We start from the raw sequence: 57,671 nt of genomic DNA on the forward strand, positions 1-57,671 counted from the left end.
TAGTCGTTGCGCTTGCGAAACCCGGTGTCAGCGTGCCTTGCGAAAGGGCGAGGCTGGCGAGATCGGCATTGGTCGAGACAGCCGCTGCACGGGTGACAGTGACCGTATAGGTTTTTGTTGTCGTGCCGTCCTGGGCGGTAACAACAACGGTGATGGTATTGCTGCCGACATTGAGGTTGACGTTTGCGGGACTGCCGGATGTTGCTGCCGCGCCATTGACGGTCATGGTTGCAGTGGCATCAGCGAGTGTCGGGGTGACATTGATGGATGTGACGGCGTTTGCCACGGAGGCCGTATAGCTGGTCGTTCCGCTTGCGAAACCCGGTGTCAGCGTCCCTTGCGATAGTGTGAGGTTTGCCAGATCGGCATTGGTTGAGGCAGGAGCATTGATCTGTAGGGAGTAGGCCGCGCTGCCAAAGACGTTATCAGTATCCGTTGCCGTGATTGTGAAGTTCGCTGTGCCTGCGGCTGTGGGAGTGCCGGTCAGCTGGCCGGTGCTGGCATTGAGGCTGACGCCTGAAGGAAGACTGCCGTTGGTGACAGCGTAAGAATATCCGCCTGCACCGCCGGATGCGGAGACGGTTTGACTATAGTTTACGCCTTCTTGTGCTGCCGGAAGTGCGCCTGCAGCGGGAGAGAGGGTAATTGGAGGGTTTGCCGTGCAAGAGACACGCAAGGTGACGGAAGCACCGGTAGCAATACCCGTGTTATTCCGGGATGCTGTAAGCTGGATGTAAATTCCGTCATTATTGGAAACCGTAAATGACCCCATTCTTGAAAATGAACCATCAGCGGAAGTTACTGCGGAATAAGCTGGCGTACCGCTGAGCCCGCCAATGTCAAATTGGGCAGATGTATTTCCTGAGCCATCGGCTGTTGCCGTTGTGTGAAACGAAATCGTCTCGCCAGATTCAATTGAAGGATAGTCTTCGATAATACCTAAGAGCTGCCCTGCGGTTATGTCGGAGACTGAGTAGGTCCGCCCTCCGGACCAATTCGTATTCACATCCAGACAGGCTTGAGATGGAGCGGCCTCTGCCCGGGGGGCAGTCAACGATATGGCCGTGAGCACAAGGCTTACGAGCAGGGCAAGATACTTGATACAATGCAAGGGAGAGAGACGAGGCCAGGTGCGCATGACCTTCTGGTATTTCACTCCCGGCGTTTTATGCCGGCTGGCCGTCATGCAGCGCGGCTTTGTATTAACCGCAGCCTGGTTGCCTGTGATGCCCCGCATGCTTCATTCCCTTATAGCCAGGATAGCGTGATCCTGCAAACTCATCCCCTCAGAAACAGCCCTCTAAAACCCGCAAGGTTTACCCGTCCCGGCAGCTCAACGCTGGTGTGACGTACGAATAATCCGGGTTTTGCGCGAATCACCGCAGCAGGTCACACAATCATAGGGTGCTTTTCTATGGTTTGCTTGCCACATTTTGCGTGTGCGGGCAACGCTTTTGCAACTCTGCCCGCACAATTTATGGGGGAGTTTCCGTCACGGCCTGTCGGGGTAGAGGCCGTTGATCATGATGCAGTAGCTCATCGCCAGCGACGGTGACTGGTTGGCGAAGGCGACTCCATTGCCAGTATTGGCGTTTGTCACCGTGCCGCCGGTGATGCCTGAGTTGTAAGTGAAGCTGATGGGGCCATTACCGGCGGCACCCGTCAGTTGCACGTCGAGGCCGCTCAGTGCCACGTCTGCGGCAGTGCTTGTGGATGGCACATAGATATTCGCAGCCTGGATGCCTGCTGTGGGCGCTTTACCGAGATAGGCATTGGCCGAGAGCGTTGGGGTGCCAACTTCATCCTTCGCATTGAGTTTTGCGGTAACACCCAGAGTACCGGCGGATGCCGGGACATTGACTGTCTGAGGTCCACCGCCGGTGCCAGTGAATGTTGCCGAGTGAGTGTGCGGCGGCAGGTTGGCTATTGTAAGGGTTGTTGTCTGCGTGCCGGATTGGGCGGCGAAAGGCTGCGGGAGCATTCCCGGTCCTGTGCCGTAGTGGAGTATTGCCCGGCCGCGCAGATCCGGTAGTGCGAACTGTCCGCTCTGCGCGGAACCGCCATACTGGGTTCCGATCAGGCTGTAGAGCGCCTGATTGCCGTTGATCGCAATCTGCCGCCCGTCGGCCGGCAGCCAGTTCCGCGGGCACCAGTTGAAGGCAAAGGCACAGACGCTGCCGATATAGGATTCCATGTTGCAGGCATTTGCGGGCGTGGCAGTGCCTAGCACAAGAACGCTTCCTGTAACGCCGAGAGCCATGGAAACACCAGTTTTGATTGTGGTGCTAATTGATTTTAGTTTCATGAAAGTCCGAAGAGACATGCGAAAATCCTTCTGGTGCAATGTTGCGCGAACAACATATGGTTGCGCGAGTTAAACATTGCTTATTCGCGCTAAGGTTTTTCGACGATGAGGAGCAGGACGGGCGGAAAATGAGCCGGTACCAGTCGCCAACAGAAAATTGCACAGCTTTGCAAGCTTTCGCTTCTCTCTGCCTTTAACAGGCTCTAAAACAACAAGTTCAGGGGCAGGGAGGGCTCGTCCGCGCTGTGTGGTCGGTTTGATGCTGTCCCTAGAGATAATCCAAGGGAGGAAATGCATGTCCTATCGTTCAATTCTGGTCGCATCCACGATGCTTCTGGCTGGTGCCACGCATAGCTTTGCTGCAACCGAGCTGCAGTGGTGGCACGCTATGGCTGGTGCGAACAATGAGGTTGTTGAGCAACTGGCCAAGGAGTTCAACGAAAGTCAGAGCGAATACAAGATTGTTCCGGTGTTTAAGGGCACATATCCGGAAGCGCTGAATGCTGGCATTGCTGCCTTCCGCGCCAAGCAGGCGCCAGCCATTCTGCAGGTTTTCGATGCAGGTAGTGGCGTTATGATGGGAGCGCAGGGGGCGGTTGTGCCTGTGGCCGATGTTCTGAAAAAGGGCGGCTTCGCTTTCGATAAGTCGCAGTATCTGCCAGGTATCGTATCTTATTATTCGCGGCCGGACGGCACGATGCTGTCCTTCCCTTACAACTCCTCTTCGCCAATCCTTTACTACAACAAGGATACGTTCAAAAAGGCTGGTCTAAATCCCGATGAGGCACCGAAGACCTGGCCGGAAATTTTTGAAGCGGCGAAGAAGATCAAATCGAGTGGTGCAAGCCCCTGCGGCATCACCTCCACCTGGCTCACCTGGATCCAGACGGAGAACTTCGCTGCCTGGAACAACGTATCCTACGGCACGAATGAAAACGGCCTCGGCGGCACCAATGTCGAGCTTAAGGTCGATTCGCCGCTGTACATCCAGCACTTTCAGGCGCTTGCCGATCTCGCCAAGGATGGCACCTTCCGTTACGGCGGTCGCACCTCCGAAGCCAAGCAGCTGTTTACATCCGGCGAATGCGCGATCCTGACAGAATCCTCCGGAGGACTGGGGGATATCGTGAAGTCCGGCATGAATTACGGCATCGGTCAGCTGCCCTATTACCCCGGTGAGGGTCGTCCACAGAATACGATTCCTGGTGGTGCCAGCCTTTGGGTTTTCGCAGGCAAGAGCGATGCGGAATACAAGGGTATCGCCCAGTTCTTCCAGTTCCTGTCGCAGACACCGATACAGGCGCGCCTGCACCAGGTTTCCGGCTATCTGCCAGTCACAATGGCGGCCTATGAGGAAACCAAGAAGTCTGGCTTTTATGAAAAGAACCCGGCTCGGGAAACCCCAATTCTACAGATGATGGGCAAGGCGCCGACTGAAAACTCGAAAGGTGTGCGCCTCGTCAACCTGCCGCAGGTTCGTGACATCATGAACGAGGAATATGAAGCCCTGCTGGCTGGCAAGCAGGATGCCAAGGCCACGATGGAAAAAATCGTTCAGCGCGGAAACGCGGCCATCAAGCAGGCGCAGCGTTGACCTTTTTCTCTGCCCGCCAGCTTTGATGGTGGGCAGGTCTTCCGGGAGGCGGCCGCGCCCAATGAGGGTGCGGCGGTCTTTCTTACTCGTTCTCGCGCATTGTTTCCGAGGTGACGATCACCCCAGGGAGCCAGGCGCAAGTATAGGACAGCCGCCGTGCAACGCGTTGTTTTTCCAAACAAGGTGCTTCCTTATTTTCTGGTCGCTCCGCAAATCGTTCTGACAATAGTCTTCTTCTTCTGGCCCGCCAGCCAGGCCCTGTATCAATCGACGCAACGGGAAGATCCCTTCGGGTTGGCCAGTGGCTTTGTCGGTCTCGACAATTTTCGCTTTGTCCTGTCGGATGAAAACTACATCCATTCGCTGCAGGTCACAGTGGTCTTCAGTGCCGCGACGGCTATCCTTGCCATGGTTGTTGCGCTGGCGCTTGCCACTGCGGCGGATAAGGTCGTGAAAGGGCAGGGCATCTATCGCACGCTGCTGATCTGGCCCTATGCTGTTGCGCCCGCGGTTGCGGGCATGCTTTGGCTCTTTATGTTCAACCCTGCCATGGGCACTCTGGCATATCTGTTGCGCCGCAATGGCATTGCCTGGGATCCGCTTTTGAACGGGGATCAGGCTATGGGGCTTGTGGTGGTGGCGGCTGCCTGGAAGCAAATCAGCTACAACTTCCTCTTCTTTGTGGCGGGCTTGCAGGCTATTCCGAAATCGTTGATCGAAGCAGCCGCCATCGATGGTGCGCGGGGTGCGCGCCGTTTCTGGACGATCGTGTTTCCGCTCCTTGCGCCGACCACCTTCTTTCTGTTGGTCGTCAACACGGTCTACGCCTTTTTCGATACGTTCGGCATCATTCATGCCGTAACAGGAGGCGGTCCGGCAAAGGCAACGGAGACGCTGGTTTACAAGGTCTATAACGACGGTTTCGTAAACCTCGATCTTGGATCTTCCGCAGCCCAATCCGTTATCCTGATGCTGATCGTCATCGCGTTGACTGCATTCCAGTTCCGCTTTGTCGAAAAGCGCGTTCACTACTCGTGAGGCCGGACATGATCGAAAGACGTCCCATCGCCAATCTTTTCGGCCATCTGATGCTGATTATCGGCATCATCATCGTGGCCTTTCCGATTTACTACACCTTCGTCGCGTCCAGCCTGACGAGCGCGGACATTCTGCGCCCGCCGATCTCGCTGGTTCCGGGTTCGCATCTGGTGGAAAACTACACATCTGCCATGGCTGGCGGCGTGGAGAGGGCCGCTGGCGTCAGCCTGGAGCGAATGCTGCTCAACACCCTGGTGGTTGCGCTGGCCATTGCTATTGGCAAGATCATCATTTCATTTATTTCGGCCTATGCGATCGTGTTCTTCAAGTTCCCGTTCCGCATGGTCTTCTTCTGGATGATTTTTGTAACGCTGATGCTGCCCGTCGAGGTTCGCATTCTGCCGACCTACAAGGTCATCGTGGATCTCGGCCTCATCGATAGCTATATGGGACTTACGCTGCCGTTGATGGCTTCCGCCACGGCAACCTTCCTCTTCCGCCAGTTCTTTCTCACCATTCCGGGGGAGCTGGTCGAGGCGGCACGGATCGATAATGCAGGTCCCTTCCGCTTCATGAAGGATATTCTCTTGCCGCTTTCGCGGACCAATATCGCCGCTTTGTTCGTCATTCTGTTCATCTATGGATGGACGCAATATCTGTGGCCGCTGTTGGTGACCAATGATGCGCGCATGTCCACCATTGTCATTGGATTGCGCAAGATGGTCGACTTTACCGACGCGGCGACACCTTGGAATTATGTCATGGTTACTGCGATCCTGGCCATCATCCCGCCGATCCTGGTGGTGGTGCTGATGCAGCGGTGGTTCGTGAAAGGCCTTGTGGAGACTGAAAAGTAATGGCTCAGATTACCCTTAATAATGTTCGCAAGACCTATTCCGGTGCGCTGGAAACCATAAAGGGCGTTTCCCTCGATATTGCGGATGGGGAACTTCTGGTTCTCGTTGGCCCGTCCGGCTGCGGTAAATCAACGCTGCTGCGCATGATCGCCGGTCTGGAGAGCATTTCCTCCGGGGAGATCTCCATCGGCGGGCGTGTCGTCAACACCCTGGAACCGTCAGAGCGCGATATTGCCATGGTTTTCCAGAACTATGCGCTGTACCCGCATATGACTGTGCGGCAAAACCTCGCCTATGGCCTGAAGAACCGCAACACGCCAGCGGCCGTCATTGACGAACGTATCAAGAAGGCCGCGGCCACGCTGGAAATCGAGCAATATCTGGAACGCAAGCCACGCCAGCTCTCTGGCGGCCAGCGCCAGCGTGTCGCCATGGGCCGCGCCATCGTTCGCGAGCCATCGGCCTTCCTCTTCGATGAACCGCTTTCCAACCTGGATGCAAAACTTCGTGTTCAGATGCGTGTTGAAATCAAGCGGCTGCAGCGCGCGCTGGGCACGACAAGTGTTTATGTCACCCATGACCAAATGGAAGCCATGACACTGGCGGATCGGCTGGTGGTACTGAACGGCGGCAAAATAGAGCAGGTCGGCACACCCATCGAGCTTTATGAGCGCCCGGCCACGACATTTGTCGCAACCTTTATTGGCTCGCCTTCCATGAACCTCTTCGACGTTTCTCGCGGCGGCTTCCAGCTGAAGCCGGATGCGATTGCGGGCGCGCCTGCCACGGTTGGCGTTCGGCCGGAGGATCTGAAACTTCTGGAGCCGGGATCGAACGACAGGGCGTTCACTGCCAATGTGACGGTTGGTGCGGTGGAACTCGTAGGGGCAGAGAGCTATGTATATGGCAGCCTTGCCTCCGGCGCGGACATCGTTTTCCGCGTATCTGGACGTTCCCGAATTGCAACCGGTGACAACTTGACGGTAGGCGCGGATGCAGCGGATCTGCACGCATTCGAGGCAAGTGGTGCGCGTGTTGGATAGGCAAGGCCTGGAAGCAGAAGGAGCCGCAGGTTCTGTCAGCTGGGCAGACCGCACGGGAGTGCGCCTGTTTCTTACGTGCGTGCGCTAACGTAACTTTTATGGTTTGGAGCCGATCTTCCTCAATTCAGGATCGGCTCCAAAACCAGGTCAGACCGGAAAGAGATGGAGACATGGGTTCAACGGCCATCATGATCGATCTGTTTGGAGCAGTCGCATTGCTGCTCTTCGGTCTGGCGCAGGTCAAAGATGGCGTATCCCGGGCTTTCGGTTCCAAGCTCAGAACGGGCCTTGCCACAGGCACTCGCAATGGGTTGCGATCCTTCGTTTCGGGCTTTTTCGCAACGATCTGCCTGCAAAGTTCCACTGCTACCGCACTCATGACAGCGTCCTTCGTCGAAAAGGATCTGATCAAGCCGCGCATGGCGCAGATTGTGCTTCTGGGCGCCAATGTCGGCACGGCAATCACGGCATGGATCGTCGGGTTCGGCATCGGCTGGCTGTCGCCTCTGCTGATCTTCATGGGTATCGTGCTCTATCGCGGTCGCTCATCAAGCCGCCAAGGCTTGGGCGGCGCGCTGATCGGCATCGGCTTGATGCTGCTTTCGCTGCATTTGATGACGGCTGCAACGGAACCGCTTCGCCATTCCGAGGCCCTGATTGCGTTCATCGGCCTGCTGGATAACGCCTGGATCGTTGCATTCGCATTCTCGGCATTCATTGCTTTTGTGTCGTCCTCCAGCCTCGCCGCCGTCATCCTCATTTTGTCTGTGGCTGCTGCGGGCAATGTTCCTCTTGGGCTCATTGTGGTGCTGGTGCTTGGTGCCAATTTCGGCGGCGCCATTCCGCCTTTCATTGCGTCACTTGGCACAACTGCGCCTGCGCGGCGGGTCACGCTTGGCAATCTCGTCGTGCGGGGGGCTGGCTGTGCGGTGGCACTTCCGCTGGCAGGCTATATCGGCGCATGGGTGGAAATGCTGCCAACAACCAATGCGATGATGCCTGTAGATGTGCATCTGGCGTTTAACATCTGCCTTGCTCTTGTGGCCTGGCCGTTCTCCTCCCTAATTTCTTCCTCCATGGCGCGCTTCATTCCGCAGGAAGTGGAAACGGGCACGCAGCCGCGCTTTCTTGATCACGCCGAGCTTTCGACTCCGGTGGTGGCGCTCGCCAGTGCCACACGTGAAGTGCTTGGGGTGGGCGACCTGATCGAACGGATGCTGCTGAAGACCACTGAAGCATTCCAGCGCAGCGATTCCGCGCAATTGGCGGAGATTGCGCCGCTTGAAAAGCGTGTTGACAGCCTGCAGCAGGAGGTGAAGGTCTATCTTTCCAAACTCGGACGTGTTGGTCTTGATGAGGAAAACAGTCGTCGCTCGATCCATATTGTCGATTACGCGATCAATCTCGAACATATTGGCGATATCATCGAAAAGGGTCTTGTGCCGCAGGTCAGCAAGAAGATCTCGCTCGGTCTGAAGTTTTCCGAGGAGGGCTATGCGGAGCTAAACCGGCTCATGAACCTCACCGTGGATAATCTCCGTGTGGCACAGACGATCTTCGTGACGCGCGATTTTGCTCTGGCGAAACGTATGATGGAGATCAAGGTCGAGGTGCGCCACATGGAGAAGCAATCGGCGGAGCAGCATCTCAAGCGGTTGCAGGAGGGCAATACAGAAAGCCTCCAGACCAGTTCCCTTCACCTCGATTTGCTGCGCGATCTCAAGCGCATCAACGCGCACATCGTATCCGTCGCACATCCAATTCTGGATGAGAGCGGTCTGCTGGTCGAAAGCCGCCTGAAGGCAGCGGAATAAAAATATTTTTATTTTCTTCGCTCTAATCTGCCGTCAGATTGAGGTGGGATGATAAGCATTTTGCCTTGTAAACCTCTATTTTGGCGCTAGAACTAGCATCGGGAACGGTGCGGACGCGCTTTGGGAGGTCTTTTGATGAACATGAATGAAAATATTTTCTTAGCCAAGGCTGGTGATTGCACCGTAGAACTTCAGTCTGCTCTTAGCGAAGCGGCGGAGGCTGGGCGGGTGCTGCGGCTTGCGCCGGGAGTTCATCAGACGGGTGGCCTTGCCTTGCCTTCCGGCGTGCATCTTCATATCCCCGAAGGGGCCGTCCTGCGTTTTTCTGCTGCTTATCAGGATTATGAACGCAACCGGGTTGACGTGATCGCGGAAGATTCCGACCGTGCGATGCTGCTTGCAAAAAACGCGTCCGGTATTCGCATCTCTGGGGAGGGTGTGATCGAGGCGCCCGGTTGCGACTATATCGTTGGCCGGCTTGAGGACATGGGAACGCATGTTCCTGCACCAGAGCGCCCGCGCGTGCTTGTGCTGGACCATTGTCAGGATGTGCAGCTAACCGGCTTTTCGGTGCGCCAGTCGCCGATGTGGACCATCCACCTCATCGCTTGCCAGGATGTTGAAGTCAGCAATCTGGATATCGAGAATGACCGTGAAATGCCCAATACCGACGGCCTGGTTATCGATAGCTGCGAGAGGGTCGCGATCCGCAATTGCCAGATTGCAACGGCTGACGACGGCATTGTTCTGAAAACCAGCAAGGGCGCGGATGGAAAGCCGGTCGGCGCGTGTCGCGATGTGCTGGTCGAGCACTGCCAGATCGAAAGCCGCAGCTGCGCCCTTAAAATCGGCACTGAAACGCATGGCGATGTCGAGAATATCAGTTTCGTCGATTGCGATATCGTTCGCTCCAACCGGGCGCTCGGCATCTTTTCCCGCGATGGCGGCAGAATCAGAAACATCGTGCATCGCGATATCCGCGTTGAAGCCAGTGAAACGCCAGATGGCTTCTGGGGATCGGGCGAGGCAATCACGATCAATGTCGTGGACCGCAGACGGGAGAGGCCAGCCGGACCGGTTGAAGCGGTTCGTTTCGAGCGGATTACCGGGACCATGGAGGGGGCAATCAATCTGGTTGCTGATGGCGCTTCCGGCATCGCGGGCGTGGTTTTCAAGGATGTCTGCGTGCGCCAACGCGATGGAAGGTTCAAGGGGCATCGCTATGACATGCGCCCAACCCGTTTTGATCTAGCGCCTTCGCCAGACGCCGCCGGTCGGGCCAATGCCTGGGTGAAGGACGAGAGCGGGCAGGTTATCGGTCTTGTCGCCTATCCCGGCGGAATGCCATCTCTGTTCGCGTCAAATGTAGAAGGCCTTGAACTTTCAGAGGTTCTGTTCGATCGGCCTTCCCCGCTGCCTCAAGGGTGGAGCGAGGAGGCGATTGTCACGGTCAGCGGTGCGTCGCCTGTCTGGTCCTGACGGCTTTTCTTTATCTATTGCTCCCGGAACTCTTTCATGAAGCGTCTTCGTAAGCTCGACAATCTGCTCGCTCGTCTGCGTGAGCGAATTCTCATCCCCTTGGGCATTGAAATTCCCCTTGTCTACAGCCCCGCTCCGGCATCGCAGCGTGCGCAGATGGTCTGTTCGGACCGAAAGGGCTGGATAGCCGTCACGCGTGATCTGATCTGGGGTGAGCCGGACGGTTACTACTGGTTCGCTGGCAGCGTCACCCTGCCTGACGGCGTCGAGAGTAAACGCGTTGTGGTGCGTGTGGAAGCGGCCTTCGGCAGCGTTATGGGACGCAGTGATCCGCAGTGTCTGGTGCTTGTGGATGGTGCGATCCGCCAGGGCGTGGATGGCAATCACCGCGAGTTTCTGCTGGCGGAAAAGGCGGTTGACGGCCAGACTTTCGATGTCCTGATCGAGGCTGGAACGATTGAGGACAGGCGTCAGCTCGGTTTTGCCTGTGCACTTCATGTTCACGATCTCGAGGTCGACGATCTTTACTACGATCTGCGTGTTCCGCTTGATGTTGCGCGTCTGCTGACAGAAGACGATCCTCGGCGTCACTTCATTCTCAACACGGTCGAGAAGGCCATAGATGCGATCGATCTTCGTCCCGGCAATGAGGCGCGCTTTCGTGCTTCACTGCGGGCGGCAAGCGAGATTGTGGGGCAGATCTTTGCCGCGCAGGATTTTGAAGCTAAGCCAACGATCACGGTTACGGGGCATACACATATCGATGTGGCATGGCTTTGGCGGGTGCGTGAGACCCGGCAGAAAATGGCCCGCTCCATGGCCACCGCGCTGTCCTTGATGCAGGATTTTCCCGATTATCGGTTCATGTATAACCAATGCGTCCTGCTGGATTATCTGGCGCAGGATTATCCGGAGCTTTTCAGCCGCATCGAGCAACAGATTCGCGAGGGCCGGTTCGAGATCGAAGGCGCTTTGTGGCTGGAGCCTGATGTCAACATTGCGGGTGGCGAAGCATTGGTGCGCCACATTCTCTACGGCGTTCAATATCATCAGGCCACGTTCGGCATTCGCCCCCGCATGGTTTGGCTGCCAGACACCTTCGGTTATTCCGCGGCACTGCCGCAGTTGATGGAAAAATCGGGACTGGACAGCTTCGTGACGCACAAGCTTTCCTGGAACGACACCAACCGCATGCCGGACGAGACCATGTTCTGGCAGGGCATTGATGGCAGCCGCGTCCCGGCCTATTTCCTCACGACGCAGCCCTATGACTCCAAGAGTATCGGCACAACCTATTGCCCGGATCTGAAGCCGACCCATGTGATGGGAACATGGCGACGCCACGGGCAGCAGGACCTCAATTCCGAACTCTTCCTTGTATATGGGCATGGCGATGGCGGCGGCGGCCCAACGCGGGAGATGCTTCAAAACATCCGCCGCATGGAGCGCGGTATTCCCGGTTGCCCAAGGGTGGAACATGCGCCGATGCGCCCATTCTTCGAGCGTCTGATCGCCCGCATGCGCGAAAACCCGCAGGACTATCCTGTCTGGGTCGGTGAGCTTTACGCGGAATTCCATCGCGGCACATTAACCTCCGTCGCCAAGAACAAGCGCAACAACCGTCTTGCCGAGCTGGCGCTGCGGGAGATCGAGCTTCTGGCGGTGCTTGCAGAGCAACGCCACGGCCGGGCCTATCCGCAAGCGGAGATACGCGCCCTCTGGGATATCGTTATGCTGAACCAGTTTCACGATATCCTGCCCGGTTCGTCCATCGGTGCAGTCTATGAGGATAGCGACCAGGATTATGCGGAGTTTTTCCGCCGTGCCGAAGCGCTAACCGATGAGCTGACGAAGGCGCTCGCCCCTTCAGGCCTCAGCGTCTTCAATAATCTGGCCCGTACACGCGGCGGACTGGTGCTCACGCATGAGGAGAGTGTGGAAGGCGCGCAGAGAATTGTGCGCGCCGATGGTACGAGGCAGTTTGCGCTAGCGGTAGATGAACTGCCAGCCCTTGCCTTTGCCCCCTTACCGACGGCAGAGCCGCAGGACGTCCTCTCCGTTTCAGAGAACCTGCTGGAAAACGGGCTGTTGCGGATTGAATTCGACAGTGCAGGTCGTATCTCTCAAGCCTTCGACAAGCGCGCGGGTCGCGATCTTTTACCCAGCGGAGGACTTGCCAACAGGTTGCAGGCTTTCCGCGATATGCCTGCGCAGTTCGACGCCTGGGATATCGATGCGGATTTTGAGGATCAGTCGTTCGAGATTGAAGATCTGGTCTCTGTAGAGGTGGTGGAGAAGGGGCCGCTTCGAGCCGCGATCCGTTTCGAGTGGCGCTACGAAAACTCCCAGATTGTTCAGGTCGTTTCCTTGGCAGCAGGTGCAAGGCAGGTCGAATTCGACTGCTTTATCGATTGGCATGAACACAACACCATGCTGAAAGCAGATTTCCCGTTTGCCATGAACGCATTTGCCGTTGAGGCTGAGATTCAGTTCGGCCATGTCCGCCGAGCCAGCCATCGCAATACCACATGGGACCGTGCGCGTTTCGAGTGTTCCATGCAGCGCTGGGTGTCGATGGCCGAGCCGGGTTTCGGCGCCGCCCTGCTGAACGATTGCAAATATGGCTATGACGCAAAGGGGGCTTCGCTGCGGCTGACACTCCTGCGCTCGCCCACATATCCCTGGGAAGAAGCAGATCAGGGGGAGCACAGGTTCCGCTACGCCTTGATGGTGCACGATGCGGATCTGGTTTCGGTGCACGAGGCTGCAGAAGAGTTCAATAGCCCTTTGCGTTTGATCTCGGGTTCGAATGCTGACGCGATGTCCATCCAGCCATATGCGCAGATCGAAACGCGAGGGATTGCGCTGGAGGCGGTAAAGCGCGCCGAGGCAGGCGATGGGGTTGTCCTCAGACTATGGGAGGCCGAGGGCCGGCAGCGGCAGGCGGTGCTTCGTCTACATGACAATGTCGGCAGAGTGACCGTCGTTGACCTGTTGGAGGAGGGAGATGAAACCCTGCCTCTTGATGATGCCAACCGGATTTCGCTGACCTTGCGTCCCTTCGAAATCGTGACGCTGAAAATTGCCGGGAGAGAGTGACATGGCCAGTGCTCAGCAGCAGATCGATGTCAGCATCGATCATTTTCCGCAGGGTGAGAAGTCCTTCGTGGAGATTCCCTTCGAGGTTGGGCCGGATATCGACCGGATCGAGGTGAGCTATCACTACCCGTTTGGCGGCGGTGGAAGCGTGATCGACCTCGGAGTGGCACATAATGGGAGAATGCGCGGCTGGACGGGGTCCGAGCGGGGCCACATCACACTTGAGGAAGATTGCGCCACGCCTGGCTATGATCTCGGCCCACTTGCCGGTCACTGGCATGTCGTTCTGGGCATCGTCAAGATTGGTCCCAACTGCAAGGTTGATGTGCAAATCCGCCTGATCGCGAAGCGTCCGCGGTGGTTGTGCGGCGAGCTGCATAGCCATTCGGAACATTCCGATGGTGGTGTCACCGTGCTGGATGCAATCCATCGGGCGCGAGCCTCACGTCTCGATTTTCTGGCCATCACCGATCACAACACGGTATCGCAGAATACGATCCGTCCCGACGATCCGGATATTCTGGTCATGCCAGCCATGGAACTTACCTCCTTTTATGGCCATACCAATTTTCTCGGTGTGGAACGGCCGGTGGACGATTGGCGCTGCCGATCGCCGCAGGATGTCGCCGATAAAATGGCCGAAGCCCGTGCCAAGGGTGCAACCATTGTCATCAACCACCCGTTCCAGAACTCCGCAGGCGGGCGTTGGCAGGCGGGCTTTGAGACCGCTTTTGATGCTTATGAAATCTGGAATGGCAACTGGTCGGTCATGAACGAGCAGGGACTGGCCTTCTGGCAGGAGTTGTTGGTGCAAGGTCGACGGATTCCGGCGACTGGCGGCAGCGATTTCCATCTCAAGAACCGCCGCAGACATGGCCGACCTGCCAATCGCCTCCTGGCGGATGGGCACTCGATCAAGGCCATCCTTGCTGCTGTGCGGGCAGGCCGAAATGTGGTGGTGCATGCGCCGGACGAAGCGATGGCGATGCCTGTGGCGGGCTCCCCGGACTTTGGTGCTCAGGTCGCCGCAGGCACCCCCTTCGCCATAGAGTTCAGCGGTCTCAGTCAAGGCGACGAAATTCGAACCTTCAGCGAGAAGGGGCAAATCGCCGTCACGCCAGTTGAAACATCCGAGGTGACCGTCTCCCGACGCTTCGAGGGGCGTTTCCTTCGTTTCGAAGTGTGGCATGGTCCAGAGCCGAAGCTATTTACGAATCCCCTCTATGCAGAATAAGGACCAGCACCTTGGATCGACGCACTGACCGCAAGATTGGGATCAAAGATGTTTCCCGAGAGGCGGGCGTTGCGCTTAGCACCGTTTCGCATGTCTTGAACGGCACTGCCCCGATTTCGACGGAGGTGCGCAACCGGGTGCTGGAAGCCGCCAGGCGGCTTGGCTATCTGGCGAAACGGCAGCAGAAGGGAGCAATCGCCTCCCTTAGTACAGTCTACCTTGCTGTTCCGCCGGGAAACCTGCCGCATAATGATATAAACCTTGTTTCCTGGACCCTCCTGACAGCGCTTTCGCGTGAATGTGAGAGGCGCGGGACAAAGGTGGTGGCTCACGCAGGGGCGCCTGAGCTGAATGCCGCCGAAATTCTGGCAGGCGCGCAGGCGGCAAATGCCGAGGGGATCATCCTCGTCTATGACGATAATCCCAAGCTGTTGCGCGCACTTGCGGCATCCGGTCTGGCGGTGATCCTGTTGAACGGCGAAGATCCCACCATGTCCGTCGATACGGTTGCGCCTGCCAATCGGTTTGCCGCAAGGCTGGCCACCCAGTGGCTTCTGTCGCGGGGGCACCGCCGCATTCTGCATCTGACATGGCGGGGCCGCAGCACCATTATGCGGCGTCTTGACGGCTTTCGCGATGCCTATGCGGAACAGAATCTTCCTGCCGATCTGGGTCGCGTCCTGTTTGCAGAAGGCTATGAACCCGATCATGCCAGGACTGCATTGAAACGCTTCATTCACCAGCATGGCGGCCTCGATGGGCACACGGCTGTTTTCTGTGCGGCGGATAACCTCGCTATCGGTGCGCTGGCAGAGCTGCAGGAGCATGGCTTTCAAATCCCGGCCGATATTGCTGTTGTTGGCTTTGATGGCGTCGCGCCCGGCGATCTGACGGTCCCTTCTCTGACCACCGTTCGCGTGCCGCTGGATGCGCTTGCTGTCTCAACCTTGCAGGCATTGGAACAGCGGTTATCGCTGACGGGACTGGATCATCCCACCTGCCGGATCGAGCTTGGCTGCCGGCTTATCGAGCGTGACAGCGCAAACTTCACCTTGCGCACCTGATATCCAGAACGAAAATATTTTTATTCTTGATTTTCTCTTTATGATCGAAGATCGTCAAAAAAAGAGACAATTTCGCCTGTTTAGAGGGGTAATCGGCGATGATTGGTGGGTTCGGGAGGACGACTATGCTCAATAGTAGAAAAATTTTCATTGCTTCTGTTGTCGCGCTGATGGCCGGCTGTGCTGCCAGCGCCGCCCTGGCGTTTCAGGAATCGCCGATGCTGTCGGAGCAGGTGAAGGCGGGCAAGCTGCCGCCGGTCGATCAACGCCTGCCAGCCAAGCCTCGTGTTCTGGAGCTGGGTGAAACCGGCACCTATGGCGGCACATGGCATAGGGCCTACAAGGGGCCGGGTGACCGCTGGGGTCCGACCAAGCTGATTGAGGAGCGCGCGCTCAAATTCGTCATGGGGGAGGACGGCAAGCTGACCTCCATTCCGACTTTCATTGAAAGCTATACCATGAACCCGGACGCGAAGGTTTTCACCTTCACGTTGCTAGACGGTCTGAAATGGTCCGACGGTCATCCTGTGACGACCGAGGATGTGAAGTTCTGGTATGAAGACGTGTTTATGAACCGGGATCTGCTTCCGGTCATTGATAAGCTTTATGCTCCTGGCGGAAAGCCGATGAAGGTCGACATTGTCGATCAACGTACTTTCAAAGTGTCGTTTGAGACGCCTTATGTCTATTTCCTAACAATCCTTGCCAAGGATTCTACCGGCGAGCCAAGCCTGGACCGCCCCACTTTCATCATGCCGAAGCATTATCTGAAGAACTATCTGCCGAAATACGCAGATAAGGCCGCTCTCGATAAGGCGGTTGCGGATAAGGGTGTCAAGAAGTGGCAGGATCTGTGGGGCTCGAAGGGCCCTATTGCCGCGTGGAACCAGAATCCTGATCTTCCTGTCATCACGCCCTGGAAGGTGGTCACGCCGCCGCCGGCCGATGTGATGGTGATGGAGCGCAATCCCTATTACTACATGGTCGACAAGGCAGGGAACCAGCTGCCCTATATCGACCGTATCGAGCATAAGCTGTTCGATGCGCAGGAAAGCTTTAACCTGATGGCCGTGCAGGGCCAGCTGGATATGCAGCAGCGCTACACGAACAATAGCGATTTCACCTTCTACAAGGAAAACGAGGAGAAGGGTGACTACAAGGTTCTCAAGTGGGTCAATTCGGAAGTGTGGTCGCTGGTTCCGAACCTGACAACCAAGAATACCCAGTTGCAGGCCCTTTACACCAAGCCGGAATTTCGTGAGGCGCTGAGCATCTCGGTCGATCGCGACACCATCAATGAATTGGCGCAGTCAGGTCTCGGCAAGCCGCGTTCTGCCTCACCCGTCTCCGGTTCCCCTTACTATAGCGAGGATCTGGAAAAGCATTGGGCGGAGTATGATCCGGACAAGGCTAATGAGCTTCTGGACAAGATCGGCCTCGACAAGAAGGACAAGGACGGTTTCCGTCTTGGGCCGGATGGCAAGCGGATCACCATTGTGGTGGAGGCCGCTCAGGATGCCTTCGCCACCACACTCGAACTGATCCGGACGAACTGGAAGGATGTCGGCATCGAGTTGCAGGCTCGCATCATCGACCGTACCCAGTTCGATGCCAATCGCGACAATAACAGCTTCGAGATGCAATACACCTCCTTCGACAGGCTTTCCATTGTGCCTTCCGATCCTCGCCTTATCCTGGGCGACGATGGTTACGGTCAGGAATACTACAAGTGGTACGAGACCAAGGGTGTCTCCGGCATTGAGCCTCCAAAGGATCATCCTATCCGCAAGCTCTGGGCTGCGTGGGAAAAGGCTTCCATCGCAGGCACACAGGAAGAGGCGGACAAGGCTGTCAATGAGATGATCCGAACCTTCGTTGAGCAGGGCTATGTCATCGGTCTTGTTGGCGAGACGCCTGCTCTGGTGATCTCCAAGAACTCGATGAAGAATGTCCGTGATGGGCTGATCAACGATGACGTCACCCGCGGCGAAGGGCTGGCCTATCCGGCGCAGTTCTTCATGACCAAGTAAGCCTCCGGCTGCGGCGCAGACAACGCTGCCTGCGCCGCAGCCTTCTCAGCTTCATGAGAAACGTCTGAGATCCGAGGCACGAGCGCCCACAAGACTGTTCCCCATGGGGCCGGTCCGACTTGTTGCCGCCTCAGCCGTGAAAGGAATGTCATGCTCAGCCTTATCGTCAACCGGATCCTGTGGGCCATTCCCACGTTGATCTTCGTCTCCTTCATTTCCTTCGTCATCATCCAGCTGCCGCCCGGTGATTACGTGACAGCCTATGTGGCGCAGCTGCGTCATTCCGGCGAATACATCACGGCCACGCAGGAAGCCGTTATGCGCGAGCAATTCGGGCTGAACGATCCGTTGCTGGTGCAGTATTGGCGTTGGATCAGTGCCATCATCCTGCATGGCGATTTCGGTCGCTCGCTGGAATGGAACATGGACGTGAAGGATATGATCTGGGACCGGCTGGGCCTGACACTGGCCATTTCCACCCTGTCGATGATCTTCACCTGGATGATTGCCATACCGATTGGGGTCTATTCCGCCACGCGCCAGTATTCCTTCTTCGATTACGTCTTCACCCTTTTCGGCTTCATCGGCAAAGGCGTGCCGGAATTTATGCTCGCCCTCATTCTGATGTGGCTGGGCTATGTCTATTTCAATATGGATGTCGGTGGCCTGTTCTCACGCGAATATGCAACGGCAGAGTGGTCCTGGGGCAAGTTCATCGATCTTCTGGAGCATCTTTGGGTGCCGATCGTGGTGCTGGCCTTCGGCAGCACGGCCGGCCTGATCCGCGTGATGCGCGCGAACATGCTCGATGAACTGGGCAAGCCCTATGTGGAAACTGCCTATGCGCAAGGCTTTACCGAGCGCACCGTGGTGTGGCGCTACCCTGTGCGTATTGCGCTCAATCCCTTCATCTCCACGGTTGGTTGGGCACTGCCAGCGCTCTTCTCCGGCGATATCATTGCAGCCGTGGTGCTGAACCTGCCGACCACCGGCCCCCTGCTTTTGAAGGCGCTTCAGATGCAGGACATGTATCTCGCGGGCAGTTTCATTCTCATTCTCAGTGTCTTCACCGTTGTCGGCACTGTTTTGTCCGACATTCTGCTCGCGGTTTCCGATCCGCGTATCAGAATGGCTTGAGGCAAGGAGCGATCATGAACCAGATTACCTCCACAATGTCCGATCCGCTCTACGATGCCGTGATGGCGAACGAGGAGAACGAGACACCTCCGCTTGCGGACCAGCAGACGAGCCGTGAAGGGCGCAGCTACACTGCCAAGCCCTGGACACTCATCTGGTGGCGCTTTCGCAAGCATAAGCTCGCAATGGGCTCGCTTGTCTTCCTCATTCTCTGTTTCATCTCTGCCCTGTTCGCCGATTTCATTTCACCCTATCGGCCGGGCGACATTGAAAAGCTCAATACCTTCGTACCACCCGCCAGCATTCACTTCTTTCATGAAGGACAGTACCAGGGCCCGTTTATCTACGGCCTGAAGCGCTCGCGCGATCCCGAGACGGCGAGGGTCATCTACGAGCGGGATACGTCCAAGATCGTGCCGGTTAACTTCTTTGTGGAAGGCCCGGAATACGAGCTGCTGGGTCTGTTTCCCACAAATCGGCATTTGTTCGGCACAGCCGACAAGCGCAACAAGATCAATATTCTGGGGACCGATTCACTGGGACGCGATCTCTTCACGCGCCTCCTCTATGGCGCGCGCGTAACCCTTTCTGCTGGCCTGATCGGCGTCGCCTTTTCCTTCGTCATTGGCCTCGCAATTGGTTCCATGGCCGGTTATTACGGCGGCGTGGTGGATAGTTTGATCCAGCGTCTGATGGAGTTCATCCGCTCGGTACCCACGATCCCACTCTGGATGGGTCTGGCAGCCGCCCTTCCCATCGCCTGGGATCCGCTATTCGTCTATGTGCTGATTACCCTCATTCTGGCTCTCATCGGCTGGACACATCTGGCGCGCGTTGTGCGCGGGCGCTTCTTTGCCCTCAGAAACGAGGATTACATTCTTGCCGCACGCCTGGCGGGTGCATCCGAATACCGGATCATCACGCGGCACATGCTGCCAGCCATGACGAGCTACATCATCGCCGCCGTGACACTTGCCATCCCGGAAATGATCCTCGGCGAAACGGCGCTCAGCTTTCTGGGGCTGGGCCTTCGCCCTCCCGTCGTCAGCTGGGGCGTGCTGTTGCAGGATGCGCAGAACCTGCGTTCCATCAGTCTCGCGCCATGGCTGCTCTCGCCCGGCATTGCGATCATCCTGGTCGTGCTTGCCTTCAATTTCCTTGGTGACGGTCTGCGCGACGCGGCCGATCCCTATGGCCGCTGACGGCGTGGGAGGTGCATCATGACCAATAACAAGCTGGCGCCGGATCATTTGCTTGAGCTTGACAATGTTAACGTCCACTTTCCCCTGCGGGAGGGTGTGGTCAAGGCCGTCAACGGCGTCTCCTACCATGTTAAACCCGGCGAGGTGCTTGGCATCGTTGGGGAAAGCGGTTCGGGCAAATCGGTCACGGCCCGTTCCATCATGCGGCTCCAGCCGAAACAGGCGCTGAATGCAGGTGGCACCATCCGTTTTCGCCGCAGGAGTGGAGAGGAAGTGCTGATCTCCGCCGAGGATCGTCAGAGCCGCACGATGCGCGATCTGCGTGGCAATGAGATCGGGATGATCTTTCAGGAACCGATGACGGCGCTTTCGCCGGTCCACACCATCGGCACGCAGATCATGCGCACCGTCATGCTGCATCGAAAGGTGTCTAAGCAGGATGCGCGGGCCCGGGCCATCGAGCTATTGACCAGGGTGCAGATGCCGCGCCCGCATGACATTGTCGATCGCTATCCTCATCATCTCTCCGGTGGCATGCGCCAGCGTGCCATGATTGCGCTGGCACTTGCCTGTGACCCCACACTTCTCATCGCAGACGAGCCGACGACAGCGCTGGATGTGACGACGGAAGCACAAATCCTCCACCTGTTGAAATCGCTGCAGCAGGAACTGGGTATGGCGATCATCTTCATCACGCATAATTTCGGCGTTGTGGCGGATATCGCAGACCGCGTGGCCGTCATGTATCTGGGCCGCGTGGTGGAAACCGGCACGGTGGATGAGATTTTCTATGCGCCAAAGCACGCCTACACCCAGGCACTGCTGCGCTCCATACCGAGGCTAGGCGGGCAAAAGGCCCGACGGTTGAAAACCATTTCCGGTTCCGTGCCGGACCCCTTCAATGTTCCGCAGGGCTGTTCCTTCCACCCGCGCTGTATGCGCGCCGTGGCTGGCATTTGTAATGGAGAGGAACCGCCTGAAGTAATCTTTGAGACGGGGCAGATGGCGCGCTGTCATTTCCCGAGAGACATCCGCGTGGAGGCCGCAGAATGACCGTGACCGCGCAAAAGGCAGATGCGATGCAGGACGACACGCTTATCTCGATCCGCGGGGCGAAAAAATACTTTCCCGTTCATGGTGGTTGGTTGCGACGCAAGGTGGGCGAAGTCAAAGCCGTCGATGACATCACCTTTGATATCAAAAAGGGTGAGACCTTTGGCCTCGTTGGGGAAAGCGGCTCCGGCAAATCGTCGATAGCGCGATTGATCCTGCGTGCCTACGAACTGACAGACGGCGAAATTCTGTTTCGCCGCTCCGATGGCGCTGTTGTGGATATCACCCGGCTAAGCGACCGGGACATGCGCGAGATCCGCCGCGAAATGCAGATGATCTTCCAAGATCCGTATTCGTCGCTGAATCCGCGCATGACACTGCTGGATCTGGTGGGTGAACCTCTGGCCATTCATGGCTTGGGCAATGCGTCGGAAATTGAAGATCGCGTGGCTGAACTTCTGCGCCTCGTCGGTTTGCGGCCGGAATATGTGAATCGTTACCCGCACGCATTCTCCGGTGGGCAGAGACAGCGCGTTGGCATTGCGCGTGCGCTGGCGCTCAATCCAAGCTTCATAGCGGCAGATGAGGCAGTTTCAGCGCTGGATGTGTCGGTGGCTGCGCAAAACATCAACCTTCTGCAAGACCTGCAGGAGCAATTGGGCCTCACCTATCTTTTCATCACCCACGATCTTGGAATGGTGGAGCATATCTCCGACCGGATTGGCGTCATGTATCTCGGTCGCCTGATGGAGGTGGGGCCGACCGATGCAATATTCTGGCAGCCGAAACATCCTTACACCGAAGCACTGCTGGCCGCTGTTCCGCAGCCGGATCCTCGCGGCAATCGGGAGCGTAAGCGTGTGGCGCTGAAGGGAGAGATCGCCGATGCCATGAACATACCGACAGGCTGCCCCTTCCATCCCCGCTGCCCCTATGCCGACGCGAAATGCCGGGCCGAAGTGCCAATGCTGCGCGCGCTCGAGGGCGGACGGCAGGTGCGCTGTCATTATGCCGAAAGCCTCGAGCTGACGGGGGTATCCGGGCAATGAACGGTCATATCGCCCCGCCCGGTGAATTGGCCTCCCTGGGCAATGCACCGCAGGATGAAGCTGCCGCATTGGCAGAGCGTCATCGCCCGCTCCTGATGCTCGATAGCGCAGAACCGTTCCTGCCGCTTGCAGCCGGCTATACAATCTACCGGGAAGAGGCGCCATCGCTGTCCTCCAAGTTCATGATCCGCCCCATGGCAGGCTGCGTGATTGAATATGCCATCTGGTATGACTGGGATATTCAGCACCTCTATGATCTGGAACATGTATGGGTGCATCTGGATGGCGGCGGTCAGGTTGTGAAAGTGGAGGCATCCCGGCATGGCTCGCGGCGGCTCATGCGCCGCCCGGATGGGAGCCTGCCGGTAGAGCAGGGCAGGCCCGTGCTCTATGTGGAACCCGGCAAGCATGCCCACTGGGCAGATGGCGAGGAGATGCGAGCCAAGGCTGGGGCGCTTATTGATGCCATGTGTGGCGCCTTTGCAGGTGATCAGGGAATTCACCAGTCAAACCGCTTCTCCGATGCTGGCTTGATATCGGTCACCGCTCTCGAAAACCGGCTGGCGCGTTTGCAATTGAAGCGCTGGAGTTTCTCGCCGTGCTGGGACGTTACCCGCAACAGCGATGCCGCGGGTGGGTACGCTCTGGTGCCATGGGCGCTTCTGGAAGCATGGATTCCGGCTCGTGTGCAGGGCCTTGTGGCCACCCTGCCGGAAACCGTTCCGCATCTGAAGGCGGTTTTTCTGGATTGTGGAGATACGCTTGCCGACGAGGCAACCGAGATCAAGCTGCCGGACAGCGAGGTCGTCACGCAGGCCGACCTCATTCCTGGCGCGGCAGAGACGGTGCTGGCGCTGAAACAGGCTGGCTATCGATTGGCTCTGGTGGCGGACGGCCCGCGTCAGACTTTCGAGAATATTCTTGGCCAGCATGGTTTGTGGACCGCATTCGATGCGCACGTCATTTCCGGTGATGTTGGAGAACTGAAACCCTCTGCCAAAATGTTCCAGGCCGCCTGTGCTGCATTGGGGCTTTCACAGGAGGCTGTTTCCAGCATCGCCATGGTTGGCAACAATCTGGAGAGGGACATTCTTGGCGCCAACCGCTTCGGGTTGATCAGCATTTTTCTGTCCTGGTCGAAGCGGCGCACACACAAGGCACGGCTTCGTCGTGAGAAGCCTCTCCTGACGATCAGCAATATCTGGATGCTGCCAGCATTGCTGGAGCAGATCGAACTCAGCCTGCCCATGCAGGCGGGACGGACGCAAGTATGAGTACAACCATCAGTACGACCCAAAGTCAGCCCGTTGCGAACGGTTTCACCGTGATGCCGGGTGAGACGGTGACAGCCTGGGCGATGTCGCCTGTTGAGGCGAGGCTCTATCCGGGTGAAGCCGCCCTGGCTGAAGATCGGGTCAACTACCGCTTCATCAACGGATTTGTGGATGTCGGTGATCTTCCCTGTCGCCGCGCTCTCTGGAGGGAGGTCGCAACGCGCAGCGTAACGCTTCCCCGTGCAATGACGATGGATGACCTCTACCTGCCTGGGTTTAATCGAAGGGTGGAGTTTTCCAGTTTCTGGCATCGTCCGACCCGGCTCACAAGGTGGCTCAAGACCCGCATTTCCGTGCCGGAAGACGGTGTTTATCCGTTTCGTCTGGCAACCTGCGGCGGCGTTCGCCTATGGGTGGATGGTGTCGAGGCAGCCGTCTTTGAACCTTTCCGCCGGAACAAGGAAAGCCAGGTGCAGATCAGCCTGCCCCTGCGTTCAGCGGGCAGTGAAATTGTGGTGTTGACCGAAGAACTGGCGGAGCGCGATGCGCTTTGGTACTTCGAGCTGACATCGCTCGCGCAAACGCCGCTGCATGTGGAACTGCCGGTGGAGGCATCCGGCCAAGTCATCAACTTGCTCAAGGCGTTGGCGACAGATGTTCGCCCCACACCTTTCCATTCAAAGGTCGGCCAAGTCTTGCTGATCTTCTCGCAGGCCGCATCGGTTGATGTGGATGTGAAGGCGAAAATCCTGCCAAGCGTGCATATGCGTGACAAGCCGCCATTGCTGGATGTTGATGTGAGGCTGAAGGCAGGAGAAACGCAAGTTTCGCTGCCGGGTGTAGAACTGCTGCCCGACGGCTATCATCCTCTGGACCTTACGTTCAGCGTTGGCGCAGTGTCGGTGTCACGCCATATCGCCTTTGCAACCATGCGGCAGAACAGGCAGGACCTATCCGGGGCTTCTCTTGCGGAGCGCAAGCTGCAAGCGTTGGTTTTTGCTGCAGATCATGGGGAACAGCGTGCCGGAAAGGCGATAGCGCATCTCGCTCTGGGGCGCACTATCGATGACGGCTTCCGGGAAATCATCGACAACACCCTCGCTGCTGTCGATGAACGCCGCGATTGCTCTGATTTTGTGCTCGTTCCGTTGCTCTGGATGGCTGCCAGTTATCGTCAACAGCTTCCGCCGGACACGTGGCAGGAGATCGAGACCTCCATTCTCAATTACCGATATTGGGTCGATGAGCCGGGCAATGATGTCATGTGGTTCTGGAGCGAAAATCATGTGCTCTGCTTCCACGTTTCGCAATATCTGGCGGGCAGGCTGTTTGCCGAGAAGCACTTTGAATGCTCTGGGCGTTCCGGCCAGGAACAAGCAAGATTGGCGGAGGGGCGCCTGCTGAAATGGTTTGATTCCGTCGAGACCCATGGTCTCGCAGAATGGAACTCCGCAGCCTATTACCCGATCGATTTCATCGGCCTTCTGGCGCTCGAGCATTTCGGTGAGGGACAGATCAGACAACGTGCGCGATTGCTGCTGGATCGCCTGTTTGCCATGATCAGCCTTCACACGCTTGGCGGTGTGCCTGCCGGCAGCATGGGGCGCGCCTATGATAAGGAGCTGCGCGCCGGGCCGTTGACTGAACTGGCGCCCTTCGCAACGGTTGCTTTTGGTCAGGGCTGGTTCAACGATGGTGTTGCCGCGCTGACCATGTTTGCCGCCGGACACTACGAGCCACCACCGCACCTTGCGGCCTATGTGCAGCCTGAACCGGGGCAGGCCCTGACCGCGCATTATGTGCAGGGCCATGATGAGGCGGCCCGGCTTGCTCTCTACAAGACAGCCAATGTCCAGCTCTCAGTGATGGTGGATGGAAAACCGGGTGGACGCGGACACCAACAGCATGTGGTCGATTTGCGTTTTGCCGGAAACCCTTTCGCGCGCGCCTGGGTTAATCATCCGGGCGAAGATGACCCATGGGGAAGCCAACGGCCATCCTATTGGGCGGGCAATGGCTCCATGCCAAGGGCTGCGCATTATGAAAACGGCGCCTTGATGCTTTACGATCTGGGCGAGGATCCCCGCATCGGGTTCACGCATGCCTATGTGGAAGCGAGCGCCTTCGATACCGTTGAGCTGGTCGACAACTGGCTGATCCTGACAAGCGGTAACGGCATTGCGGCCATGACCGCGACGGGTTCGCTGCAGCCGGTTGAGAGCGGGCCGGGCGAGGGGATCGAGTATCGTGTGCATGGCAATCGCTGTGGATGGTTCCTGCTGGTGGCCGATGCGCAAGATGCTTCCGCGCGCGTGCGGTTCAAGCAGCACCTGGCGTCCATAGTCCTCACCCTCGATGAGGGGCAATCGACGCTTCATCTGTCTCAGCCGGATGCTCCGCCTCTTTCGCTGTCCTGGGAGTCAGGCCTTGGCATTGAGGGTGCTCCCTACAGTTTCCCCAATCGCTCAATCGATCCTCTGGTGCGGACACGGTCCGCGATCTCGTTTTGAACCTTTTTTGCTCGCAGGAATTCCGAACATGCTGATGCAGCCCCAGCTTCTCTCCGAAACGCTTTCTCGTGTCGCCGTTGGTCTTGCCCGCCTCAAGGGTATGAACGACACCGCCTCAGTGCCGGAAAATGGCTATGAACTTCAATTCGATGAATGGGACTGGGAAGTCGGCGTCGGCATCTATGGGCTTATTCGACACGCAGAGGCCGTCGGCGACAAATCGCTCATGGATGCGATTGCCCGTTGGTATGACTGGCAGATCGGGAGAGGATTGCCGCCCCGGCAGGTGAATTCCTCCTCGCCCATGCTGCCGCTTGCCGTGTTGATCGACCATGTGGACAGGCCGGATCTTGAAGAACTGGTGAAGGATTGGGCCGAATGGCTGATGACCGAGCTTGCCAGAACAGAAGACGCCGGTTTCCAGCATGTGGTAAAAGAACGCATGAACGATGGAGAGTTGTGGGACGATACGCTCTTCATGACCTGCCTGTTTCTGGCGCGCGCGGGCCAGCGTTTTGGGCGGCAGGACTGGATTGAGGAGGCCTTCTACCAATTTCTGGTACATGAACGCTTCCTGGCCGATCCTGTTACGGGGTTGTGGTATCACGGCTGGACCTTCAACGGGCGTCATAATTTCGCAAATGCTTTCTGGGCGCGCGGAAATTCCTGGATCACCGTTGCTATTCCTGAACTGTTCAGTCTCGTGAAGCATGTGCCTGACCATCTCAAGCGGCACCTCACCTATGTGCTTCAGGCGCAAGTGCGCAGCCTTGCCGCGCACCAACGGGACAACGGCATGTTCTGCACGCTGATATGCGATCCGAATTCACCGGAGGAGACCAGCGCAACTGCTGGAATTGCCTACGGAATTCTGCGCGGCATAGACCTTGGGCTGCTCGATGCATCGCTCAAGCCGGTCGCCAGAAAGGCATTGAAGGCAGTGCTGGAGAGGATCGACGAGACGGGGATCGTCCTCGAGGTGTCTGATGGGACGCCCATGGGTCACACACTCGATTTCTACCGAAAGATTCCGAATGTTCCAGCACCCTATGGTCAGGCGCTCGTGATGCTGCTTCTGGTGCGCGTGATGGCCGAAAACGACGCGTTACTTTAGGCAACACCTTCAATTTCAGCCCGCGTCACTCGCAAGCGCGGTCCATGACGGTATAGAGCAAGCCGATCTTTTCGAACGCATCCCCTTTGGCCGTGAAGCCAAGGCGCGCATAGAAGGGGGCGGCGCTCACGCGAGCGTCGCACCATATGCGGGTTGCGCCTATGCTCCGCGCCCATGCCAGGCTGTGAAGAAGAAGCGCGCTGCCGATGCCCTTGCCCTGCCATGATGCCAAGGTTGCGAACTTGCGGAATCGCACGCCGTCGGGCGTGCGAAACAGCGATATAACACCAATCAAGTCATCCCCCATAAAGGCACCGAAATAGGTGCCTTCGGCATCTTCCGCCAGGATGAGATCGGCACGCTGACGATCGGGCCACAGTACCGCCTGCCGAATATCCAGCGTGTCTTGAGCAGCTATTTCACGGATCGTCACGTTCGGGTGCAAGGCGGTTTCCGTCGCCATCGTCCAACTGAACTACGGACTATGAATGGTAGCGCGCAGCGGCAAGATCTCTGGTTTCGATATCTGCCGGCTTGCCACTCACAATGTCGGCCAGCACTTTGGCTGAGCCACAGCTCATGGTCCAGCCGAGCGTGCCGTGGCCGGTGTTGAGGAAGAGGTTACGCACCTTCGTGGCGCCAATCACCGGCGTGCCATCCGGCGTCATCGGGCGAAGGCCGGACCAGAAGGTGGCTTTGGAAACAGCGCCGCCTGGGAAGAGGTCAGTCACCGAATGTTCCAGCGTGCGGCGGCGCGCTTGTCCCAAATCATTGGTGTAGCCTGAGATTTCGGCCATGCCGCCCACACGAATACGGTCGCCCAACCGGGTGATGGCAATCTTGTAGGTCTCATCCATTACCGTTGATTCCGGCGCGCGGCTTTCATCGACAATCGGGATTGTCAGCGAGTAGCCCTTGACCGGATAAACCGGCAACCGAATGCCGTGCGGTTTGACCAGCAAAGGCGAGTAGCTGCCCATGGCAACCACCACGGCATCCGAGGAGATGAGGCCGCTATCGGTAAAGACGCCGCGGACTTCGCCCCCTTCCACATCGAGTGCCTTGATGTTGACGCCCCAGACGAAGCGCACGCCAAGCGAAACGGCTTTCTCTGCCAGCAGGTTGGTGAATTTGAAGCAGTCGCCAGTTTCATCCTTGGGGGTCAGCAGGCCACCAACGATCTTTTCACGCACATGCGCCAGCGCCGGCTCAACGCGGATGCAGCCTGCCGGATCCAGCACTTCAAACGGAATGCCGTCTGCAGCCAGCGCCTTCACATCTTTTGCGGATGCGTCCAACTGTGCCTGCGTGCGGAAAAGCTGCAACGTGCCCTGCATGCGCTGATCGTAATCGACATTGGTTTCAGCACGCACTTCCGCCAGTGCCAGTCGGCTGTAATCCGCCAGGCGCAGCATTCTGCTCTTGTTCAGCGCGTAGCGCTCGGAGGTGCAATTGCGCAGCATTTGCAACATCCAGGAGAGCATCGGCACATCGAGCTTCGGGCGCAGGATGAGAGGTGCATGCTCCATGAAAATCCACTTCAGGGCCTTTTGCGGAATGCCGGGTGCGGCCCAGGGCGAGCAATAGCCGAAGGAGACTTCACCCGCATTGGCAAAGCTTGTCTCGAGGGCCGGGCCGGGTTGTCGATCCAGAACGGTGACTTCATGGCCAGCCTTGGCGAGATAATAGGCCGAAGTAACGCCAATGACGCCCGCGCCGAGAATGGTGATTTTCATGGTATTCCCCGTATTCTTATCAATCAGATGTATTGGCGGTGATAGCGCTGACCGATGCTGGTGAGGATTTCATAGGAAATCGTCCCAGCTTCTTCTGCGACCTGCTCAAGCGGCTGGCTCGGTCCAACGAATTCCACCAGGGTGCCAAGTTCGATGTCTCCCTCTGGCAGGTCGGAGATGTCGATGATCGTGCTATCCATGGACACGCGGCCGATGATCGGCAGGCGATAGCCCCTGTGGAAGAACGCGCCGCGATTGCTGAGCGAACGGATAATGCCGTCTGCGTAACCCAGTGAAACAGCAGCCATGCGCTTCTCTTCGGGCGCCACATAGGTGGCGGAATAACCGACAGCCGCACCAGCGGGGACCAGCCTTGTCTGGATGATGGCCCCTTCAATCTTTACGACGGGTTCCATCGGCCGCTCCAGGCTGTCCGTTGGTCTGCCGCCATAGAGCGCAATGCCGGGTCTCACCAAGGCACCGCGATAACGTTCACCCAGGAAAGAGCCGCCGGAATTGGCGAAAGAGACCGGTACGCCCGGAAAAATGTCGCTGAAGCGGGCCATCTGCTCCGCCTGCGCCGCGTTGTGCTCGTCTTCTCCTTCGTCCGCGCAGGCAAGGTGGCTCATGATGTAACGAATGTCGATGCCGCTCAGGAGGGTGGGGTCGGAAGCGAGCGCCTCAGCTTCCACCTGCGCCATTCCGAGGCGAGACATTCCCGTGTCGAATTGCAGAATGGCCGGAAGGCGACGCTGATGCAGCGCCGCTGCGGCCCGCCAGCGAGTCACCTGCTCCAGCGAGTTCAAAACCGGTATGATGCCACGGGTGGCGCAATCTGCTTCGATGCCGGGCTGAAGACCGTTCAGCACGTAGACATTCGCATCGCGTTGCAGACGCGGTTGCAGCTGCACCGCTTCCCCGTAATGGGCGACGAAGAAGTCCCTGCAGCCTTCCTCGTAAAGCGCCTGAGCAACCCGTGATGCGCCAAGGCCATAGCCGTCTGCCTTGACGACACCGGCGGCACGCGCCGGAAAAACCGTGTCACAGATGCGGCGATAGTTCCTCCTCAACGCGGCGAGATCGATTGTCAGAACGCCTGACGTTCCGGTTCTCTGCCATTCCTTCGAGGAGATCATGTCCATGGGGGCCTCTGCAACAGTTGAATAGCAAAAGCATACAGCAGATATCCTGCGTGAAAGGCGAATTTATTGATTGAATCGTGCATTTATGCAAAATTCAGGCGTGAAAGTGACAGACTGATTGTGGAAACGAGACTATGGCTGCTACGCTTGACGCCATCGACAGAAACATTATCCGTCTCTTGCGGCTGGATGCACGCATGAGCAGCGCAAAAATGGCGGAGGCTGTCGGCCTGTCTCCCTCGGCCTGCCTGCGCCGTATGAAGATTCTTGAAGAAACGGGTGTTATCCGTGGCTACACGGCCCTCATCGGATCAGGAGAGGAAGGCAGCACGATCGCCGTGATGATCAACATCACCCTGGATCGCCAGACGGAGGATTATCTCAACCGTTTTGAGGATGCGGTGCGCAAGCACCCGGAAATTCGCGAATGCTATCTGATGACGGGGGACTGGGACTATTTCCTGCGTGTGGAAGTCGCCAGCCCTCGCGAATTTGAAACTATCCACACCGACATTCTGTCGAAGCTTCCGGGTGTCACCCGTATCCATTCCAGCTTTTCAATCAGAAATGCGCTGAATGTTCGGGCGCGCAGACGCTGACGCGGGCTCAGCTCACCGCTTCGCTGCTCTGGAATGCATTCTGAAAAATCGACTTAAGCTCTTTCACGGTTGCGGCGTCTGTCTTCAGCATTTCCTTGGCAGCGAAACTGAGGTCCAGCAACTGCTTGTTCTCCTCAGTGAAGCGCATCGAACAGGACGCGTGCAACTCATACACTGAAAGCCCCAAGAGGAGCGCCTGTGCATTGGAGGGGCGAATGCCTGCTCCTGGCATGATGCTGATACGACCTGCCGATTGATCAATAAGCTGCGCCAGTACCGCCTTGCCCTCCAGTGCGGTTGGTTTGCCACCGGATGTCAAAATTCGCGAGAAACCCAGGTCCACTGCCATCTCCAGAGCATCGGACTGATTTTCCACCACGTCGAAGGCACGGTGCAAGGTAAGGTCCATCCCCTCGGCGTGGCGGCACAGCAGGGTAAGATTGTTGCGATCAAGTCTGTTATCCAGCGTCGCCGCGCCCAGTACAATACCTGCAAGACCTGCGGCCCGTGCCGCATCGATATCCGCCTTCATTATTTCCACCTCTTCGGTGGAATAGATGAAACCGCCTGCGCGGGGCCGAATCATAGCCATGACAGGGACAGCCTGGCGGCCAGCCAGTTCCATAAATCCGTAGGAAGGTGTCAGCCCACCCACCGACAATGCTGAGCATAGCTCGATACGATCTGCTCCACCTTCGATGGCAGCGAACAGTCCTTCGACATTATCGACACAGATTTCCAGAAGTGGCGAAGCCACCTTGCGCTCAGCCTTCAGCATTTTTGTTTTTCCTTCCGGTTTCCAGTGCCACCAGGAGCAAGATTCCGCAGCCGCCGACGACGGCACCGAGTATGGAGGCGAACGAGTAATCACCGATCCATGTTCCCAGTGCAAATACACCGGCACTCAGGGCAGCACTCAGGAATATGTTCACTGCAATCAGGGAGCTGCCCAAACCCGGCCTGTCTGCTATCAGGTCCTGCAGATAGGTAATTGGCAGGCTGATGATTGCAGCGGCGGCCAGACCGCTGATCACTGTCTGTGCGTATACATGCCAGCGTTCCGTCGCAAGACCTTGAAGGACCAGATAGACTGCGTAAAGCCCGGCACCAAGAGCCAGAGCACCGACGGGCTTCAGCCAGATCTCGGCTTTCCCCCATGCCAGGATGAACAGGATTTCCAGCGCCGCGACCATGCCCACGATGATGCCGAGATCGGCCACCGTACCTCCCGCCTTGCCCGTCACGATCAATGGACGGACGGCATCATTGATGTGGAGCATGGAACAGATCAATGCGATGGCGAAGAGGCGCAGGGCCACCCGCGGTGCGAGAACTTCGCCGATCGAAGGGAACAATCGATAGCGGGCATCGTTTTCGCTCCGGTGGACTTGCCGCGATTTCGGTATGCCGAACAGACCCAACAGAAAGCACATCAGTGCGGCGAGCGTGGCGATCAGGTAGGCGAAAAGCATGGAGCTTGCGCCTGCGAGGAAAATCCCCACTACACCGGGCATCAGCACCCAGGACAGCGAGATCGTTGCTCTGATGGTCGAGTTGATCCCCGTCAGTTGCGCGGAAGACAGCTTTGCGGAACTGGCCCGCACATTCGCGAAAATCAGGGAATTGAGTGCTCCAAAAATAGGAAGCAGCAGCAGTTTCGAAATAACAAATGCGGGCGCGGTCGCGGCAAAATAGACGACCGCATAACCGGCGACACCGAACAGGGACACGTAAACGATGGCGGTGCGATAATCTCCCATTCGATCTGCGAGAATTCCCATAAGCACAGCCGCCGTCACATTGATGATGGCTGCTGCAAAGATCAGGGAAGCATAATGGGAATTGGAAAGCCCCAGTTCCTGGATGCCGATGATCGATTGGTAGGGGGAGGTGGCGGCTCCCGTTGTTCCAAAGAAGAAAATGGCCAGCGCCGAGGCTCTGAGTGTGGGGTTGCACCACGTAGCCTTCAAGGCATTCGTCACGTTTTGTTCGTCCACCGGCTGGAGAAGCGCGCCTTTGCCTGAAACTCGAAATCCTTCTGGAAGGGATAGCTTGGCTGCTTACGCCGCCTGTTGACCAAGCGTTCAATGTCCTGATTGATGACGCCATCCGTGAGGGCCATCAGATTTGGCTTGGCAATGGGCGCCAGTTCCGGCGAAAGGTATCCTGATTTGACGACCAGAAGCCTCACCTTCCTCGGATCAATGCTGTGGCGCTGGAAATCGACGAGGTTGTGATAGGGCCTGCGACGCGCGGCGAGAATGACGGTTATGCCGCTGATCTCTACAACTGCTTGCCGCTCTGTCTCCGGGCCGGGATCGTCCAGACGTCTGACGGTTGCCTGCGTTTGCACGCTTGGGCTCGCCGGATCAAGAGAGCCGCCGATCCTGAGCGATATCGTCGCGCCAATACCGGCAGCAAAGCAGGCTTCCACAGCCGGTTTGTCTGTAATCCCGCCGACGACCGCACCCGCAAAACCGCGCTCGATCAGCGCTTTCAGCACATCTGCCCGATCGCCCACGCCGCCTCCGGTAGGATTATCGCCAGAATCCGCCAGGATAACCGGCGTCGTCTGAGATTGTTCGGCAAGATCGAGCACCTCATCCAGCGAGGCGGTCGTGGGGCCGAAGTGGAATTCCTCCCGTGCGTCCCAATAGGATTGCGCAATCGCTTCCACCGCTTTTGCAGCCGCTATTCTGTCGGTTGCCGTCACCACGGCACATGCGGTTCCCCGTGGTTCATCTGCCCAGACATAGCCAACCATGAGATTGGCATCCAGAATGCCGTCAATGCTGTCATGGTCGGCAAGCGCGGCGTAAAGCCTCCTTGCTGGCTCGTCTTCGGTCGATGTGCGTTCGCCCGGCAGAAGAACCGGCACGGGTGCCCAGGCAATGCCGGGACGGATGCCCGTCCGCAGGGTTTCAACCAGCATCGACCAGGCCCGTATCATGGTCTCTCGCACATCGATGTGCGGCGCTGTGCGATAGGCGGCAAAAATATCCAGCTGATCGATGATCTGCTGCGTCACGTTTCCATGCAGATCATAGCTGGCGGCGATGGGAACATCCGGCCCAACCACCTCACGCGCGGCGGAGATCCAGTCACCCTCTGCATCGTCCATGCCCTCAACGTTCATGGCGCCATGCATGGCCAGATAGAGCCCGTCGAGTGGCAGGCTGGCCCTGAGGAGGGAGAGGAACTCGCTCTTGAATGCATCATAGGTATGGCGCGATACCGGACCGCCGGGGACGGCACGCGCATGCAGAAGTGGCAGGTGCTCGACGCCTTCTTTCCGCAGGAAGTTGAAGTATTCGGCTTCCAGCAGGTCCATTCCCCGCAGGACGCGGAAATCCTCTATCTGCATCAAAGCGGGCGAGGAGGTGGAGCATTCCGTGTGGATTCCACCAACGGCAATACGAAACGTCATGGTCTGAAAATCCTCACAGCTTCGGCATCAATGGGCTTAACGCGCAGAAGCGCTGCCAGTCCTTGTTCTCCCTTGGAGTCCAGGCTGCTTCGGCAACAGCACCCAGACGGGGAAAAACCAGATGGTTGAAATAGTCCCGATTGAGGAAATGCTCCGACCAGATACAGGCCTGTACGCCCCGCATGCGCTCTTTCAGGGTGTCCGGAAATTCGCCCACCGCTTCATAGGTGTAAGTATGCCTGGGCGGAACCGTGCCGGCCCAGCTTGCGCCGGGTTCCTGAAAGGCTTCGTCCTGAACCATGTCGAGGTAATAGGCCTGACCGGGGGTCATCACGACATCATAGCCTTGTTGTGCAAGCTCTACACCCACTTCCGGCTTCTGCCACGCCATCAAAAGCGTGCCCCGAGGATCAACGCCTCCTCCATGGGAAACCTCATCCCAGCCTGCAAGATGCCTGCCGCGCTCAGCCAGCATTTCCTGCACGCGCTTCATGAAGTAGCTCTGAAGTCCGAACGTACCCTCTATGCCTTCCTGTTCCATCAACTTGCGGGCAAGCGGCGATGCCATCCAGGTGTTCGCGGCCACTTCATCGCCGCCCACATGAATCAGCTTCGAGGGAAATAGTTCGATCATCTCATCGAAGACCTGGCCGAGAAACGTGTAGGTGAGTTCAATCGCCGGATTGAGAGCATTATTCGGGAAGCCTTGAACCGAGCGGTAGCTATCCGGCGCTTCCTGTCCGTCCACCAGTTCGGGAAGCGCAACGAGTGTAGCGGTGCTATGTCCGGGAATATCGATTTCCGGCACGACTTCGACATTCAGGCCCGCAGCATGCGCCACAATTGCGCGAACATCATCCTGCGTGTAGAAGCCCCCAACTGGTTCTGCGCCATTGCCAAGCTGAGGCAGCATCGGCGCATCCGGCCCACGCTCGACGCCGAGCGTGGTCAATTGAGGATAGGCCTTGATCTCAAGGCGCCAGGCCTCATCATCCGTCAAATGCCAGTGGAAAATGTTGAGACGCATCCACGCCAGGATATCGATCAGGCGAAGGATATCGGCAACGGGATAGAATTGCCGCGAAACATCCAGATGGCAGCCGCGCCATCCGTAGCGAGGGGCATCTTTAATGGTGCCGGAGGCCGGGAAGCGGAAAGTCTGTGGCTTCACGCGTGCGCCGTGCAAGAGTTGGGCAAGCGCCGTTAATCCGTATTGGCGACCGGCAATACCTCCATAGGCAAGCCTGATCTCTTCCCCGAAGGTCAAACGATAGCTTTCCGCTGGAAGGCTCACGTCTTTATCGAAGTGGATGGCGCGCCCTTCATGGACAGGTGCCAGCGCGAAGGGCTGGTGGCCTATCTGGAAGAGGCGGCGGTAAAGTTTTCCAACCTCGAGAATGGCCCGACGGTCCACGAGGTCCGCCGTCTCGGAAGGATAAAGTGCGATCGGCACGGTTTGACCGGGCGTCAAGTCGGCAGCCGCCGGCCATGGCAGCAACAGAAACGGCAGGCTCAACGCACCTGGCGGCATCAGCTCAGGCGCTGGTTCAGGCGGGTGTCCGGCCAGTAAGGCGTCATCCACACTGACGGCCACATGACGCCCATCCGCCAAAGTCAGATAGGCCGATTTGGCACCATCCGTGCGGTGGCGGGCTGGTCGCCACAAGGGCGAAACGGTGAACCGCCAGCTTCCGCCCGGATGCAGCACGAGCCCCTGCGGTGGGGCGAACTGATGAAAGTTGGCATTGCGACGGAGGAATAGCGCATTTTCGCAATGCGGATCCGCCGAATCCTTGATCCTCGTCAGCGATGTGTAGGCCAGCTTGAAATCGGTTATCGGTTCTTCCGAGAGGTTGATAAGGGTGAAGATAAAACGGCCGCAGCTATCGCCTTCGACGGGTTCCCAGACATTTTCGAGACGAAAGCTAACGTTGGTCATCACAGTTCCCTTTATCTGCTTGTTTTTTAGCACCGTCTCCCAAGGCGATGCGTCATGTGGTTTCAGTAATGCTCGGATTGCGAGAAGGTACGGGCAAGCTCGGCTTGACCTGCGGTGAGGCCACAATCCACCGGCAGACAGGTGCCGGTGATTGCTGCCGCCTGATCGCTGGACAGGAAAAACACCGCGTTCGCTACATCCTGCGCCGTCGCAATGCGCCGCAGCGCATACCAGCGTTTGGCTTCCTCGAAGACCTGAGGGTTGACCTTCGCTCTTTCTTCCCAGGCCTGGGTGCGCACCGTGCCGGGCGCAACCGCATTGGCGCGAATTCCGTACTTGCCATATTCGACCGCAAGCAGCCTGGTGAAATGAATGAGCCCTGCCTTCGCGGCGCTATAGGCGGGATGACCGAAGACTGCCATGCCATTGACCGATGCGATATTGATAACGGAGCCTGCATTGCGCTTGAGAGGCTCCTCCAGCGCACGAAAAGCAAGAAAGGCGGCTTCCAGATTGAGACTTAAATCCTGCCGCCAGATCGCTGCATCGGTATCGTGCAGGCAGACGGCGCGTGCTGCACCGGCATTGTTGATCAGCGTTTTTGCTTCGCCTTCGGCAGCCACTTGCTCGGCCATCTGCACCAGGCTTTCCTCGCTGGTGACATCGCAGGTGATCGTGACGTAGCGGGCTTCCGATCCCAGCGTAGCTTGCGTTTTTGCCAGCGCTTGCCCATCAATATCGACAAGCGCCACCAGATCGTGGCTATCCGCCAGCCGTTGTGCGATCGCGCGGCCAATATCGCCTGCGGCCCCGGTTACGACTGCGACGGAACGGGACATGACTAATCTCCGAGAATTTGCCGGTCGTCACCATCTCGATGTTCGACCAGTTGCTGCTTGATATGACGAAGGGTGACGGTGGACAGTTTGCGATTGCGGTAGGCAACCAGACTGGCAAGAATGTCCACCACGGCCAGAAAGGCAAAGCGGGTTGAAGTTGGGCGGTAAATATTGTCGCCCTCCGGCAGATCGATGCCGATAACGGTTTCTGCAGCCTCTGCAACAGGACTGCCGCTCTGGGTCAAGGCAATCGTACTGATGCCGTTTTCATGGGCCAGCCTGAAGCAGCGCGCCAACTCTGTGTTTCGGCCGGAGAAAGAGGAGCCGATCAACACGTCATTGCTATGCGCGGCAGCGGTCAACATCAGTTGCATATTGTGATCGTTGCTGGCCGTGACGCGGGATCCGAGGCGAAACAAGCGGTTCTGAAGTTCGCTGGCCACGAGAGAAGAATTGCCACCGGAGCCGAATGCGTAAATCATGTCCGCGCGCGAGAGCCGATCCGCCGCCCTTTCCAGAAGGACAGGATCCAGCGCCTTATGGATCAGGTACAGCGCATTCTGGGCTTTCGTGATGATATCTTCCGCAACGTCTGCCGGTTCAGTGCTTTTTGCTTCCGGGTTCAGGTACCGCACGCCCACGAAGGCGGTTTTGGCCAGCCGCACCTTGAAATCGGCAAAGCTCTGACAACCAAGGCGGCGGCAAAACCGTGTCACTGTGGGCGGAGAAACCTCGGCCTTCTCAGCCAGCTCTATGATCGATGCATTCACCGCAAAATCGAAATCCCCCAGCAGGATATCGGCTATCCTCTGCTCGGATGTCGAAAACTGACTGCGTTCTTCCTGAATTTTCGCGAAAATATCCATCAACCCATCTAGCCCAAATCAAACTTTGCGTTTGTAGGCTATGCAGTCGATCTCCACCTTGCAATCAACCATCATACTGGCCTGTACACAGGCGCGCGCGGGAGGATGTTCGCCGAAATAACCCTGATAGATCCTGTTGAAACTCCAGAAGTCGCGGGGATCATCCAGCCAGACACCGCAGCGCACGACATCCTCCACGCCGTAGCCGGCCTCGTGAAGAATGGCGATCAGGTTCTGGATTGCCTTGTGTGACTGCTCGACGATGCCGCCGGTGATGATCTCACCGTCTTCCATCGCCACCTGTCCGGATACGTGGAGCCACCCATCGGCTTCCACTGCCCGTGCAAAGGGTAGGCGTTGCCCGCCTGCGCCTGCCTTTTCGGCACCGTAACGAATGATCGACATGACACTCCGTGGAAATTATTTTCTTGTATCGTTGACACTGGACCATATTCGCGGGAATTTGACCAGAGTTTTTCCAAGATGATGAAAAGAATTTAGATAAAGGTGCTGCATGCGTGATCCCTTCCGTAACCCATTCCCGCAGACGGATGAAGCTCGCCACGCGATCTGGGAGATGTTGGTCCATCGCGACATAGACGCTTTCCTTGCCGCGAACTGGTCCATGGTGGCGGATGATTTCGTCGAGGAAGGCTTCATCGGCATCTCCGGCAATCGAAATCCGAATCCCGATGCCTGGCGTTTGGCTTTTCCAACGCTTGCCGCCTACCGCGAGGAATGGCTTCGTCAGGCCCGTGAATTTGCTCTGCAAAGCTATGGCGAAGATCCCCGAACAGCGATTTTTACCACAACGACCCTGGAAGATATCGAGATCGAAGGCGAGATGGCGCTTGTCCGCAAGAAGTTCGATGGCGGTATTCGCAAGTCCGATGGCGCACTGGACGTCATGAAATGGCAGACGCTTTACTATTGTCGCTTTCATGATGGCCGCTGGAAGATTTCCGGCTTTACCGGCTATCTCCCGAACCCGACGGGCTGATTTCCACTTTACGTTTTAAGAAGGCAGTGCCCGTGCGGATATTCACAGCAGCCCTGGCAACAGAAACCAATACATTTGCTCCGATCTGTATTGATCGACGTGGCTTCGAAGCATCGCTCTATGCACCTCCCGGCCAACACCCGGCGACCCCAACACTCTGCACGGCGCCAATCACCGTAGGTCGCCGGGTGTGTGCTGAAAAGGGTTGGACGCTGATCGAGGGGACAGCAGCTTGGGCCGATCCTGCGGGGCTTATCAACCGGAGAGCATATGAGAGCCTGCGGGATGAGATTCTGGAGCAGTTAAAAGCGGCCTTGCCTGTGGACGGGGTCGTGCTCGGTCTGCATGGCGCAATGGTCGCTGACGGTTATCTCGACCCGGAGGGCGATCTCCTTGCCCGCATCCGGGATGTTGTGGGGCCTGATATTCTTGTTTGCGCGGAGCTTGATCCGCACAGCCACCTGACCGCAAAGCGCGTGCAAGCGGCGGACTTTTTCGTCGCCTTCAAGGAGTTTCCGCACACGGATTTCGTCGATCGGGCGCAAGATCTGTGGAACATTGCGGTGGCGCAGCTTGAAGGCCGCGTAGCGCCGGTCATGTCCGTCTTCGACTGCCGAATGATCGACGTCTTTCCCACCTCGAAAGAGCCCATGCGTTCTTTCGTGGACAGGCTGATGGAGATCGAGGCAAGCGACGACGACGTGCTGTCTCTCTCCGTCATTCATGGCTTCATGGCGGGCGATGTGCCTGAAATGGGTACCAAGGTCATTGCTGTCACCAATGGCAAGGCGGAGAAGGGGCAGGCGTTGGCCAGGAAACTAGGCCTTGAGTTGTTTTCCAAGCGAGGCACTTTCATGATGCCTTCAATGGATGAGAAGCAGGCCGTGTCGCAGGCCCTTCTATCCAGCCAAGGGCCGGTGGTGATTGCGGATATGTGGGATAATCCGGGCGGCGGGACTGCGGGCGATGCAACGGTTTTGCTGGAGGAGCTTCTGGCCCGCGGTGCGCAAAACTGCGCCATCGGAATGATCTGGGACCCTATTGCCGTTCAAATCTGCATGGCAGCCGGTGAAGGCGCTGAAATTCCGCTGCGATTTGGTGCAAAGTCAGCGCCCGGGACCGGTCATCCGGTTGATGGTCTGGTTAAGGTGGTGAAGCTTCAGCCCAATGCGGAGATGCGATTCGGCGACAGCATCGCACCGTTTGGGGATGCGGCGCATATTCACCTGAAAGGCATCGACATCATTCTCAGTTCGGTACGGGTTCAGAGCTATGATCCCTCGTTGTTTACAGCATTAGGTATAGATCCATTAACCAAGCATATACTGGTCATCAAATCGACCAATCATTTTTATGCTGCTTTCTCAAAGATCGCCGCGGAGATCCTTTACTGCGCTGCCGGTACGCCCTATCCCAACAACCCCGCGCTAACGCCGTATCGTCATGCGCGAAAGGATATCTGGCCCATCATGGCCGATCCGCACGGAACAGAGGCAGCCTGAGTATGGACACCAAGACGCATTTTGCCGCCAATCTGCCGAAGCCGGGCGATAGTCTCGCCAGCCTTTCGACGCCAATTCCGGTCATCGATGAAGACCGCCTTGCGGCCAATATCCGCCGTGTGCAGTCCTATATGGATGAACATCATCTGGCCTTCCGGCCTCATATCAAGACCCACAAGATCCCGGCCCTGGCTCGACAACAGGTGGAGGCTGGCGCGCGTGGTATCAACTGTCAGAAAATCAGCGAGGCAGAAGTTTTCGCTGCGCAGGGTTTTGAGGATATTCTTATCACCTACAATATCCTGGGAGATGCGAAGCTTCAGCGCTTGGCCAACCTGAATGACAGGATCTCCGGCATCAAAGTCGTCGCGGACAGTATCGTGACCGTAACGAGCCTCGCTGCCTATTTTACCGGACGCAAACCCCTGACGGTTCTGGTGGAATGCGACACCGGCGGTGGCCGCTGTGGCGTTCAGACGCCCGATGAGGCCGCGGCACTTGCGCGTGGTATCGCGGCCAGCAGAAGCCTCGTTTTCGGCGGGCTGATGACCTATCCGAAGCCCGATACGGAAGAGGCCGTGGAGCATTTCTTCATCGCCACCATGGCCTATCTGGCGATTGACGGCATCGATTGCCGCATTCGCTCCAATGGCGGCACGCCGAGTCTCTTTCGCGCTCATCTTGTGCCATCTGCCACGGAACACCGTGCTGGCACCTATATCTACAATGATCGCGCGATGGCGAGAGCAGGTCACTGCACGCTGGATGACTGTGCAATGCATGTCCTGGCAACGGTTGTTTCTCGGCCAACGCCGGACCGGGTGATACTCGATGCGGGATCCAAGGCCCTTACATCGGATCTGCTGGGTTTTTCAGATTACGGACATATCGTCGAATTTCCGGATGCGGTTATTACCAGCCTTTCGGAAGAACATGCAGTGGTCGATATATCAGGTATCGACGGCATCCGCCCGGAGATCGGCGAGCGTGTTCGCATCATTCCCAACCACACCTGCGTGATATCCAATCTGTTCGACCGGATGACTTTTCATCGCGACGGCATTGTGACACGGGTGGAAGATGTTGCTGCGCGTGGATTGGTGTGGTGAGGCTCTGCGCGCCAAAAGCCTAGCCTTCGCCGCGGGCGCCAACTTCCTGCTTCCGTTTTCTGGCTATAGACCCCGGATAACAAGGCCGGGATCCACCGCCTTGGCTAGCCGGGCGGTGGATCAGAAGTCAGATTGCAATCGTCAGGTACCGATTTTCTGGATGCTTGCGATCAAACCGACAACACCGCCGCGTGGATCATTGACGGTCGAGATCATGCGGTAGCCGCCTGCCGAAACATCAATCCTGGTCTTTCGGCTGTCATAAAGTGTACGGAACAGCTTGGCGCGATCGACGGAACCCGCCGGAATCAGCTGCATGTTTGTGCCATTATCATTGGTGTAGGGCACCGCAAACTGATGCGCGACCCTCAGATTGCTGGTCGTCGACGAGAAGATCATCAGTCCCTCGGCGCCGCGCAGCCCGAAATTGCGATCCGCAAAGTAAACGCCGCCGAATATAACGTTCTCTTCGTCATTCGGTCCAAAATAGTAGCGATTGCGGATCTGCACGAGCGGGGAGTCCAGCTCGCCGGTGGCATGATCCTCCATGAAATTGACCATATGGCCGTGCTCCATATAGAGGTCGCCATCATCCTTTCGCCAATCCTTCACGACAAGGTTTTCGTCGGTATTGTTATAGACAATGCCCAGCAGCTTTTTCGGATTTTCCAGGAACAGATAGAGAAGGATTGCGGCGAGGACGATAACGATAACAGTCACAACCGTCTTCATTCCCAGTGAGGTGATGCCGGTGCGGGTTGCCTGAAGGATGGTTTGGCCGCCTCGCCACGCGGTCCAGGTGAGCTTGGCCCAGGCAGTTCCAACGGTGAACAGGCCGCTCGAAACCGTCTCAATGGCCAATTGCCCCACGGTTTTGGCGTTGGACATGGCTTCGAGCCGCTTGCTCAAGGTGTACACATAATCATACACCTGCTGGCCCGTGTAGTTCACAATGATGTTGTAGTTGTGCTGCGTGACACTGATGTTCGGTTCCAACTCGATGTCATCACCGGCAAGAACGCGTTGGATCAGTTTTTCATTGTCCTGTTTGTTTGCTATAGAGCCATCCATGCCTTCGTGTTGATCGATGGCATGCAAAGCTGCTTCCAGCATGCGGGCCCGAAGACGGCTTAATCTTTGTTTTTCCGTCATCGCCTCGTTGCTGATGATCGATTTCAAGTCAGTGTTCCAACGGGCATCAAGTCTGTCGATAAGCTCCAGCGCTACTTGGCGCGGGGTCACATTCGTGTGCGTGATGAGTTCCACTGTCTTTCTCCCTGCCTCCGATTGTATGGGGCAGGCGAAATAAACTCTCTGCGCGAACATGCTGCAATACAAATAAATTACAGGTTGCGTTCAGCAAATCTAATTCAGGAGGGCTCAGCCGCGCGGTCCGCGTTTATTGCGCGCAAAAGCGCGGTGTAGATGGATAAATACCATTGAGCGATGACGGGAAGCATACCATCAACCGTATCCTGCCACGCGGTGCGGCTGAACACATTTTGCGCGATTGCACTCAAAACCGGTCACTCTGCCGCCTTGGATGCTGGTGGCATGCCTTGATGTTGTGGAATGGCTCTGGCGGCGGCAGGAACTGCCGCTCGCCTGAATGCTTGTGCTTACGCGGCTGAGACGTCCGGCATTTCCAGTTTCTGCCAGTCCACATGCCTCTCCAATGCCTGTTCGTTTTCGTCAAACAGATGGCAATCGGCGGTATGAATGCCAATTGTCACGGGCTCGTCGACGCGCAATGGTGCGGAGCCGGGAAGCAGGGCGCAGAAGGGTTCACCTGAGGTCAGCGCCGCATAGGCTACCGTGTTCACGCCCAGCCGCTCAATGACGGAGGGGATCATTCTGATCTTCATGTCGCCGCCCGCAAGCGCGATATGCTCCGGTCGGATGCCAAGCGTCAGGCGCTGGCCGGCGATATTGCCCCGCGGTGTTACCGGCACCGTGATCAGCTGGTCTCCGAAGCGTACCGTCACACCAGCCTCACTCACACTTTCACCCATGACAGGTACGAAGTTCATTTTGGGATTGCCGATGAAACCAGCAACGAAAAGATTTTGCGGCTTATGATAGAGCTCAAGTGGGGCGCCAACCTGTGCGATTTCACCGGCGTTCAGCACAACAATGCGGTCGGCCATCGTCATCGCTTCCACCTGATCGTGCGTGACATAGATCATTGTCGCCTTAAGATCGCGATGGAGCTTCGAAAGCTCGATGCGCATATCGGCACGCAGTGCAGCATCCAGGTTTGAAAGTGGTTCATCGAAGAGGAAGATCTTGGGCTCGCGCACGATCGCACGACCAATGGCGACACGTTGACGTTGTCCGCCAGACAGCATGCCAGGCTTTTGTTGCAGACGCTTGTCCAGTTGCAGGATCTTGGCGACAGCCTCCACCTTCTCGCGGATTTTCTGCTCCGGCAGTCGTTCGACGCGCAACGGAAATGCAATGTTTTCAAACACAGTCATATGCGGATAAAGCGCATAGGACTGAAACACCATGGCGATTCCACGCTGCACCGGCGGCTTGTCATTCACCCGCACGCCGTCGATCACAATGTCTCCGGCGCTGGTGGAATCCAGTCCGGCGATCATGCGCAGCAGCGTGGATTTTCCGCAGCCGGAGGGGCCGACGAAGACGACGAATTCGCCATCCTTCACGTCCAGGCCGATGCTTTTCAGCACTTCGAAGTCCCCGTAGAACTTCTGTACTTTGTCGAGATAAAGCTGTCCCAAATTCTTCTCCCGTTCGCCGAAACGAGCGGCTTTCACGGCTGATGAGGATGAGGAAGACGCAAAGGCCAGGGGTGATGCCTGCGCCTTCCTCTCTGGTTCTTACTTGTACTGTTCCAGTTCGGCTGCTGCCTTCTTCAACGCAGCCTCCGGCTCAGCTTTGCCCGTCACGACCGATTGAACCATCTCGATCATGACATTCTGGAAGCCCTTGTAATCCTTAAAGAGCGGCTCCGGACCACCATAGGTGATGCCTTCTACAAACGGCTTCCAGTAGGGCTTGTCCTTGATGAGTTGGTCAACCTTGGCGGAGGGGCGCAGAGGTGTCAGGCCGCTGTCCGTGGTCAGCTCATACTCTTCTTGAGGAGCAGGTGACGTGATGAACTTGGCAAATTCGATTGCCTTTTCCTCAACGCCCGATCCCTTGAAGATGGCGAGACTGTCGGTAATCAGGAGGGTGCCTGGTCCCTTGGCGTCAGGACCGAGAGGGAGTGTTGTGACACCCCAGTTGATGTTGCTGTTCAGCAAGCGATAGGCCGCGCCGGTGCTGTTCTGGATCATGCCAGCCTTGCCGTCGAGAAAGACGGCTCGGATTTCATTCTGCTCGTAGGCAGTTGCGCCTTCGACGGAGAAAGGCGTGATATCCTTGTAGGCCTTCAAGGCCGCAAGCACTTGCGGACTGTCTGCAACGATCTTGTCACCATCGATGAGCTTGCCATTGTTGGTGTAAACCCAGTGCATGAACTGGTGCATTGTATTGTCAAAGGTCTTGGCAGGCAGGCCATACCCGGCAATGCCGGTCTTTTCCTTGATCTGCTTGGCGAAGGCGATTTCTTCAGCCCAGGTCTTCGGTGGCGTTTCCGGGTCGAGACCGGCCTGCTTGAACAGGTCCTTGTTCCAGTAGAGCGCCTTTGTCGAGAAGGCGATCGGCACGCCCCATTGCGTGTCTTCAAACGTGACAGTGTCTACGATATGCGGATAATAGCTCTTCTTTTCCTCATCCGACATCGGCACCGGAACGATGAGATCGTTTTCGGCGAATTCCTTCAGAGTACGTGAGCCAACATAGGCCATGGCAACCGGCGTACCTGCGGCTGCAAGAGTGGTGGCCTTGTCTTGGCACTGTGCCCAGCCAACAACTTCCGCCGCGATCTTCCAGCCCGCATTCTTGCCTTCCCATTCCTTGATGTACTTCTCATGGACAGGGTCGATCTTGTCACCGCAATAAATCCACGAAATCTCCTTGTCAGCGGCATGGGCGCCGAGTGTGCCGAGCGCAGTGGATGTGGCAAGGGCAAGCGCGTAAAGCCCAGTCTTTACAGTCATTGTCACGGTCAGTCTCCCATTCTCTGGTGGTTGTTTTATTGTTTCACCGCGCCGGCGGTGAGGCCGCTGACGAGATAGCGTTGCAGGAAGAAGATCACGATCATGGCTGGGGTAATGCCGACGAAACTCGCGGCCATCAATTCGTTCCAGACCACTTCCTGGCGACCGAAATAGGCATAGAGGCCTACCGGCAAAGGCATGTATTCGCTCTTGGCATTGAAGGTCAGGGCGAAGATGAACTGCTGTGCGTAGGAGCCAATGAAGGTTGTGATGGCAACCACCGTAATGCCCGGCATCGCAATCGGCAAAATGACCCTCCGAAGCGTGTAAAGGTGGCTTGCTCCATCGACATAGGCCGCCTCATCCAGTTCGCGCGGGATGCGCATCATATAGGTGCGCAGCAGCCAGATGGCCGAGGGGATAAGGAAGGCGACGCCCGGCACGATCATTGCGAAATAGGTGTTGAGCACCCCGAGATTGCGCATGAGCCGGAAAAGCGGGATCAGCAGAACCGCGCCGGAGAACATGTTGACAGCCAGGAAAGCGCCGAGGAGCGTGCCGCGACCTTTAAATTCAAATCGGGCGAAGACATAGGCCGCAGGCACCACGAGCACCAGCACTACGGCGGTTACAATGGTGGAGATGAAGAAGGAGTTGAATATGTAGCGGCCAAATTCTGGAACGCTCTGCCACATCGTTACATAGGCGCGGAAGGAACCGTTCTCTGGAATGAAGCGGTAGGGAGAGGAAAACAGCTGGCTCAACGGCTTCAGCGACACCAGAAAACCTTCGACGAATGGAGCCAGTACGAAGGATAGAAAGACGAAGATCCCGCAGTAGATGCCGATGATTTCATACCAGCGATAGCGGTTGATTAGCTGTGGAGGCTCTCTCATCGCTTTTCTCCTGAGGTCAGGCGGCTGGTGACGCGGAAATAACAAACGCAGAAGATGGAGAGGAATATACAGATCAGCACTGCACGGGCTGCCCCCTCGCCGTATTTCTTGGAACCAATGGCCGTGCGATAGGTGTCGATGATCATCGTCGTAGTTTCGCCGTTCGGGCCGCCCTGGGTGAGAATCCAGATGATGTCGAACGAGTTGAATGTCGCGATCAGCGAAAGCATGGACATCGTAATCATGGACGGAACAAGTAGCGGGAGTGTGATGCGGCGGAAGCGATAGAAGCGTCCTGCGCCATCGGTCCATGCTGCCTCATAAAGGTCCTGCGGAATCGCCTGCATGGCAGCAAGCATATAGAGCGTGACCATAGGCACGCCGATCCAGACATCTGTGATGATGGTTGCCCAAAAGGCGGTGGAGCCGTGCGCCAGAAATGCAACGGGGCCGTCAACGATGCCGAAGCGCTGTAACAGGCCGGAGATCATGCCGAACTGGCCATTATACATCCAGCCCCACATGAAGATGCCGATGGCCATCGGCACGATCCAGGGTGGCATCGTCAGCACTCGGAACAGGGCGCGCCCGGGCACTGCGGCATTCAGCATGGACGCCCCGAAAGTGCCGATCATCATCTTGATGGAGACGGAAAAGAAGGTCCAGATGAAGGTGCGAAGGATAACTTCAGCAAAGGTCGCGTTGAAAATCTTGTCGTAGTTGTCCCAGCCAACCCAGTTGGTCGTTCTCTTGAGCGATGCATCCGTGAACGACAGGATGAAGGTGTCCACCAGTGGATAGGCGACGATCAGCAACACATAGAACAAAGCTGGCGCAAGCAGGATCCAGGCAAATATGACGGCGCTTTTTCTGGCGTCCATCTCTGCTCTCCTCAGGCTGTCTTCGCCTGAGAAGCGGGTGCGCTTCCGTGAAGGCAGGTATCATAGCGTTCCCACACAGGGGCAAGATCAATGACCTTGCGGTTCTGGCGCGCCTCGTCCATCGCAAGCGCTAGAATGCCTGCTTCAATGGCATCGAGAGCGGAAACAGGTAGGGCCGCCCCGCTGGTCATATGCGCCAGAACGTCTGCTGCCATCTGCTCATCCGCGCCATAGTGATGGGATGTGGTCGACGGTGCCTGATAGCGGTTCGATATGCGCTTTTCGCTGGTATGCGCGTCGTGCACATCCATGAAGCCACGTACGAAATCGCCCTCTGCCATGCCCTTGGAACCCATGACGCAGAAACGGCGGAATTCATCCGGCACATTCAGGTTTGTATGGAAGGTCAGAGAGGCGCCGCTCTCATATTCGACAATGGCGGTCTGGTAATCGATGATGTCGCCGTCGCTATCGAAGACCTTGTCGGACCCAAGCCAACCGCTTGGCTTGCGGTGATAAACTTCAAGGTCGTTCAGTCCAACATTGCCCGGGGCATTGCTTGGCGTGAAGCTTTTGCGTCCGCCAAAACTCGCAACGTAGCGCGGCCGTGCGCCAACAACCCCGTTGTAAAGATCCAGATCGTGGCAGCATTTTTCCAGCATGAAACTTCCGGCATAGCGGCTGTATCGACGCCAATCCCGCATGAAGAAAGCGCCGTGATAGGGCGCGATATGTTCGGATGCTTCGATGGATACCACTTCGCCGAGAAGCCCCTCCGCCTGGGCCTTGCGGAGATCGCGGTAGAGAGGGGAGTAACGAAGGACGAGGCCGACCAGCAGCCGGTCGTGACCATAGCGGTTGAGCAGCGACGCGAGCTGGAAGCTTTCTTCGATGGAAACGACGATTGGTTTTTCGGTAAAGACAGTAAGCCCAGCTTCGAGTCCGATACGGATGTGGTCGAGATGCAGGTGATTGGGAGAGCCGATCATCAGAAGATCGAAGCTTTCGCTGGCAATCAGCGCTTCAGGTGTGTCGTAGGCGCGTCCAGCCGGGATTCCTGCTTCCAGCAATCTCGGCATTCCAGCAGGAGCGGGATCCACATAGCCCACAATTTCAAAGTTCGGATCGATCTGACTGAAGATCTGACCGAGGTAGCCCAGCCGGAACCCCAACCCGATGATAGCGACTTTCATGTCGACGTTCCCCATTCACGTAATTATTTTTCTCAGACTGGTTCAGATGCCGCTATTCGTCAACACGAAATGCATGTTTGTCGGAAAAATCTGAAAATTCTTTACAGCGATCGGCGATCAGGACTCTGGCAAAGTCACATCAGTGATGCGCTAGCTTCTTCGCCCTGGCCCAGAGCAATGATGCGTTAATAGATAATACCAAACAAATGCCAATGGTCCAGTTCAAATTTAAGAATGGTGATTTTCTCTCCCAAAACGCGACGCTACGCACGTGTTTTAGTGTCGTAATCGGAGGGATGGCATCCAAAATCATGCGCCACAGCAGCCACACTGCATCGATTGGTATTGTTTCGGTCATTGTCTGGTGCTAATTCCTAAAGCCGAAGCTTCAGGAAGCAAGTGTCGGGGGAGGGTAAGTGTAATGCAGGGTGCTCTGCCGCTTGATCAGTTGCAAAAACTGGGCGGCGGGCCGCTTTATGTGCGGCTGAAGAAATTGATCGAACAGGCGATGACGGAGGGAAAGCTCAAGCACGGGGATGCCTTGCCAGCCGAGCGGGACATAGCCGATGCTGCCGCCATTTCACGCGTTACGGTCCGCAAGGCAATCGATAGCCTGGTAGATCAGGGATTGCTTGTTCGAAGGCGAGGTTCCGGGACCTTTGTCGTCAAACAGGTGCCGCGCATGCAGCAGCCGCTCACGCGGTTGACATCCTTTTCCGAAGATATGCGCCGTCGCGGCATGAGTGCCGGTTCCAGATGGCTCGACAGGGGGCTTTATCACCCGACGCCTGAGGAAACGATGACGCTAGGCTTGTTCGGTGAGGCGCGGGTTGCGCGTCTGCTCCGGCTTCGAACGGCAAATGATATGCCGATTGCGCTTGAAAGGACCAGTTTGCCGGATGACATTCTGCCGGATCCCGATGCCATCGAAAATTCGCTCTATCAGGCGCTTGCTGTTCGCAACATTCGCCCCGTGCGGGCCAATCAACGCATTTCGGCGGTGCTTCTTCAGGAAGACGAGACAGAGCTTCTGGGTGTGCCGCCGGGCAGTGCCGCCCTGCGCGTTCAGCGCATAGCCTATCTGGAGACTGGCAGGGTCATGGAAGTGTCGACTGCTCTCTATCGAAGTGATGCCTATGACCTCGTTGCTGAACTGACCATCGGCAACTGAGGCGGACTTTTCTGAAAGGATATCCCATGTCATCCATTATGCGCCAGGAGATCAACGAGATCCCTCAGGTCGCGGCTCGTCTGTTGGAACGACAGGCTGCGGCCTTCGAGAAAGCTGGAAGCCTGTTGCGGGAGCGCGATCCTGCCGTTGTCGTGACCATTGCCAGAGGGTCATCGGACCATGCCGCTCATTTTCTGAAATATGCGATTGAGCTGGAACTGGGTATTCCTGTCGCCTCGCTTGGTCCGTCGCTCGCCTCAATCTATCAGGGATCGCTCAAGCTCTCAAAGGGAGCTGCCCTTGCGGTATCGCAATCGGGTGCCAGCCCCGATATCGTGGCTTTGGCGAAGGCAGCCGTTGCCGGAGACGGCCTAACCATTGCTTTGGCTAATACCGTGCCGTCTCCTTTGAGCGATGCCGCCACTTTAGCAATCGATATAGATGCGGGGCAGGAAGTTGCGGTCGCCGCGACCAAGTCCTTCGTTAATTCCATCGTGGCCGGTCTGGCGACCCTTGCCGCATGGAAGCAGGACGAGACATTGAAGGCAGCGGTCCAGGCTCTGCCACGCCATCTGGATAACGCCTTGCAGTTGGATTGGGGCAATCTGATCGAGCCTTTGGAGAAAGCGGAATCGCTTTACATGCTGGGGCGGGGGCCGGCGCTTGCCATTGCTTCCGAGGCTGCGCTGAAGTGCAAGGAAACCTGCGAACTCCACGCTGAGGCTTATTCCTCGGCCGAAGTGTTGCATGGGCCGGTATCGCTGGTGAGCGCTTTCTTTCCGGTCATTGTGTTTGCAGCGAGAGACAAGGCGGAGGCATCACTCGTCGAGACAGCCTCCAAATTGATCGCAAAGAATGCAACGACCTACGTGACCTCGAAGCGCGCTGAAGTTCAGCAGCGTCTACCTTTTATTGAAACGGGCAATCCGCTTACTGATGCCCTGTGCCTCATTGTTCCCTATTATGGCATGGTAGAGCAGCTTTCTCGTAAGCGGGGCTTCAACCCCGATAAGCCAGCAGCACTACAGAAGGTTACTTCAACCCAATGAGCCAGCAATTTGCATTCGCAAGCCAGCGCATTTTCGATGGCGAATGTCTTTGGCAGGAACATGCCCTGCTTGTCCGTGATGGCAAGGTCATGGAAATAGTTCCGCAGGCAGAAGTGCCTGATGATTACGTCATCAAGCAAGCTGGAGATTGCCTGCTCGCGCCCGGTTTTGTGGACCTTCAGGTCAATGGCGGTGGGGGTGTGCTTTTCAACAATCAGCCGGATCGAGAAGCAATTGAAACCATCTGCCGCACGCATGCGGGATTTGGCACCACAAGTCTTCTCGTAACATTGATTTCCGACAGTGAAGAGGTGCTGGCGCACGCAATCAGGGCCGGGCAATCCGCCGTCGGAGTGCCCGGGTTCCTCGGATTACATCTTGAAGGTCCGCATCTGTCGCAGTCGCGCAAGGGAACGCATGATCCCGCCAAAATTCGCGCCATGACGGATCAGGACTTGACCGTTTTGGCAGCTGCGGCAGGCACTTTCGGCCGCCAGTTGATCACCATTGCCCCTGAAAGCGTAAGCCTTGAACAGGTCCGGCAGCTGGTTGCATCCGGTTATGTGGTCAGTCTCGGACACACCGACGCAACGGCAAACCAAGCGATGGCCTATGCCGAGGCAGGTGCGACCATGGTGACGCATCTGTTCAATGCGATGAGCCAATTGGGTAACCGGGAGCCAGGACTTGTCGGGGCTGCTCTGGAAGAGGGACGCTTCTCCTGTGGCTTGATCGCAGACGGTTTCCACGTCGATTCCGCGACCATGAATATTGCAATCAGAGCAAAAAACGGGCCTGGCCGCGTGTTTCTGGTGACCGATGCCATGTCAACAATCGGTACCCAGGACGAAGGGTTGACGCTGAACGGGCGGCAGATCTATCGCCGCGAGGGATGTTTGACTTTGGCGGACGGTACGCTTGCCGGTGCAGATATCGATATGCTTTCCTGTGTCCGTTATGCACATACTGTGCTGGGCTTGCCTTTGGTCGAGGCGTTGCGCATGGCGTCGCGATACCCGGCGGAAGCGATTGCCGCAGATAAGAAGGGCCAGTTGAAGCCCGGTTTCGACGCGGATTTCGTGTTTCTGGATATGCATTTGAACTGGCATTCGACCTTTATAGCTGGCGCCATGGTCGCCGGATCCGCAAATGCTTCGGAGTTGCTTGTCTGATGATTGTCTGCTTCGATATCGGCGGCACTGCCATCAAGGGTGCGTTTGCCTATTCGGAAGACGATGTAAGGCCTGTGCCGAGACAGCCAACTCCGATCAATGATTTCACGGCTTTCGTGGCTGTGCTGAAATCCGTTATTGCGCAGGCGGGGGAAAAGCCATCTTGTGTTGCCATCTCCATCGCGGGCGTCATCGACCCTGATACGGGGCAGGCGGTGGTTGCCAATGTGCCCTGCATTCACGGGCGCAGGCTTTCGCAGGATCTTGAGGACGAGCTTGGCCTGCCGGTTCTGATAGCCAACGATGCGGATTGCTTCGTGCTGGCTGAGGCGGGGGTTGGGGCAGGCCGCGGCCACCGGGTTATCTTTGGCGTTATTCTCGGCACCGGAGTGGGTGGCGGACTGGTGATCGACGGCCGGCTGATCAACCAGGAAGGCGGCTTTGCCGGGGAATGGGGGCATGGTCCCGTGGCGGCGACGGAGGCCGGAAACCATCCCGCGCGGTTGCCGCGCTTTCAATGCGGATGTGGGCTTGCCGGATGTCTCGATGCTGTTTGCAGTGCGCGGGGCATGGAGAAGCTACACCACCATCTCCACGGACAAAGCTTGACGAGCGAAGCGATCATTGCCGCATGGGAAAGCGGCGACCAGCAGGCGCTGCGCACGCTCGAGGTCTATATTGATCTGCTTACGGGGCCGTTGGCGCTTGTGGCCAACGTGACCGGGGCGACGATCATACCTGTTGGCGGCGGATTATCGAATGCGGAAAGGCTGATCGGGGAAATCGATCTGGCCGTGCGGAGCAAGATTTTGCGAAAGTTTGATCGCCCGCTGGTGGTCAGGGCGCAATGCCGGATTGAACCGGGCCTCATGGGCGCTGCTGTTCTGGGTTTGAATGCGGTCGGCGAATAGCCGATCCAGCCCGACGATTTTTACGTTTTGTAAAGATTTCCGCTGCTGGCGTACCGCTGCGGCAAATAACAGGCTGGTCAAGTCCACACCCCCTGTGTAGCCATTCAACGTCGGAGCCATAGCTGAATCGATGTCAGCTCGGCAAAGGTTTACGGCTTGAGATCGTCCGGTTTCCGAAAGAGCGACTCATAACAAGAGTAGGCGCGGCGACCGGGAGAGATCGCGTTAGGGAGCGAGGTGGAAGGATGCCGATTTGCGATCGGCGCCTTGAAGCTTTGCGAGGATGAGGGGGTTGAAATGAGAATCGGAACTCCGAAGGAAGTTTATGCCGGTGAAAACCGGGTCGCCATGACGCCAGACAGCGCGCTTCAATTGCAGAAGCTTGGTCATACTTGCGTGATCGAAACGGGCGCTGGCGCCGCTGCGGGTTTCTCCGATGATGCTTATCGTCAGGCGGGCGTTAGCGTAGTCGCCAATGCTGCCGAGCTTTTCGAGCAATCGGATGTGATTGCCAAGGTGCGGGCACCGGAAGCGGAAGAGGTGGCTCGTCTGTCTTCGGGCAAAACCCTGATTTCCTTCTTCTATCCAGCCCAAAACAAGGAGTTGCTGGATCAGGCCAGCGCGACGGGTGCAAATGTCATTGCCATGGATATGGTGCCGCGCATCTCGCGTGCACAGAAAATGGACGCGCTCTCGTCCATGGCCAACATTGCTGGCTATCGTGCCGTCATAGAGGCGGGCAATAATTTCGGACGGTTCTTCACCGGTCAGGTCACTGCGGCAGGCAAAATTCCGCCGGCTAAAGTGCTGGTCATCGGCGCGGGTGTTGCAGGTCTGGCAGCTGTCGGCACAAGCGTTTCCCTCGGTGCCATCACCTATGCCTTCGACGTTCGACCGGAAGTTGCCGAGCAGATTGAAAGCATGGGCGCACAGTTTGTCTTTCTCGATTTTGCCGGTCAACAGCAGGACGGTGCGGCTACCGGCGGTTATGCGGCACCCTCTTCGCCGGAATTTCGCGAAGCACAGCTCAAAAAATTCCGCGAGTTGGCTCCCGACATCGATATTGTCATCACCACGGCACTGATCCCCGGCCGCGATGCACCGAAGCTGTGGCTCGACGATATGGTTGCCGCCATGAAGCCCGGTTCGGTTATCGTCGATCTTGCAGCCGAACGCGGCGGCAATTGCGATCTGACCGTGGCTGATCAGAAGATTGTCACGCCAAACGGTGTGACGGTCATCGGCTACACCGATTTCCCCAGTCGTATGGCGGCGCAATCCTCGACCCTTTATGCCACGAACATCCGTCACATGATGACGGATCTTACTCCGGCCAAGGACGGTGTTATCGTTCACAACATGGAGGACGATGTCATTCGGGGCGCAACGGTTGCGTTTGATGGAGCAATCACCTATCCGCCGCCGCCGCCGAAGATACAGGCCATTGCCGCCGCCAAGCCGAAGGAAAAGGTGAAGGAGCCGACACCGGAGGAAAAGAAGGCGAAAGAGCAGGCTGCCTTCAAGGCGCAGACCCGTAACCAGATTGGTTTGCTGGCGGGTGGTGGCGCACTCATTTTGCTTGCCGGTCTCTATGCGCCCGCGAGTTTCATGAGCCATTTCATCGTATTCGTCTTGTCATGCTATGTCGGCTTCCAGGTGATCTGGAATGTCTCGCATTCCCTGCACACCCCCTTGATGGCGATCACCAACGCCATTTCGTCCATCATCATTCTCGGCGCGTTGATGCAGATAGGCTCCAGCAGCATTCTGGTCATCCTCCTTGCCGCGCTCTCCGTCTTCATGGCGGGGATCAACATCTTCGGCGGGTTCATGGTCACGCGGCGCATGCTGGCCATGTTCCAGAAGTCTTGAGGCGAGGGGAAGCCACATGGAATACGGATTCACAACCGCTGCTTATGTTGTCGCAGCCGTTCTCATCATTCAGTCCCTGGGCGGCCTTTCCGGTCAGGAAAGCGCAAAGCGGGCCGTCTGGTACGGCATCATTGGCATGGCGCTCGCAGTGCTGGCGACGCTCTATGGGCCGGGTTCCGGCAACTGGCTGATTTCGCTCGTCATGATTGCCGCGGGCGGCGCAATTGGCTGGGTCGTGGCACAACGCGTGCAAATGACCGAAATGCCGCAGCTTGTGGCCGCCATGCATTCGCTCGTTGGCCTTGCAGCGGTGTTCATCGGCTTCAATGCCCATATCGAACTCGGTCGCGTCCTGCAGATGGACGAGGCAACGCGCTCAACACTCGAAGGTTTTGCGGCGATACTCGCCCATAAGAGCCCGGTCGAGCAGGTTATCCTGAAGGTAGAGGTGTTCCTCGGCGTCTTCATCGGTGCAATCACCTTTACCGGCTCCGTCATTGCCTTCGGCAAACTGGCAGGCAAGGTGGATGGCAAGGCCAAGAAGCTGCCGGGCGGTCATGTCCTCAATGCAAGCGCTGCAATTCTTTCGCTGATTCTGCTGTTCATGTATGTGGGCGGTTCCGGTGCCTGGACGCTCGTTCTGATGACGCTGCTGGCCTTCTTCATCGGCTATCACCTGATCATGGGCATCGGCGGCGCAGATATGCCGGTGGTTGTATCCATGCTCAACAGCTATTCCGGCTGGGCTGCTGCGGCAATCGGCTTCTCGCTGTCCAACGATTTGCTGATCGTGGTTGGCGCGCTTGTTGGTTCTTCAGGTGCGATCCTTTCCTACATCATGTGCAAGGCGATGAACCGCTCCTTCATCTCGGTGATTCTGGGCGGATTTGGCGGAACGACTGGCCCTGCGATGGAAATCAGCGGGGAGCAGATTGCCATTGATGCCGAAGGCGTCGCCAATGCTTTGAACGATGCGGATAGCGTCATCATCGTGCCCGGCTATGGCATGGCGGTGGCCCAGGCTCAGGGTGCAGTGTCAGAACTCACCCGCAAGCTCCGCGCCAGCGGCAAGGAGGTGCGGTTCGCCATTCACCCCGTTGCCGGACGTTTGCCGGGCCATATGAACGTGCTTCTGGCGGAAGCCAAGGTGCCTTACGATATCGTTCTGGAAATGGACGAGATCAACGAAGACTTCCCGAATACAGATGTCGTGATCATCATTGGATCGAACGACATCGTGAACCCCGCCGCGCAGGAAGACCCGAATTCTCCGATTGCCGGTATGCCGGTGCTCGAGGTTTGGAAGGCGAAACAGGTCTTTGTTTCCAAGCGCGGGCAGGGCACGGGCTATTCGGGCATCGAGAACCCGCTGTTCTTCAAGGAGAACACGCGGATGTTCTATGGTGACGCGAAGAAATCGGTCAACGATTTGCTGCCGCTCATCAAGTGAGTAATCATCCTTCAGCCTGCGCGGGCTGAAGGACGCTCATCAAGGCGTGTCTCTCAACCTTAAACACTGTAGAAATACCATGCAGTGATTCTGAAGGGAGACGACGATATGCAATCTGTCTGGTCTGTAGGCTTGATGACGGGCACAGTGCTTGACGGAAACATCGACGTCGCCCTTCTCAAGACGAATGGCGAGCGGATAGAGGAATTCGGAGCCTATCGGCTCCATCCCTATGAGCCGTTCGTCCTGGATCTGCTTGAGGACGCGCTCGCGCAGGCGCGTCTCTGGAATTTCGAGGGTCCAGAACCGGCCGTTTTCGCCAAGGCTGAAGCCGCACTGACGCGCGCGCAGGCGGACGCCGTGCAGAAACTGGTGCAGGACGCGGGATTTTCGCTGAGCGATATCGCCGTCGTTGGCTTTCACGGCCAAACCGTTCTGCATCGCGCGCCCAAAGACGGCAAGATCGGCGCCACACGCCAGCTTGGCGATGGCGTCCTGATGGCGGCTCAATTGGGAACACGGGTCGCCTATGATTTCCGCAGCAGAGACGTACAGGCAGGTGGACAAGGAGCGCCTCTGGCTGCAATCTATCACGCAGCATTGCTGGATGCTGTTACCCAGGATGGCTCTGCGGCGGTTCTCAACCTGGGAGGCGTCGGCAATATTACCTGGACAGACGGGAAAGGCGCTCTTGTCGCTTTTGACACCGGCCCAGCCAATGCGCCAATCAATGACTGGATCCGACAACATGATCTTGGTGTCATGGATCGTGATGGTGCTATCGCAGCCAAGGGGCAGGTCGACGAGGCCAGACTGACGCGACTGCTCGAACACTCCTATTTCACCACACCCTATCCGAAATCTCTGGATCGTTTTTCCTTCGGCGCTGGAATGGCGGATGGTTTAAACGCGCAAGATGGTGCTGCAACTTTGACCGCATTCACGGCTTCGGCTGTCGGCAAGGCGCTTGATATGCTGCCGAGCAGGCCCTCGCGAATTTATGTCAGTGGTGGCGGAAGGCACAATCCGACCCTGATGAAAATGCTGGCCGAGCGAGCAGCTGTACAGGTTCTGCCAGCGGAAACGCTGGGCTGGCGCGGCGATGCAGTTGAGGCCGAGTGCTTTGCCTTCCTGGCTGTGCGGGTTTTGCGTGATTTGCCGATAAGCTTTCCCACCACAACGGGAGTTCCGTATCCACTGACCGGCGGAAAACTGGCAGGATAGTTTTTTGCCCTAAAGTCCGCGCAAAGTGCCCGAGGGTGCCTTGCCAAATCTCTCTCGATATTCTGCCGCGAAACGTCCAAGATGGGTGAAGCCCCAGCGTCGTGTAACCTCGCTCACTGAGACGCCCGGCTGCGCCCATTCCAGTTCACGATGGACGGCCTGCATACGCAGCTCTTTCAGATAGGCCATGGGCGTAACATCTTTGAACTGCTTGAAACTTTGTTGCAAAGTCCGAGGACTGACATTCACGGCTGCAGCAATGTCTTCCACGGTCAGCACCTTGGCCAGATTGGCCTGCATGAATGCAATGGCCCTCTCCACATGCTTGGGCATTGCCGTTTGTGTGCTGCGGTCCATGGAGTCGCTATAATTGTGCCAAACCTGTTCCAGAAGAAAATGCTGCAAACTGTCCCTCAGGCTTGCGAAGCTCAGAGGTGAGCTTTGCAGCTGCGCCGTTTCCAGCAAACCCAGCCTGAAAAGGCTGACGAGATGCGCTAATGCACGTCCTGATACGCTGTCCAACGGCAAGGTAATCTGGAAATTGATCGGGTCATGTATCGAGCGCTCAAGAGTCTGCGCCAGCCTCCGCCTCAATTCTCTGAAAGATACTTCAACGACGAGGTGTCGCCGCAGGCCATCATAGGTGATACGCGACAGGGACCTCGCGGGTGCGATGACAATGATGTTGGGTCCCGCAGCTATCTCCTGATCTTTGACATGGAAGATGCAG

General features: G+C 57.2%; 47 protein-coding genes (1 of these 47 only partly in view). 28 read left to right on the forward strand and 19 right to left on the reverse strand.

Annotated features, from left to right (window positions below):
- Both ACFSE1_RS18700 and ACFSE1_RS18705 read right to left on the reverse strand, forming a co-directional pair.
- The coding region (locus ACFSE1_RS18700; RefSeq protein WP_377404917.1) for a cadherin-like beta sandwich domain-containing protein at window positions 1–772 on the reverse strand (772 nt) is incomplete at its 3' end.
- A gap of 720 nt (window positions 773–1,492) precedes the next feature.
- The gene (locus ACFSE1_RS18705) at window positions 1,493–2,260 is read right to left on the reverse strand and encodes a phage tail protein (protein ID WP_377404920.1); all 768 of its coding nucleotides are present in this window, start codon (window positions 2,258–2,260) and stop codon (window positions 1,493–1,495) included.
- A 340-nt stretch (window positions 2,261–2,600) separates the two neighbouring features.
- On the opposite strand from ACFSE1_RS18705, the gene ugpB reads away from it, so the two are divergent.
- The 17 genes from ugpB (at window position 2,601) to bglB (ending at window position 26,896) form a co-directional block, all read left to right on the forward strand.
- Entirely contained in the window at window positions 2,601–3,899 is a 1,299-nt protein-coding gene (gene ugpB / locus ACFSE1_RS18710; RefSeq protein ID WP_377404923.1) for a sn-glycerol-3-phosphate ABC transporter substrate-binding protein UgpB, read from the forward strand.
- 156 nt (window positions 3,900–4,055) lie between these two features.
- Window positions 4,056–4,937 (forward strand): sn-glycerol-3-phosphate ABC transporter permease UgpA, encoded by an 882-nt coding sequence (gene ugpA, locus ACFSE1_RS18715; RefSeq protein WP_377404926.1) that lies wholly within the window; start codon window positions 4,056–4,058, stop codon window positions 4,935–4,937.
- Window positions 4,938–4,945: 8 nt separating this feature from the next.
- Window positions 4,946–5,794 (forward strand): sn-glycerol-3-phosphate ABC transporter permease UgpE, encoded by an 849-nt coding sequence (ugpE, locus tag ACFSE1_RS18720; protein ID WP_377404929.1) that lies wholly within the window; start codon window positions 4,946–4,948, stop codon window positions 5,792–5,794.
- Window positions 5,794–6,837 carry a sn-glycerol-3-phosphate import ATP-binding protein UgpC gene (locus tag ACFSE1_RS18725; protein WP_377404931.1) on the forward strand — a complete coding sequence of 348 codons (1,044 nt, stop codon included), beginning with the start codon at window positions 5,794–5,796 and terminating at the stop codon, window positions 6,835–6,837. The genes ugpE and ACFSE1_RS18725 overlap by 1 nt, the downstream gene beginning before the upstream one ends.
- Before the next feature lie 170 nt (window positions 6,838–7,007).
- Window positions 7,008–8,651: a Na/Pi cotransporter family protein gene (locus ACFSE1_RS18730; protein WP_377404934.1), complete on the forward strand. Its 1,644-nt coding sequence runs from the start codon at window positions 7,008–7,010 to the stop codon at window positions 8,649–8,651.
- A gap of 135 nt (window positions 8,652–8,786) precedes the next feature.
- On the forward strand, window positions 8,787–10,130 hold the full coding sequence (pglB, locus tag ACFSE1_RS18735) for a polygalacturonase PglB (protein ID WP_377404938.1): 1,344 nt from the start codon (window positions 8,787–8,789) through the stop codon (window positions 10,128–10,130).
- A 36-nt stretch (window positions 10,131–10,166) separates the two neighbouring features.
- Complete coding sequence (locus ACFSE1_RS18740; RefSeq protein ID WP_377404940.1) at window positions 10,167–13,229, forward strand: alpha-mannosidase; 3,063 nt, start codon at window positions 10,167–10,169, stop codon at window positions 13,227–13,229.
- A gap of 1 nt (window position 13,230) precedes the next feature.
- On the forward strand, window positions 13,231–14,463 hold the full coding sequence (locus ACFSE1_RS18745; protein ID WP_377404943.1) for a CehA/McbA family metallohydrolase: 1,233 nt from the start codon (window positions 13,231–13,233) through the stop codon (window positions 14,461–14,463).
- A gap of 11 nt (window positions 14,464–14,474) precedes the next feature.
- Complete coding sequence (locus tag ACFSE1_RS18750) at window positions 14,475–15,527, forward strand: LacI family DNA-binding transcriptional regulator (RefSeq protein WP_377404946.1); 1,053 nt, start codon at window positions 14,475–14,477, stop codon at window positions 15,525–15,527.
- Between the two features lie 125 nt (window positions 15,528–15,652).
- Window positions 15,653–17,557, forward strand: a complete 1,905-nt coding sequence (locus ACFSE1_RS18755) for an ABC transporter substrate-binding protein (protein ID WP_377404949.1) — start codon at window positions 15,653–15,655, stop codon at window positions 17,555–17,557.
- 150 nt (window positions 17,558–17,707) lie between these two features.
- Entirely contained in the window at window positions 17,708–18,694 is a 987-nt protein-coding gene (locus ACFSE1_RS18760; protein ID WP_377404952.1) for an ABC transporter permease, read from the forward strand.
- A gap of 62 nt (window positions 18,695–18,756) precedes the next feature.
- A complete protein-coding gene (locus ACFSE1_RS18765; RefSeq protein ID WP_377405106.1) occupies window positions 18,757–19,896 on the forward strand; it encodes an ABC transporter permease in 1,140 nt (379 codons plus the stop codon).
- 18 nt (window positions 19,897–19,914) lie between these two features.
- Complete coding sequence (locus ACFSE1_RS18770) at window positions 19,915–20,949, forward strand: ABC transporter ATP-binding protein (RefSeq protein WP_377404955.1); 1,035 nt, start codon at window positions 19,915–19,917, stop codon at window positions 20,947–20,949.
- Window positions 20,946–21,998, forward strand: a complete 1,053-nt coding sequence (locus ACFSE1_RS18775; protein ID WP_377404958.1) for an ABC transporter ATP-binding protein — start codon at window positions 20,946–20,948, stop codon at window positions 21,996–21,998. The genes ACFSE1_RS18770 and ACFSE1_RS18775 overlap by 4 nt, the downstream gene beginning before the upstream one ends.
- Entirely contained in the window at window positions 21,995–23,272 is a 1,278-nt protein-coding gene (locus ACFSE1_RS18780) for an HAD family hydrolase (protein ID WP_377404960.1), read from the forward strand. The genes ACFSE1_RS18775 and ACFSE1_RS18780 overlap by 4 nt, the downstream gene beginning before the upstream one ends.
- Window positions 23,269–25,782 (forward strand): PA14 domain-containing protein, encoded by a 2,514-nt coding sequence (locus ACFSE1_RS18785; RefSeq protein WP_377404964.1) that lies wholly within the window; start codon window positions 23,269–23,271, stop codon window positions 25,780–25,782. Before ACFSE1_RS18780 ends, ACFSE1_RS18785 begins: the two co-directional genes overlap by 4 nt.
- A gap of 28 nt (window positions 25,783–25,810) precedes the next feature.
- Window positions 25,811–26,896, forward strand: coding sequence for a beta-galactosidase BglB (bglB, locus tag ACFSE1_RS18790; RefSeq protein WP_377404967.1), 1,086 nt, complete (start codon window positions 25,811–25,813; stop codon window positions 26,894–26,896).
- A gap of 25 nt (window positions 26,897–26,921) precedes the next feature.
- On the opposite strand, the gene ACFSE1_RS18795 is transcribed toward bglB, so the two are convergent.
- The 3 genes from ACFSE1_RS18795 to alr are packed head-to-tail and all read right to left on the reverse strand — an operon-like array spanning window position 26,922 to window position 29,774.
- Entirely contained in the window at window positions 26,922–27,359 is a 438-nt protein-coding gene (locus ACFSE1_RS18795; RefSeq protein ID WP_377404970.1) for a GNAT family N-acetyltransferase, read from the reverse strand.
- 19 nt (window positions 27,360–27,378) lie between these two features.
- Complete coding sequence (locus ACFSE1_RS18800) at window positions 27,379–28,632, reverse strand: D-amino acid dehydrogenase (RefSeq protein ID WP_377404973.1); 1,254 nt, start codon at window positions 28,630–28,632, stop codon at window positions 27,379–27,381.
- Between the two features lie 23 nt (window positions 28,633–28,655).
- Window positions 28,656–29,774 carry an alanine racemase gene (gene alr, locus ACFSE1_RS18805; RefSeq protein ID WP_377404976.1) on the reverse strand — a complete coding sequence of 373 codons (1,119 nt, stop codon included), beginning with the start codon at window positions 29,772–29,774 and terminating at the stop codon, window positions 28,656–28,658.
- Window positions 29,775–29,908: 134 nt separating this feature from the next.
- Between alr and ACFSE1_RS18810 the strand changes: the two genes are divergently transcribed.
- Complete coding sequence (locus ACFSE1_RS18810) at window positions 29,909–30,373, forward strand: Lrp/AsnC family transcriptional regulator (RefSeq protein ID WP_377404979.1); 465 nt, start codon at window positions 29,909–29,911, stop codon at window positions 30,371–30,373.
- A gap of 7 nt (window positions 30,374–30,380) precedes the next feature.
- Here the strand turns inward: ACFSE1_RS18810 and ACFSE1_RS18815 are convergent, their stop codons facing one another.
- The 7 genes from ACFSE1_RS18815 to ACFSE1_RS18845 all read right to left on the reverse strand — a co-directional run bounded on the left by ACFSE1_RS18815 (window position 30,381) and on the right by ACFSE1_RS18845 (window position 37,849).
- Complete coding sequence (locus ACFSE1_RS18815) at window positions 30,381–31,151, reverse strand: copper homeostasis protein CutC (RefSeq protein WP_377404981.1); 771 nt, start codon at window positions 31,149–31,151, stop codon at window positions 30,381–30,383.
- A complete protein-coding gene (locus ACFSE1_RS18820; protein WP_377404983.1) occupies window positions 31,138–32,355 on the reverse strand; it encodes an MFS transporter in 1,218 nt (405 codons plus the stop codon). Before ACFSE1_RS18820 ends, ACFSE1_RS18815 begins: the two co-directional genes overlap by 14 nt.
- Entirely contained in the window at window positions 32,352–33,800 is a 1,449-nt protein-coding gene (locus ACFSE1_RS18825; RefSeq protein ID WP_377404986.1) for a M81 family metallopeptidase, read from the reverse strand. Before ACFSE1_RS18825 ends, ACFSE1_RS18820 begins: the two co-directional genes overlap by 4 nt.
- Window positions 33,801–33,813: 13 nt before the next feature.
- On the reverse strand, window positions 33,814–35,739 hold the full coding sequence (locus ACFSE1_RS18830; RefSeq protein ID WP_377404989.1) for a beta-N-acetylhexosaminidase: 1,926 nt from the start codon (window positions 35,737–35,739) through the stop codon (window positions 33,814–33,816).
- 62 nt (window positions 35,740–35,801) lie between these two features.
- Window positions 35,802–36,578: an SDR family oxidoreductase gene (locus ACFSE1_RS18835; protein ID WP_377404991.1), complete on the reverse strand. Its 777-nt coding sequence runs from the start codon at window positions 36,576–36,578 to the stop codon at window positions 35,802–35,804.
- A 2-nt stretch (window positions 36,579–36,580) separates the two neighbouring features.
- On the reverse strand, window positions 36,581–37,444 hold the full coding sequence (locus tag ACFSE1_RS18840; protein ID WP_377404994.1) for a MurR/RpiR family transcriptional regulator: 864 nt from the start codon (window positions 37,442–37,444) through the stop codon (window positions 36,581–36,583).
- Between the two features lie 18 nt (window positions 37,445–37,462).
- Window positions 37,463–37,849: a RidA family protein gene (locus tag ACFSE1_RS18845; protein WP_377404997.1), complete on the reverse strand. Its 387-nt coding sequence runs from the start codon at window positions 37,847–37,849 to the stop codon at window positions 37,463–37,465.
- Window positions 37,850–37,958: 109 nt separating this feature from the next.
- Here ACFSE1_RS18845 and ACFSE1_RS18850 point away from each other — a divergent pair, with 109 nt between their 5' ends.
- From ACFSE1_RS18850 to ACFSE1_RS18860, 3 genes are read left to right on the forward strand one after another with little or no spacing between them, the layout of a single operon-like run.
- Window positions 37,959–38,444 (forward strand): hypothetical protein, encoded by a 486-nt coding sequence (locus tag ACFSE1_RS18850; RefSeq protein WP_377405000.1) that lies wholly within the window; start codon window positions 37,959–37,961, stop codon window positions 38,442–38,444.
- A gap of 32 nt (window positions 38,445–38,476) precedes the next feature.
- Window positions 38,477–39,946 (forward strand): M81 family metallopeptidase, encoded by a 1,470-nt coding sequence (locus ACFSE1_RS18855; protein WP_377405003.1) that lies wholly within the window; start codon window positions 38,477–38,479, stop codon window positions 39,944–39,946.
- A gap of 2 nt (window positions 39,947–39,948) precedes the next feature.
- Window positions 39,949–41,055, forward strand: a complete 1,107-nt coding sequence (locus ACFSE1_RS18860) for a D-TA family PLP-dependent enzyme (RefSeq protein WP_377405005.1) — start codon at window positions 39,949–39,951, stop codon at window positions 41,053–41,055.
- A 141-nt stretch (window positions 41,056–41,196) separates the two neighbouring features.
- On the opposite strand, the gene ACFSE1_RS18865 is transcribed toward ACFSE1_RS18860, so the two are convergent.
- The 6 genes from ACFSE1_RS18865 to ACFSE1_RS18890 form a co-directional block, all read right to left on the reverse strand.
- Window positions 41,197–42,321, reverse strand: a complete 1,125-nt coding sequence (locus ACFSE1_RS18865; protein ID WP_377405008.1) for a hypothetical protein — start codon at window positions 42,319–42,321, stop codon at window positions 41,197–41,199.
- A gap of 353 nt (window positions 42,322–42,674) precedes the next feature.
- Window positions 42,675–43,799, reverse strand: a complete 1,125-nt coding sequence (locus ACFSE1_RS18870) for an ABC transporter ATP-binding protein (protein WP_377405011.1) — start codon at window positions 43,797–43,799, stop codon at window positions 42,675–42,677.
- 99 nt (window positions 43,800–43,898) lie between these two features.
- A complete protein-coding gene (locus ACFSE1_RS18875) occupies window positions 43,899–45,122 on the reverse strand; it encodes an extracellular solute-binding protein (RefSeq protein ID WP_377405109.1) in 1,224 nt (407 codons plus the stop codon).
- A gap of 35 nt (window positions 45,123–45,157) precedes the next feature.
- Window positions 45,158–46,018, reverse strand: a complete 861-nt coding sequence (locus tag ACFSE1_RS18880; RefSeq protein WP_377405013.1) for a carbohydrate ABC transporter permease — start codon at window positions 46,016–46,018, stop codon at window positions 45,158–45,160.
- Window positions 46,015–46,899 (reverse strand): carbohydrate ABC transporter permease, encoded by an 885-nt coding sequence (locus ACFSE1_RS18885; protein WP_377405016.1) that lies wholly within the window; start codon window positions 46,897–46,899, stop codon window positions 46,015–46,017. Before ACFSE1_RS18885 ends, ACFSE1_RS18880 begins: the two co-directional genes overlap by 4 nt.
- Before the next feature lie 11 nt (window positions 46,900–46,910).
- Complete coding sequence (locus ACFSE1_RS18890) at window positions 46,911–48,092, reverse strand: Gfo/Idh/MocA family protein (protein ID WP_377405019.1); 1,182 nt, start codon at window positions 48,090–48,092, stop codon at window positions 46,911–46,913.
- A 421-nt stretch (window positions 48,093–48,513) separates the two neighbouring features.
- On the opposite strand from ACFSE1_RS18890, the gene ACFSE1_RS18895 reads away from it, so the two are divergent.
- The 7 genes from ACFSE1_RS18895 (at window position 48,514) to ACFSE1_RS18925 (ending at window position 56,941) form a co-directional block, all read left to right on the forward strand.
- Entirely contained in the window at window positions 48,514–49,263 is a 750-nt protein-coding gene (locus ACFSE1_RS18895) for a GntR family transcriptional regulator (RefSeq protein WP_377405022.1), read from the forward strand.
- 26 nt (window positions 49,264–49,289) lie between these two features.
- Window positions 49,290–50,312, forward strand: a complete 1,023-nt coding sequence (locus ACFSE1_RS18900) for an SIS domain-containing protein (RefSeq protein ID WP_377405025.1) — start codon at window positions 49,290–49,292, stop codon at window positions 50,310–50,312.
- Window positions 50,309–51,484 carry an N-acetylglucosamine-6-phosphate deacetylase gene (gene nagA, locus ACFSE1_RS18905; protein ID WP_377405027.1) on the forward strand — a complete coding sequence of 392 codons (1,176 nt, stop codon included), beginning with the start codon at window positions 50,309–50,311 and terminating at the stop codon, window positions 51,482–51,484. Before ACFSE1_RS18900 ends, nagA begins: the two co-directional genes overlap by 4 nt.
- A complete protein-coding gene (locus ACFSE1_RS18910; RefSeq protein WP_377405030.1) occupies window positions 51,484–52,395 on the forward strand; it encodes an ROK family protein in 912 nt (303 codons plus the stop codon). The genes nagA and ACFSE1_RS18910 overlap by 1 nt, the downstream gene beginning before the upstream one ends.
- Before the next feature lie 297 nt (window positions 52,396–52,692).
- The gene (locus ACFSE1_RS18915; protein ID WP_377405032.1) at window positions 52,693–54,267 is read left to right on the forward strand and encodes a Re/Si-specific NAD(P)(+) transhydrogenase subunit alpha; all 1,575 of its coding nucleotides are present in this window, start codon (window positions 52,693–52,695) and stop codon (window positions 54,265–54,267) included.
- Between the two features lie 16 nt (window positions 54,268–54,283).
- Entirely contained in the window at window positions 54,284–55,717 is a 1,434-nt protein-coding gene (locus ACFSE1_RS18920) for an NAD(P)(+) transhydrogenase (Re/Si-specific) subunit beta (protein WP_377405035.1), read from the forward strand.
- 108 nt (window positions 55,718–55,825) lie between these two features.
- On the forward strand, window positions 55,826–56,941 hold the full coding sequence (locus ACFSE1_RS18925; protein WP_377405038.1) for an anhydro-N-acetylmuramic acid kinase: 1,116 nt from the start codon (window positions 55,826–55,828) through the stop codon (window positions 56,939–56,941).
- Between the two features lie 9 nt (window positions 56,942–56,950).
- Here the strand turns inward: ACFSE1_RS18925 and ACFSE1_RS18930 are convergent, their stop codons facing one another.
- Window positions 56,951–57,671, reverse strand: the 3' portion of a protein-coding gene (locus ACFSE1_RS18930; RefSeq protein WP_377405041.1) for a helix-turn-helix transcriptional regulator. Its footprint extends 287 nt past the window's final position; 721 of the gene's 1,008 nt are visible here — the last part of the coding sequence; its start codon lies off the right edge, out of view; the stop codon is at window positions 56,951–56,953.

It is taken from the genome of Affinirhizobium helianthi, assembly GCF_042680945.1.
Lineage (GTDB): Bacteria > Pseudomonadota > Alphaproteobacteria > Rhizobiales > Rhizobiaceae > Neorhizobium > Neorhizobium helianthi.

Coding starts and splice junctions, on each gene's coding strand:
- ACFSE1_RS18740 (WP_377404940.1), top strand. CDS start 10,167: ATGAAGCGTCTTCGTAAGCTCGACAATCTGCTCGCTCGTCTGCGTGAG.
- ACFSE1_RS18825 (WP_377404986.1), bottom strand. CDS start 33,800: ATGACGTTTCGTATTGCCGTTGGTGGAATCCACACGGAATGCTCCACC.
- ACFSE1_RS18890 (WP_377405019.1), bottom strand. CDS start 48,092: ATGAAAGTCGCTATCATCGGGTTGGGGTTCCGGCTGGGCTACCTCGGT.
- ACFSE1_RS18795 (WP_377404970.1), bottom strand. CDS start 27,359: ATGGCGACGGAAACCGCCTTGCACCCGAACGTGACGATCCGTGAAATA.
- ACFSE1_RS18770 (WP_377404955.1), top strand. CDS start 19,915: ATGACCAATAACAAGCTGGCGCCGGATCATTTGCTTGAGCTTGACAAT.
- ACFSE1_RS18915 (WP_377405032.1), top strand. CDS start 52,693: ATGAGAATCGGAACTCCGAAGGAAGTTTATGCCGGTGAAAACCGGGTC.
- bglB (WP_377404967.1), top strand. CDS start 25,811: ATGCTGATGCAGCCCCAGCTTCTCTCCGAAACGCTTTCTCGTGTCGCC.
- nagA (WP_377405027.1), top strand. CDS start 50,309: ATGAGCCAGCAATTTGCATTCGCAAGCCAGCGCATTTTCGATGGCGAA.
- ACFSE1_RS18880 (WP_377405013.1), bottom strand. CDS start 46,018: ATGAGAGAGCCTCCACAGCTAATCAACCGCTATCGCTGGTATGAAATC.
- alr (WP_377404976.1), bottom strand. CDS start 29,774: ATGGACATGATCTCCTCGAAGGAATGGCAGAGAACCGGAACGTCAGGC.
- ACFSE1_RS18895 (WP_377405022.1), top strand. CDS start 48,514: ATGCAGGGTGCTCTGCCGCTTGATCAGTTGCAAAAACTGGGCGGCGGG.
- ACFSE1_RS18760 (WP_377404952.1), top strand. CDS start 17,708: ATGCTCAGCCTTATCGTCAACCGGATCCTGTGGGCCATTCCCACGTTG.
- ACFSE1_RS18755 (WP_377404949.1), top strand. CDS start 15,653: ATGCTCAATAGTAGAAAAATTTTCATTGCTTCTGTTGTCGCGCTGATG.
- ugpE (WP_377404929.1), top strand. CDS start 4,946: ATGATCGAAAGACGTCCCATCGCCAATCTTTTCGGCCATCTGATGCTG.
- ACFSE1_RS18925 (WP_377405038.1), top strand. CDS start 55,826: ATGCAATCTGTCTGGTCTGTAGGCTTGATGACGGGCACAGTGCTTGAC.
- ACFSE1_RS18800 (WP_377404973.1), bottom strand. CDS start 28,632: ATGAAAATCACCATTCTCGGCGCGGGCGTCATTGGCGTTACTTCGGCC.
- ACFSE1_RS18875 (WP_377405109.1), bottom strand. CDS start 45,122: ATGACTGTAAAGACTGGGCTTTACGCGCTTGCCCTTGCCACATCCACT.
- ACFSE1_RS18765 (WP_377405106.1), top strand. CDS start 18,757: ATGGCGAACGAGGAGAACGAGACACCTCCGCTTGCGGACCAGCAGACG.
- ugpB (WP_377404923.1), top strand. CDS start 2,601: ATGTCCTATCGTTCAATTCTGGTCGCATCCACGATGCTTCTGGCTGGT.
- ACFSE1_RS18920 (WP_377405035.1), top strand. CDS start 54,284: ATGGAATACGGATTCACAACCGCTGCTTATGTTGTCGCAGCCGTTCTC.
- ACFSE1_RS18845 (WP_377404997.1), bottom strand. CDS start 37,849: ATGTCGATCATTCGTTACGGTGCCGAAAAGGCAGGCGCAGGCGGGCAA.
- ACFSE1_RS18810 (WP_377404979.1), top strand. CDS start 29,909: ATGGCTGCTACGCTTGACGCCATCGACAGAAACATTATCCGTCTCTTG.
- ACFSE1_RS18815 (WP_377404981.1), bottom strand. CDS start 31,151: ATGCTGAAGGCTGAGCGCAAGGTGGCTTCGCCACTTCTGGAAATCTGT.
- ACFSE1_RS18725 (WP_377404931.1), top strand. CDS start 5,794: ATGGCTCAGATTACCCTTAATAATGTTCGCAAGACCTATTCCGGTGCG.
- ACFSE1_RS18780 (WP_377404960.1), top strand. CDS start 21,995: ATGAACGGTCATATCGCCCCGCCCGGTGAATTGGCCTCCCTGGGCAAT.
- ACFSE1_RS18835 (WP_377404991.1), bottom strand. CDS start 36,578: ATGTCCCGTTCCGTCGCAGTCGTAACCGGGGCCGCAGGCGATATTGGC.
- ACFSE1_RS18840 (WP_377404994.1), bottom strand. CDS start 37,444: ATGGATATTTTCGCGAAAATTCAGGAAGAACGCAGTCAGTTTTCGACA.
- ACFSE1_RS18850 (WP_377405000.1), top strand. CDS start 37,959: ATGCGTGATCCCTTCCGTAACCCATTCCCGCAGACGGATGAAGCTCGC.
- pglB (WP_377404938.1), top strand. CDS start 8,787: ATGAACATGAATGAAAATATTTTCTTAGCCAAGGCTGGTGATTGCACC.
- ACFSE1_RS18910 (WP_377405030.1), top strand. CDS start 51,484: ATGATTGTCTGCTTCGATATCGGCGGCACTGCCATCAAGGGTGCGTTT.
- ACFSE1_RS18745 (WP_377404943.1), top strand. CDS start 13,231: ATGGCCAGTGCTCAGCAGCAGATCGATGTCAGCATCGATCATTTTCCG.
- ACFSE1_RS18860 (WP_377405005.1), top strand. CDS start 39,949: ATGGACACCAAGACGCATTTTGCCGCCAATCTGCCGAAGCCGGGCGAT.
- ACFSE1_RS18775 (WP_377404958.1), top strand. CDS start 20,946: ATGACCGTGACCGCGCAAAAGGCAGATGCGATGCAGGACGACACGCTT.
- ACFSE1_RS18785 (WP_377404964.1), top strand. CDS start 23,269: ATGAGTACAACCATCAGTACGACCCAAAGTCAGCCCGTTGCGAACGGT.
- ACFSE1_RS18885 (WP_377405016.1), bottom strand. CDS start 46,899: ATGGACGCCAGAAAAAGCGCCGTCATATTTGCCTGGATCCTGCTTGCG.
- ACFSE1_RS18705 (WP_377404920.1), bottom strand. CDS start 2,260: ATGGCTCTCGGCGTTACAGGAAGCGTTCTTGTGCTAGGCACTGCCACG.
- ACFSE1_RS18730 (WP_377404934.1), top strand. CDS start 7,008: ATGGGTTCAACGGCCATCATGATCGATCTGTTTGGAGCAGTCGCATTG.
- ACFSE1_RS18830 (WP_377404989.1), bottom strand. CDS start 35,739: ATGACCAACGTTAGCTTTCGTCTCGAAAATGTCTGGGAACCCGTCGAA.
- ACFSE1_RS18900 (WP_377405025.1), top strand. CDS start 49,290: ATGTCATCCATTATGCGCCAGGAGATCAACGAGATCCCTCAGGTCGCG.